The sequence below is a fragment of the Streptomyces rimosus genome, assembly GCF_008704655.1.
GTDB lineage: Bacteria > Actinomycetota > Actinomycetes > Streptomycetales > Streptomycetaceae > Streptomyces > Streptomyces rimosus.
In genome coordinates this window covers 1,549,317-1,606,987 of record NZ_CP023688.1, presented here as the reverse complement: position 1 = coordinate 1,606,987, position 57,671 = coordinate 1,549,317, and the positions used below count along the sequence as shown (strand labels likewise).

Annotated in this window: 31 protein-coding genes (2 of these 31 cut by a window edge); 18 read left to right on the top strand and 13 right to left on the bottom strand. The window is 73.6% G+C overall.

All coding sequences use genetic code 11. The features are described from left to right. From CP984_RS06515 to CP984_RS06475, 9 genes are all read left to right on the top strand, one after another. Positions 1 to 3,718, top strand: partial view of a non-ribosomal peptide synthetase gene (locus tag CP984_RS06515; RefSeq protein ID WP_129820993.1) — the 3' portion only. 935 nt of this gene lie to the left of the window's left edge; 3,718 of the gene's 4,653 nt are visible here — the last part of the coding sequence; the start codon falls outside the window, past its left edge; it ends in the stop codon at positions 3,716 to 3,718. A 71-nt stretch (positions 3,719 to 3,789) separates the two neighbouring features. Then, positions 3,790 to 18,675 (top strand): non-ribosomal peptide synthetase, encoded by a 14,886-nt coding sequence (locus CP984_RS06510; protein ID WP_078586848.1) that lies wholly within the window; start codon positions 3,790 to 3,792, stop codon positions 18,673 to 18,675. Positions 18,676 to 18,708: 33 nt separating this feature from the next. Next, entirely contained in the window at positions 18,709 to 25,266 is a 6,558-nt protein-coding gene (locus tag CP984_RS06505; RefSeq protein WP_003980926.1) for an amino acid adenylation domain-containing protein, read from the top strand. Next, positions 25,263 to 25,487: an MbtH family protein gene (locus tag CP984_RS06500; protein WP_003980925.1), complete on the top strand. Its 225-nt coding sequence runs from the start codon at positions 25,263 to 25,265 to the stop codon at positions 25,485 to 25,487. Before CP984_RS06505 ends, CP984_RS06500 begins: the two co-directional genes overlap by 4 nt. A gap of 67 nt (positions 25,488 to 25,554) precedes the next feature. Continuing rightward, positions 25,555 to 26,841: a cation:proton antiporter gene (locus CP984_RS06495; protein WP_003980924.1), complete on the top strand. Its 1,287-nt coding sequence runs from the start codon at positions 25,555 to 25,557 to the stop codon at positions 26,839 to 26,841. A 48-nt stretch (positions 26,842 to 26,889) separates the two neighbouring features. Continuing rightward, positions 26,890 to 28,422, top strand: coding sequence for a tryptophan 7-halogenase (locus CP984_RS06490; RefSeq protein ID WP_043976804.1), 1,533 nt, complete (start codon positions 26,890 to 26,892; stop codon positions 28,420 to 28,422). A gap of 32 nt (positions 28,423 to 28,454) precedes the next feature. Beyond that, positions 28,455 to 29,645, top strand: a complete 1,191-nt coding sequence (locus CP984_RS06485; protein ID WP_030180429.1) for a cytochrome P450 — start codon at positions 28,455 to 28,457, stop codon at positions 29,643 to 29,645. 14 nt (positions 29,646 to 29,659) lie between these two features. Then, on the top strand, positions 29,660 to 30,874 hold the full coding sequence (locus CP984_RS06480; protein ID WP_003980921.1) for a cytochrome P450: 1,215 nt from the start codon (positions 29,660 to 29,662) through the stop codon (positions 30,872 to 30,874). Positions 30,875 to 30,920: 46 nt separating this feature from the next. Beyond that, on the top strand, positions 30,921 to 31,142 hold the full coding sequence (locus CP984_RS06475) for a ferredoxin (RefSeq protein ID WP_003980920.1): 222 nt from the start codon (positions 30,921 to 30,923) through the stop codon (positions 31,140 to 31,142). Positions 31,143 to 31,269: 127 nt separating this feature from the next. Here CP984_RS06475 and CP984_RS06470 read toward each other — a convergent pair whose 3' ends face one another. Both CP984_RS06470 and hppD read right to left on the bottom strand, forming a co-directional pair. Then, complete coding sequence (locus CP984_RS06470; RefSeq protein ID WP_003980919.1) at positions 31,270 to 32,421, bottom strand: alpha-hydroxy acid oxidase; 1,152 nt, start codon at positions 32,419 to 32,421, stop codon at positions 31,270 to 31,272. Continuing rightward, positions 32,414 to 33,511 carry a 4-hydroxyphenylpyruvate dioxygenase gene (hppD, locus tag CP984_RS06465; RefSeq protein WP_030180425.1) on the bottom strand — a complete coding sequence of 366 codons (1,098 nt, stop codon included), beginning with the start codon at positions 33,509 to 33,511 and terminating at the stop codon, positions 32,414 to 32,416. The genes CP984_RS06470 and hppD overlap by 8 nt, the downstream gene beginning before the upstream one ends. Positions 33,512 to 33,898: 387 nt before the next feature. Here hppD and CP984_RS06460 point away from each other — a divergent pair, with 387 nt between their 5' ends. Further along, positions 33,899 to 35,308 (top strand): aminotransferase-like domain-containing protein, encoded by a 1,410-nt coding sequence (locus CP984_RS06460; RefSeq protein ID WP_003980917.1) that lies wholly within the window; start codon positions 33,899 to 33,901, stop codon positions 35,306 to 35,308. Further along, a complete protein-coding gene (locus tag CP984_RS06455) occupies positions 35,305 to 36,426 on the top strand; it encodes a prephenate dehydrogenase (RefSeq protein ID WP_003980916.1) in 1,122 nt (373 codons plus the stop codon). Before CP984_RS06460 ends, CP984_RS06455 begins: the two co-directional genes overlap by 4 nt. A 24-nt stretch (positions 36,427 to 36,450) precedes the next feature. Here the strand turns inward: CP984_RS06455 and CP984_RS06450 are convergent, their stop codons facing one another. The 5 genes from CP984_RS06450 to CP984_RS06430 all read right to left on the bottom strand — a co-directional run bounded on the left by CP984_RS06450 (position 36,451) and on the right by CP984_RS06430 (position 42,388). Continuing rightward, positions 36,451 to 37,368, bottom strand: a complete 918-nt coding sequence (locus CP984_RS06450) for an RNA polymerase subunit sigma-70 (RefSeq protein WP_003980915.1) — start codon at positions 37,366 to 37,368, stop codon at positions 36,451 to 36,453. A gap of 157 nt (positions 37,369 to 37,525) precedes the next feature. Next, complete coding sequence (locus CP984_RS06445) at positions 37,526 to 38,512, bottom strand: BtrH N-terminal domain-containing protein (protein WP_003980914.1); 987 nt, start codon at positions 38,510 to 38,512, stop codon at positions 37,526 to 37,528. Between the two features lie 100 nt (positions 38,513 to 38,612). Continuing rightward, positions 38,613 to 39,569, bottom strand: a complete 957-nt coding sequence (locus tag CP984_RS06440) for a GNAT family N-acetyltransferase (protein WP_003980913.1) — start codon at positions 39,567 to 39,569, stop codon at positions 38,613 to 38,615. A gap of 107 nt (positions 39,570 to 39,676) precedes the next feature. Beyond that, positions 39,677 to 41,128 carry an amino acid permease gene (locus tag CP984_RS06435; protein WP_032914715.1) on the bottom strand — a complete coding sequence of 484 codons (1,452 nt, stop codon included), beginning with the start codon at positions 41,126 to 41,128 and terminating at the stop codon, positions 39,677 to 39,679. A gap of 303 nt (positions 41,129 to 41,431) precedes the next feature. Beyond that, on the bottom strand, positions 41,432 to 42,388 hold the full coding sequence (locus tag CP984_RS06430) for a hypothetical protein (protein WP_003980911.1): 957 nt from the start codon (positions 42,386 to 42,388) through the stop codon (positions 41,432 to 41,434). Between the two features lie 511 nt (positions 42,389 to 42,899). Between CP984_RS06430 and CP984_RS06425 the strand changes: the two genes are divergently transcribed. From CP984_RS06425 to CP984_RS06415, 3 genes are all read left to right on the top strand, one after another. Further along, positions 42,900 to 44,975, top strand: a complete 2,076-nt coding sequence (locus CP984_RS06425; RefSeq protein WP_003980910.1) for a phosphocholine-specific phospholipase C — start codon at positions 42,900 to 42,902, stop codon at positions 44,973 to 44,975. A 58-nt stretch (positions 44,976 to 45,033) separates the two neighbouring features. After that, complete coding sequence (locus CP984_RS06420) at positions 45,034 to 46,131, top strand: isoaspartyl peptidase/L-asparaginase family protein (RefSeq protein WP_030180404.1); 1,098 nt, start codon at positions 45,034 to 45,036, stop codon at positions 46,129 to 46,131. Positions 46,132 to 46,271: 140 nt separating this feature from the next. Then, positions 46,272 to 47,000: a lysophospholipid acyltransferase family protein gene (locus tag CP984_RS06415; RefSeq protein WP_003980908.1), complete on the top strand. Its 729-nt coding sequence runs from the start codon at positions 46,272 to 46,274 to the stop codon at positions 46,998 to 47,000. A gap of 59 nt (positions 47,001 to 47,059) precedes the next feature. Here the strand turns inward: CP984_RS06415 and CP984_RS06410 are convergent, their stop codons facing one another. Continuing rightward, positions 47,060 to 49,090, bottom strand: coding sequence for a M6 family metalloprotease domain-containing protein (locus CP984_RS06410; RefSeq protein ID WP_003980907.1), 2,031 nt, complete (start codon positions 49,088 to 49,090; stop codon positions 47,060 to 47,062). Between the two features lie 160 nt (positions 49,091 to 49,250). Here CP984_RS06410 and CP984_RS06405 point away from each other — a divergent pair, with 160 nt between their 5' ends. Further along, positions 49,251 to 50,645 carry a tetratricopeptide repeat protein gene (locus CP984_RS06405; protein ID WP_226048623.1) on the top strand — a complete coding sequence of 465 codons (1,395 nt, stop codon included), beginning with the start codon at positions 49,251 to 49,253 and terminating at the stop codon, positions 50,643 to 50,645. A gap of 131 nt (positions 50,646 to 50,776) precedes the next feature. After that, a complete protein-coding gene (locus CP984_RS06400; protein ID WP_003980905.1) occupies positions 50,777 to 51,562 on the top strand; it encodes a thioesterase II family protein in 786 nt (261 codons plus the stop codon). Here CP984_RS06400 and CP984_RS06395 read toward each other — a convergent pair. Next, positions 51,527 to 51,973: a hypothetical protein gene (locus CP984_RS06395; RefSeq protein ID WP_003980904.1), complete on the bottom strand. Its 447-nt coding sequence runs from the start codon at positions 51,971 to 51,973 to the stop codon at positions 51,527 to 51,529. The genes CP984_RS06400 and CP984_RS06395 overlap by 36 nt on opposite strands. 182 nt (positions 51,974 to 52,155) lie before the next feature. On the opposite strand from CP984_RS06395, the gene CP984_RS06390 reads away from it, so the two are divergent. Both CP984_RS06390 and CP984_RS06385 read left to right on the top strand, forming a co-directional pair. Beyond that, positions 52,156 to 53,415, top strand: coding sequence for a sensor histidine kinase (locus tag CP984_RS06390; protein WP_003980903.1), 1,260 nt, complete (start codon positions 52,156 to 52,158; stop codon positions 53,413 to 53,415). Beyond that, entirely contained in the window at positions 53,400 to 54,047 is a 648-nt protein-coding gene (locus CP984_RS06385) for a response regulator transcription factor (RefSeq protein ID WP_003980902.1), read from the top strand. Before CP984_RS06390 ends, CP984_RS06385 begins: the two co-directional genes overlap by 16 nt. Here CP984_RS06385 and CP984_RS06380 read toward each other — a convergent pair. The 4 genes from CP984_RS06380 to CP984_RS06365 form a co-directional block, all read right to left on the bottom strand. Next, complete coding sequence (locus CP984_RS06380) at positions 54,034 to 55,233, bottom strand: cytochrome P450 family protein (protein ID WP_030180396.1); 1,200 nt, start codon at positions 55,231 to 55,233, stop codon at positions 54,034 to 54,036. The two genes, CP984_RS06385 and CP984_RS06380, sit on opposite strands and share 14 nt — an antisense overlap. Positions 55,234 to 55,241: 8 nt before the next feature. Then, complete coding sequence (locus CP984_RS06375) at positions 55,242 to 56,486, bottom strand: MAB_1171c family putative transporter (RefSeq protein WP_003980900.1); 1,245 nt, start codon at positions 56,484 to 56,486, stop codon at positions 55,242 to 55,244. Between the two features lie 8 nt (positions 56,487 to 56,494). Continuing rightward, positions 56,495 to 57,019 carry a hypothetical protein gene (locus CP984_RS06370; protein WP_003980899.1) on the bottom strand — a complete coding sequence of 175 codons (525 nt, stop codon included), beginning with the start codon at positions 57,017 to 57,019 and terminating at the stop codon, positions 56,495 to 56,497. A gap of 194 nt (positions 57,020 to 57,213) precedes the next feature. Continuing rightward, positions 57,214 to 57,671: the 3' portion of a helix-turn-helix domain-containing protein gene (locus tag CP984_RS06365; RefSeq protein WP_003980898.1), read on the bottom strand. 58 nt of this gene lie beyond the right edge of the window; 458 of the gene's 516 nt are visible here — the last part of the coding sequence; its start codon lies off the right edge, out of view; the stop codon is at positions 57,214 to 57,216.

Here is a 57,671-nt window from a genome sequence, read left to right as displayed (position 1 = left end):
CGTACGCCTCGACCCCGCACAGCCCGTACTCCGCCTGCTCAAGGACGTCCAGGCACGCCGGTCCGCGCTGCTGCCGCACCAGCACCTGGGCCTCGCCGAGATCCAGAAGCACGCCGGTCCCGGCGCGGGCTTCGACACGCTGGTGGTGTACGAGAACTACCCGCGCCCTGCCGCCGCCCCGGGCGGGCCCGGCACGCTCTCCTTCACGACCCTGGCCCTGCGCCAGGCCACCCACTACCCGCTGACCCTGGGCATCCTCCCCGGCGACCGCCTCGAAGTGGAGGTCTCCTACCGCCCCGACCTGGTCACCCCCGAACTGGCCCGCGCCCTGACCGGACGGCTGGTGCGGGTGCTGGAACAGGTGGTCGCCGACCCGTCGGCGCCGGTGGGCCGGATCGGCGTCCTGGGGGCGGACGAACGGCGGCTCGTCGTGGAGGAGTGGAACGCGACGGCCGGGGAGGCGGCGGGGCCGTCGGTGCCGGAGCTGATCGCGCGGTGGGTGGCGTCGGCGCCGGATGCCGTAGCGGTGGACGACGGGCAACGGCGGCTGACGTACGCGGAGTTGGGCGCCCGAGCGGGCCGCCTGGCCGCATATTTGGGCCGCCTGGGAGTGGGCCGGGGCGATCGGGTCGCGGTGGTGATGGAACGGTCCGCCGATCTGGTGGTGGCGCTGCTCGGCGTGTGGAAGGCGGGAGCCGCTTACGTACCGGTGGACGCTAGGTACCCGGCGGAGCGGATCGCGTTCATGCTGGGCGACTCGCGGCCGGTGGCCGTGGTGTGCGGCGAGGAAACGCGTGCGGCCGTCCCCGTGGACACGGCGGGTCCGCTGGTGGTGCTGGACGAGGTGGGGGACGGGCCCGGGGTGGACCAAGCGCCCGTATCAGCTGGCGACTTGGCGTACGTCATGTACACCTCCGGCTCCACCGGCACCCCGAAGGGCGTGGCCGTGCCGCACGGCAGTGTGGCCGCGCTCGCCGGGGAGCGGGGCTGGTCCCTCGGCCCGTCCGACGCGGTGCTGATGCACGCGCCGCACGCCTTCGACGCCTCCCTCTTCGAGATATGGGTGCCGCTCGTCTCCGGCGCCCGGGTGGTCGTGGCCGGGAACGGTGTGGTGGACGCGCAGCGGGTGCGGGAGGCGGTGGCGGCGGGCGTCACGGCGGTGCACCTGACCGCCGGTTCGTTCCGGGTGGTCGCGGAGGAGGCGCCGGAGTCCTTCAAGGGGCTGCGCGAGGTGCTGACCGGCGGCGACGTGGTTCCGGCGGCGTCCGTGGCCCGCGTACGGGAGGCGTGCCCCGACCTCGCCGTACGGCATCTGTACGGGCCCACCGAGGCCACGCTGAGCGCCACCTGGCACCGGCTGCGGCCGGACGAGGCCGTGGGGGACGTCCTGCCCATCGGGCGTCCGCTGCCCAACCGCCGGGTGTATGTGCTGGACGCGTTCCTCCAGCCCGTGCCGCCGGATGTGACCGGGGAGCTGTACCTCGCCGGGGCGGGCCTGGCGCGCGGCTACCTCGACCGCTCCGGCGCGACGGCTGAACGCTTTGTCGCCTGCCCCTTCGCGCCCGGCACGGGGGTCCCCCCGGCCGAAGGCTGGGGGAGGATGTACCGGACGGGCGATCTGGCGCGCTGGACCGACGGCGGCGAGCTGGTCTTCGCCGGGCGGGCCGACGCACAGGTCAAGATCCGTGGCTACCGGGTCGAGCCGGGCGAGATCGAGACCGTGCTCGCCGCCGCTCCGGGCGTCGCCCAGGCCACTGTCGTGGCCCGCGAGGACCGGCCCGGGGAACGGCGGCTGGTCGGCTATGTCGTACCGGACGGGCGGGCGGCGGACACCGACGCGGACCGGATCCGCGAGCACGTCGCCAAGGTGCTGCCGGACTACATGGTGCCCGCGGCCGTGCTGGTCCTGCCCGAGCTGCCGGTGACGGCCAACGGCAAGGTGGACCGCAAGGCCCTGCCCGCGCCCGGCTTCGCCGGGAAGGCGGCGGGCCGCGCGCCGCACACGGTGGCGGAGGACATCCTGTGCGCGCTCTTCGCCGAGCTGCTGGGTCTGGACGAAGTGGGCCCGGAGGACAGTTTCTTCGCGCGCGGCGGCGACTCGATCATGTCGATGCAGCTCGCGGCCCGCGCCCGCCGCGAGGGGGTGCTGTTCAGCGCCCAGGACGTGTTCGAGCAGGAGACACCGGGCGCGCTGGCCGCCGTGGCCCGGCTCGCCGACGCGGTGCGCGCGGCCCCGGACGCGGGCGTGGGGGAGGTGGCCTGGACGCCGGGCATGCTGGCGCTCGGGGAGTACGCGCTGAGCCGCGAGTTCGCGCAGTGGATGACCGTCACCACGCCCGCGGATCTGCGCCCGGACGTGCTCACCGCAGGGCTGGCCGCCGTCCTGGACACCCACGACATGCTGCGGGCCCGGGTGGAGCGTGCCGAGGGCGGCCCGCGTCTGGTGGTGTCCGCGCGGGGCGCGGTGGACGCGGCAGGGCTGGTCACCCGTATCGACGCCGCGGACGTACCGGCCGGCGACCTGGACGACCTCGCCGAGCGGGCCGCCCGTGAGGAGACGGCGCGGCTGGACACCGGGGCGGGCGTGCTGGTGCGGGCCGTATGGCTGGACGCCGGGCCGGGGCGGGCCGGGCGGCTCGCCCTGGTGATCCACCACCTCGTCGTGGACGGCGTGTCCTGGCGCATCCTGCTCCCGGACCTGCGGGCCGCCTGCGAAGCGGCGGCGGCCGGGCGCGTACCGGAGCCGGACCCCGTCGGCGTCTCCTTCCGGCAGTGGGCGGGGGCCCTCGCGGCACAGGCGACCGAGGAGCGCCGGGTGGCCGAACTGCCGCAATGGAAGGCCCTGTTCGAGGGCGTCGCCCCGCCGCTGGGCGGACGGTCCCTGGACCCGGACCAGGACACCTTGACCGGCATGCACCGGCACATCTGGGAGCTGCCCGGCGCGACGGCGGCCACGCTGATCGCGGATACCCCCGCGATGTTCCACTGCGGCGTCCACGAAGTGCTGCTGGCGACGCTGGCGGGCGCGGTGGCGTCCGGGCGGCCCGCCGCCGCGCTCGTCGTGGACATCGAGGGACACGGCCGCGAACCGGTCGACGGGGCCGATCCGTCCCGGACGGTGGGCTGGTTCACCGGCGTCCACCCGGTCCGCCTGGACGTCTCCGGCGTGGATCTGGACGGGGCGACGGAAGGCGGCCCGGCAGCCGGTGAGCTGCTGAAACGGGTCAAGGAGCAGGCGCGCGCGATACCCGGCGACGGCCTCGGCCACGCCCTGCTGCGCCACCTGAACCCCGCGACCGCACCGGAGTTGGACACCCTCCCGGACGCCCACATCGGGTTCAATTACCTGGGCAGGTTCGCGGGGGCCGGCCGCGCCGGGGCGACGGGGGACGCCTGGCAGCCGGCCGGCACCACGGTCGTCGGCAGCTCCGCCGACCCGCGCACACCCGCCCCGCACGCCCTGGAGGCGGGGGCCTACGTCCGGGACACCCCGGACGGACCCGAACTGGCCCTCACCCTCGCCGGACCCGCCGGCCTGTGGGCGGACACCGCCGTCGAACGGCTGGGCCGGCGCTGGCTGGACCTGCTGGACGGCCTGGCCGCCCACACCGCCGACCCCGCCGCCGGCGGGCACACCGCCTCCGACTTCCCCCTGCTGGACCTCGGCCAGGACGAGGTCGAGGAGTTCGAAGCAGGTTTCGCCGACGACCACCCGTAGCCGGGGACCATGGCCCGCCGTGGTCAGCACCTCGTAGTCCGCTGAACGCACGTCGTGTTGAGGAGTAAGCGATGACCCGATCTCTTGTCGAGGACGTGTGGCCGCTCTCGCCGCTGCAGGAAGGGCTGCTGTTCCACGCCTCCTTCGACGAGGAGGGCCCGGACGTCTACCAGGGGCAGCGGACGCTGGCGCTGGACGGACCGCTGGACGCCGATCTGCTGCGCGCCTCCTGGGAGGCGCTGGTGGCCCGGCACCCGGTGCTGCGGGCGGGCTTCCGGCGCCGCAGGTCGGGCGACGCGGTGCAGGTCGTCGCGCGCGAGGTGACGCTGCCGTGGCGGGAAGCCGATGTGTCCGGACTCGGCGGGGCCGACGCCCTCGCCGAGGCGGAGCGGCTGGCCGCCGAGGAGCGGGCCGAGCGGTTCGACCCGGCGGTGCCGCCGCTGCTGCGCCTGCTGCTGATCCGCCTGGGCGACGAGCGGCACCGGCTGGTCATCACTTCCCACCACGTCCTGATGGACGGCTGGTCGATGCCGGTGCTGCTGGGCGAGCTGACCACGGTGTACGCGGCGGGCGGCGACGCCCGCGGGCTGCCCCGCGCGGCCCGCTACCGCGACTACCTGGCCTGGCTGAACCGGCAGGACAAGGACGCCGCCCGGCAGGCGTGGCGGGCGGAGCTGGCCGGCAACGACGAGCCGACCCTCGTCGCACCGGCCGACCCGGCCCGGCTGCCCGTCGTCCCCGAGAGCCTGATCAGCGAGATCCCCGAGGAGCTGACACGCGGCCTGGTCGGGCTGGCCCGCGCCCGCGGCCTGACGGTGAACACCGTCCTGCAGGGCGCCTGGGCGCTGGTCCTGGCGCGGCTGGCCGGGCGCGACGACGTGGTGTTCGGCGCGACCGTGGCCGGGCGCCCCGACGAACTGCCCGGCGTCGAGTCGATGGTGGGCCTGTTCATCAACACGCTGCCGGTCCGCGTACCGCTGGACGGCGCGCAGCCGGTGCACCGCCTGCTGTCCGGCATCCAGGAGCGGCAGACCGCCCTCATGTCCCACCAGCACCTGGGCCTGGGCGAGATCCAGAAGCTGGCCGGGCCCGGCGCGGTCTTCGACACGCTGGTGGTGTTCGAGAACTACCCGGCGGCCCCCGCCGGGACGACCGGCCCCGACGCCTTCACCCTGCGCTTCCTCGAAGGCCGCGAGACCTCCCACTACCCCTTCACCCTCGTCGTCGTGCCGGGTGACCGGATGCTCTGCAAGCTCGACTACCGCCCGGACCTCTTCGACCACCCCACCGCCGAGGCCGTCTTCGGGCAACTGGTGCGGGTGCTGGAGCAGATGGTGGCCGACCCGTCGGCGCCGGTGGGCCGGATCGGCGTGCTGGGCGGGGACGAGCGGCACCGGGTCGTGGAGGGCTGGAACGCGACGGCCGGGGAGGTGGCGGGGCCGTCGGTGCCGGAGCTGATCGCGTGGCGGGTGGCGTCGACGCCGGATGCCGTGGCGGTCTCGGACGGCCAACGGCGGCTTATGTACGCGGAGTTGGACGTCGAGGCGGGCCGCTTGGCCGCGTACCTGAGTGGCTTGGGTGTGGGGCGTGGTGATCGGGTCGCGGTGGTGCTGGAGCGGTCCGTCGATCTGGTGGTGGCGCTGCTCGGCGTGTGGAAGGCCGGGGCCGCGTACGTACCGGTGGACGCCGGATATCCGGCGGAGCGGATCGCGTTCATGCTGGACGACTCGCGGCCGTCCGCCGTGGTGTGCGGCGAGGCGACGCGGTCGGCGGTACCGGTGGACACGGCCGCGCCGCTGGTGGTGCTGGACGCGGTGGAGCTGCCGGGCTCGGAGCTTCACGTACCTGTGTCGGCAGGCGACCTGGCGTACGTGATGTACACCTCCGGCTCCACCGGCACCCCGAAGGGCGTCGCGGTGCCGCACGGCAGCGTCGCCGCGCTGACCGGTGAGCGCGGCTGGGCCGCCGGGCCGGACGACGCGGTGCTCCTGCACGCGCCGCACGCCTTCGACGTGTCGCTCTTCGAGATCTGGGTGCCGCTGGTCGCCGGCGGCCGGGTCGAGGTGGCGCGGCCGGGCGCGGTGGACGCGCAGCGGATCCGCGAGGCCGTGGCCGGCGGGGTGTCGGCGGTGCACGTCACGGCCGGGCTGTTCCGGGTGGTGGCGGAGGAGGCGCCGGAGTGCTTCGCGGGGCTGCGGGAGGTGCTGACCGGCGGTGACGTGGTTCCGGCGGCGTCCGTCGCGCGCGTCCGGGAGGCGTGCCCCGGCCTGGCCGTACGGCATCTGTACGGGCCCACCGAGGTGACCCTGTGCGCCACCTGGCACCTGCTGCGCCCCGGCGACGCCGCGGGCCCCGAGCTGCCGGTCGGCCGTCCGCTGGGCAACCGGCAGGTGTACGTCCTGGACGCGTTCCTCCAGCCCGTGCCCCCGGGCGTGACCGGCGAACTGTACGTCGCCGGGACCGGGCTCGCGCAGGGCTACTGGCAGCGCGCCGGGCTCAGCGCCGAGCGGTTCGTGGCGTGCCCGTTCGGTGACGGCGGGAGGATGTACCGGACCGGCGACCTGGTGCGCTGGACGCGCGACGGGGAACTGGTCTTCGTCGGGCGGGCCGACGAGCAGGTCAAGGTGCGCGGCTTCCGCGTCGAGCTGGGCGAGGTGGAAGCCGCGCTGGCCGCCCACCCGGCGGTCGGGCAGGCCGTGGTGGTGGCGCGCGCGGACGGTCCCGGGGAACGGCGGCTGGTCGGCTATGTCGTACCGGACGGGCAGGAGGCGGACGCGGAGCAGATCCGCGAGCATGTCGCCAAGGTGCTGCCGGACTACATGGTGCCCGCGGCCGTCCTGGTCCTGCCGTCGCTGCCGGTGACGGTCAACGGCAAGGTGGACCGCGCGGCGCTGCCCGCCCCCGACTTCGCGGGGCGGGCCTCCGGGCGGGCGCCGCGCACCGGAGCCGAGGAGACGCTGTGCGGCCTGTTCGCCGAGGTGCTCGGGCTCGACCGGGTGGGCATCGACGACGGGTTCTTCGCGCTGGGCGGTGACTCGATCGGCTCGATGCAGCTGGTGTCGCGGGCCCGTCGCGCCGGACTGGTACTGACGCCGCGTCAGGTGTTCGACCACCGGACCGTGGAACGGCTGGCGGCGGTGGCGACCCGTACCGACGCGGCCGCGCGGGCGGCGTCCGACGTGGGCGTCGGCGAGGTGCCCTGGACGCCGGTGATGCGGGCGCTGGGGGAGCGGGCGGCCCGCCCCGGGTTCGCCCAGTGGATGGTCCTCGGCGCACCGGCCGGACTGGGGCCGGACGCGCTGACCGCCGGACTGGCAGCCGTCCTGGACACCCACGACATGCTGCGCGCCCGGGTGCGCGACGGCGCGGCGGGGCCGGTGTTCGACGTGCCCGGCCGCGGCGCGGTGGACGCCGCCGCGCTCGTCACCCGTACCGACGCCGCGGAAGCACCGGACGACGAACTGGACGGCATCGCCGAGCGCGCGGCGAGTGACGCCGCCGCACGGCTGGACCCGGCCGCGGGCGAGATGGTCCGGGCCGTATGGGTGGACGCCGGGCCGGAGCGGACCGGACGGCTGGCCCTCGTCGTCCACCACCTCGTCGTGGACGGCGTGTCCTGGCGCATCCTCGCGCCCGACCTGCGCGCCGCCTGCGAGGCGGTGACGGCGGGACAGGCGCCCGAGCCGGACCCGGTCGGCACGTCCTTCCGCCGGTGGGCGGACCTCCTCGTCACCCAGGCGACCGACGCGTCCCGTACGGCGGAGCTGGCGGACTGGACCGCCCTGCTCGGCGCCGCCGGGCCCCAGCTCGGCACCCGCGCCCCCGACCCGGCCACCGACACCGCGGCGACCCTGCGCCGCAGGTCGTGGACGGTCACCGGCGCGGCGGCGGCCACCGTAGTGAACCGGGCACCGGCCGCCTTCCACTGCGGCGCGCACGACGTGCTGCTGGCCACGCTGGCGGGTGCGGTCGCGCACTGGCGCCCGGAGGCGGGCGCCGGGCTCCTGGTGGACATCGAGGGCCACGGCCGCGAACCGCTCGACGGTACGGACCTGACGCGCACGGTGGGCTGGTTCACCAGCGTCCACCCGGTCCGCCTGGACCTCACCGGCATCGACCTGCCGCAGGCGCTGACCGGCGGACCCGCGGCCGGGGCGCTGCTCAAGACCGTCAAGGAGCAGGCGCGCGCGGTGCCCGGCGACGGCCTCGGGTACGAGCTGCTGCGCCACCTCAACCCGGAGACCGGCCCCGCGCTGGACGCTCTTCCGGCTCCGCAGCTCGGCTTCAACTACCTGGGCCGCTTCACCGGCGGGGCGGACGGCGCCTCCGTGGCCCCGTGGCAGCCGGCCGGTACGGCCGCGGTCGGCGGTACGGCCGCGCCCGACCTGCCCGCCCGGCACGCCCTGGAGGCGAGCGCGGTCGTCCGCGACACCCCGGACGGGCCGGTGCTGGACCTCGCGCTCAGCTGGCCCGCCGCCCTCCTCGACGAGACGTCGGTGGACCGGCTCGGCGACGCCTGGCTGGACCTCCTCGGCGGCCTGGCCACGCACGCCGACGCCCCCGGCGCGGGCGGGCACACCCCCGGCGACTTCCCGCTGCTGGACCTCACCCAGGACAGCGTGACGGCGCTGGAGGCCGCCGTGCCGTCGCTGACGGACATCTGGCCGCTGTCGCCCCTCCAGGAAGGGCTGCTCTTCCACGCCGCCTTCGAAGAGGAGGGCCCGGACGTCTACGAGACCCAGCGGCTGCTGGACCTGAACGGGCCGCTGGACGCCGCCCGCCTGCGCGCCTCCTGGGAAGCGCTGCTGGCCCGGCACGACGCCCTGCGCGCCAGCTTCCACCAGCGGGAATCCGGCGACACCGTGCAGGTCGTCGCGCGGGACGTGACCCTGCCGTGGGCCGAGGCGGACGTATCGGCGCTGCCGCAGGACGAGCGGCAGGCCGCGCTGGACGAGCTGGCCGCGAACGAGCGGGCCCACCGCTTCGACCTCGCGGTGGCACCGCTGCTGCGGCTGCTGCTCGTCCGCCTCGCCGCGGACCGGCACTGCCTGGTGGTGACCAGCCACCACATCCTGCTCGACGGCTGGTCCATGCCGGTCGTCCTGGACGAACTCGGCGCGGCCTACGCGGCGGGCGGCGACGGCGCGGGGCTCCAGCGCACCGCCTCCTACCGCGACTACCTGGCCTGGCTGGAGCGCCAGGACCGGGATGCCGCGCGGGCCGCCTGGCGGGCGGAACTCGCCGGCGCCGAGGAATCGACGCTGGTGGCCCGCACCACGGACCAGGGCCGGGCACCGGCAGCCCCCGAGACGGGCTCCGCCGAATTGTCCGAGGACGGCACCCGGGCCCTCACCGAACTGGCCCGCCGCCACGGCCTGACCGTCAACACCGTGGTGCAGGGCGCCTGGGCGATGGTGCTGGCGCGCCTGGCCGGGCGTACCGACGTGGTGTTCGGCGGCACCGTATCCGGCCGCCCGCCGGAGCTGCCCGATGTCGAGTCGATGGTGGGCCTGTTCATCAACACCCAGCCGGTACGGGTCACTCTCGACGGCGCGCAGCCCGTGCTGCGCCTGCTCGCCGGGCTCCAGGAGCGCCAGTCCGCGCTGATGGCGCACCAGCACCTCGGCCTGTCCGAGGTCCAGGGCCTGGCCGGGCCCGGCGCGGTCTTCGACACGATGCTGATGTTCGAGAACTACCCGCGCACCACCGCCACCCTGTCCGGTGCCATGCGGTCCGGCGACGAGGTGACGATCAGCCAGTCCGACATCGTGGCGGGCACCCACTATCCGCTGGCCGTGGGCGTCGTCCCCGGCGACCGGCTGCGCGTGTACGTCACATACCGCCCGGACCTGTTCGACCGGCGCGAGGCCCGGCGGCTGGGGGAGCGGGTGGTGCGCGTCCTGGAGCAGATCGTGGCGGACCCCGGGGCGCCGGTCGGCCGGATCGGTGTGCTGGGCGCGCCGGAACACGGCCGGGTCGTCGGGGAATGGAACGCCACGGCGGCCGGGCGGCCGGCCGGCGCGACGGTGCCGGAGCTGTTCGCCGCGCAGGTGGCGCGGGCGGGTGACGCGGTGGTCGTGGTGGACGGGCGACGAACTGTCGAATATGCGCAGTTGGACGTCGAGGCACGCCGTATCGCCGCGCATCTGCACGGCCTGGGCGTGGGGCGCGGCGACCGCGTCGCCGTCGTGATGGAGCGGTCGGCCGATCTGATCGCGGCGCTGCTCGGCGTGTGGCAGACCGGGGCCGCGTACGTACCGGTGGACCCGGGCCACCCGGCGGAACGGATCGCGTTCCTGCTGGCGGACTCCGGTCCGGCGGCCGTGCTGTGCACCGGGGCCACACGGACGGTGGTTCCGGCGGACGCGGCCGGGCGGACGGTGGTCCTGGACGAGGTGGGGGCCGCGGGCACAGTGCCACAAGTGCGCGTGGACGCTGACGACTTGGCGTACGTCATGTACACCTCCGGCTCGACGGGCACCCCGAAGGGCGTGGCCGTGCCGCACGGCAGCGTGGCCGCGCTCGCCGGGGAGCGGGGCTGGTCCCTTGGCCCGGACGACGCGGTGCTGATGCACGCGCCGCATGTCTTCGACGCCTCGTTGTACGAGGTCTGGGTGCCGCTGGCCACCGGCGCGCGCGTCGTGGTGGCCGCCCCCGGCACGGTCGACGCCGGGCGCGTCCGCGAGGCGGTGGCGGCGGGGGTGACGGCCGTCCACCTCACGGCGGGCCTGTTCCGGGTGGCCGCCGAGGAGGCCCCCGACTGCTTCGCCGGGCTGCGCGAGGTGCTGACCGGCGGCGATGTGGTCCCGGCGGCGTCCGTCGCCCGCGTACGGGACGCCTGCCCGGACGTGACGGCCCGGCACCTGTACGGGCCGACCGAGACCACGCTGTGCGCCACCTGGCACCGGCTGCGGCCGGACGAGGCCCTGGCGGACGTGCTGCCCATCGGCCGCCCGCTGCCCAACCGCCGGGTGTACGTCCTGGACGCGTTCCTCCAGCCCGTACCGCCCGGCGTGGACGGCGAGCTGTACCTCGCCGGTACGGGCCTGGCGCGCGGCTACCTCGGCCGCTCCGGCGCGACGGCCGAACGCTTTGTCGCCTGCCCCTTCGCGCCCGGCATGGGGGTCCCGCCGGCCGAAGGCGGGGGGAGGATGTACCGCACCGGCGACCTGGCCCACTGGACCGACGACGGCGAACTCGTCTTCGCCGGGCGGGCGGACACCCAGGTCAAGGTGCGCGGCTACCGGGTGGAGCCGGGCGAGGTGGAAGCGGCGCTGACCGGGCACCCGGCGGTCGCCCAGGCCGTGGTGGTGGCCCGCGAGGACCGGCCGGGCGAACGCCGCCTGATCGGGTACGTGGTGCCGGACGGCACGGCGGTGGACGGCGAGGCGGTCCGCGACCACGTCGCCGGGCTGCTGCCGGACTACCTGGTCCCGGCCGCCGTGGTGGTGCTGGACGCGCTCCCGGTGACCGCGAACGGCAAGGTGGACCGGGCCGCGCTGCCCGCCCCCGACTTCGCCGCGCGGGCAGGTGGGCGGGCGCCGCGCAACGCGGCCGAGGAGACGCTGTGCGCCCTGTTCGCCGAGGTGCTGGGCCTGGACCGGGTGGGCGTCGAGGACAGCTTCTTCGAGCTGGGCGGCGACTCGATCATGTCGCTGCAACTGGTCTCGCGCGCCCGGCGCGCCGGAATCGTCGTCACGCCCTGGCAGGTCTTCGAGGAGAAGACCCCCGAGCGGCTGGCCGAGGTCGCCGAGACGGCCGGGGACGGTGAGGGGACCCCGCAGGAAGCGCCGGACGACACGGCGGGCGAGGTCGCCTGGACCCCGGTGGTGCGGGCGCTGGGCGTACCGGCCGCGACACGGCCCGCGTTCGCGCAGTGGGCGGTCCTGGGCGCCCCCACCGGGCTGGGCGAGGACGTACTAGCCGCCGGGCTGGCCGCCGTACTGGACACCCACGCCATGCTGCGGGCCCGGGTGGCGGACGACGGGCCGGAGCCGACGCTGCAGGTGCCCGCGCGCGGTGCGGTGGACGCCGCCGCGCTGGTCAGCCGCGTCGACGCCACCGACGTACCGGACGACGGGCTGGACGTGCTGGCCGACCAGGTCGCTCGGGACGCCGTGGAACGCCTGGCGCCCACCGACGGCGTCCTCGTACAGGCGGTGTGGCTGGACGCCGGTCCCGGACGGACCGGCCGGCTGGTCCTCGCCGTCCACCACCTGGTCGTCGACGGTGTCTCCTGGCGCATCCTCGTACCCGACCTGCAAGCCGCCTGCGAAGCGGTGGCGGTGGACCGGGAACCGGACCTCGACCCGGTCGGCACGTCCTTCCCGCAGTGGTCGGACCTGCTGGCCGCCCAGGCGGCGGACCCCGCGCGCACCGCGGAACTGGAGCGGTGGACCGCCCTGCTGAACGGCCCCGCCCCGCTGATCGGCGAGCGGGCCCTCGACCCGGCGCGGGACACCGCGGGAACCGTACGCCGCCGCACGTGGACCGTGCCGCGCTCCGCGTCCGCCGTCCTCGCCGCCCGGACCCCGGCCGCCTTCCACTGCGGCGTCCACGACGTGCTGCTGGCCGCGCTGGCCGCCGCCGTGACGCGGCAGCAGGACGCGCGCGGCCAGGACACCGGCGCCGGAGTCCTGCTGGACATCGAGGGGCACGGTCGCGAGCCGCTGGCGGACGCTGATCTGTCCCGTACGGTCGGCTGGTTCACCAGCACCCACCCGCTGCGGCTGCGGCTGGCCGGTCTCGACCTGGCGCAGGCCCGCTCCGGCGGACCCGCTGCCGGGGCGCTGCTCAAGAGCGTCAAGGAGCAGGCCCGCGCGGTGCCGGGTGACGGGCTCGGGTACGAGCTGCTGCGTCATCTCAACCCCGAGACGGGCCCGGCACTGGCCGCCCTCCCGGCCCCGCAGATCGCGTTCAACTACCTCGGCCGCTTCACCGCGGGCGCGGAGACGGACGCGGTCACGCCGTGGCAGATGGCCGGGGAAACGGCGCTCGGCGGATCCGTGGACCCGGGCATGCCCGCGCGGCACGCCCTGGAAGCGGGCGCGGTCGTCCAGGACGGGCCCGACGGGCCCGCACTGACCCTGACCCTCAGCTGGCCCGGCGATCTCCTCGACGGGACCGCCGCGGAACGGCTCGGCCAGGACTGGCTGGCGATGCTCGACGGCCTCGCCGCCCACACCGAAGGCCCCGGCGCGGGCGGCCACACCCCCTCCGACTTCTCCCTCCTGGCCCTCACCCAGGACACCGTGGAGGAACTGGAGACGGCCGTGCCGTCCCTGACGGACATCTGGCCGCTGTCGCCCCTCCAGGAAGGGCTGCTGTTCCACGCCGCCTTCGACGAGGACGGCCCGGACATCTACGAGGGCCAGCGGATGATGGAGCTGACCGGACCGCTCGACGTGGCCCGGCTGCGCGCCACCTGGCAGACGCTGCTGGTGCGCCACCCGTCCCTGCGGGCGAGCTTCCACCCGCGCGCGTCGGGCGAGACGGTGCAGGTCATCGCGCGTGACGTGCCGCTGCCGTGGCGCGAGGCGGACCTGTCGGGCCTGGCCGAGGACGCCGTGCCGGACGCCCTCCAGGAACTCGCCGACGGCGACCGCGAGCACCGCTTCGACCTGGCGGTGGCGCCGCTGCTGCGGCTGCTGCTGGTCCGGCTCGGCGAGCGGCGGCACGTACTCGTGCTGACCAGCCACCACATCGTCAAGGACGGCTGGTCCCTGCCGGTGCTGATCAACGAGATGGCGCAGGTGTACGCGGCGGGCGGCCACGACCGCACGCTGCCGCCCGCCACCTCCTATCGCGAGTACCTGGCCTGGCTGGACCGCCAGGACAAGGCGGCCGCACGGGACGCCTGGCGCGCCGAACTGGCCGGGGTGGACGAGCCGACCAGCGTGGTCCCGGCCGAACTGGTCCGCGCCCCCGCCGTACCGGAACGCATCCGCTTCGAGCTGTCCGACGAGCTGACCCGCGGCCTGACGGAGCTGACCCGCGGTCTCGGCCTGACCGCCAACACCGTCCTCCAGGGCATGTGGGCGCTGCTCCTCGCCCGGCTGACCGGGCGCCCCGACGTGGTCTTCGGCACCACCGTCGCCGGCCGCCCGCCGGAGCTGCCCGGCGTCGAGTCGATGATCGGCCTGTTCATCAACACCCTGCCGGTACGGGTCCACCTGGACGGCGCGCAGCCGGTCGCCGAGCTGCTCACCGACATCCAGCGGCGCCGCACCGCGCTCCTCGCCCACCAGCACGTCGGGCTCCCGGAGATCCAGCACCTCGCCGGGCCCGGCGCGACCTTCGACACCCTCGTCGTCTACGAGAACTACCCGCAGCCGCCCGAGCCGCCGGCCGACCCGGACTCCCTCGCCGTACGCCCGGCCGGGGTCCCCGAGGACCGCGGCCACTACCCGCTGACCTGGATCGTCGCGCCAGGCGAGCGCACCCAGGGCGACTTCATCTACCGGCCCGACGTCTTCCCGCGCGAACGCGCCGAACGCATGCAGGCCGCGCTCGTCCGCGCCCTGGAACAGGTGGTGGCGGACCCGGGCACGCCGGTCGGCCGCATCCGGCTGCTCGGCGAGGACGAACGGGAACGGGTCGAGGACCGCTGGAACCGTACGGCGGTGCCCGCCCCGGACGCGCCGCTGCCGGAGCTGTTCGCCGCCCAGGCCGCACGGTCCCGTGACGCGGTGGCGCTGGTGACCGACACCGGGACCCTGACCTATGGCGAACTCGCCCACCAGGCAGGGCAGCTGGCCCGCCACCTGGCCGGGCTCGGCGTCGGGCCCGAGGAGCGCGTCGCGGTGGCCGTGCAGCGGTCGGCGGCCATGGTGACCGCCGTGCTGGCCGTCTCCATGGCGGGCGGGGCATTCGTTCCCGTCGACCCGGACCATCCGGCGGAGCGCGTGGCGTACGTCCTCGCGGACGCCGCGCCGTCGGTGGTGGTGTGCACCACCGCGACCCGGCACGTCGTCCCGGACGGGTTCGGCGGGCGCGTGGTGGTCCTGGACGACACGGCGGTGGCGGCCGAGGTGGCCGCACTGCCGGGCGGCCCCGTGACCGACGCCGAACGGACCGCACCCCTGCGCAGCGCCCACGCCGCCTACGTCACCTACACCTCCGGCTCCACCGGACGGCCCAAGGGCGTCGTCGTGTCGCACGCGGGCCTGGGCAACCTGGCACAGGCCCAGATCGAACGGTTCGCGGTGACACCGCGGTCGCGGGTCCTGCAGATGGCGTCGCTGAGCTTCGACGCGGCCGTCTCCGAACTGTGCATGGCGCTGCTGTCCGGCGCCGCCTCGGTGGTCCCGGGCCCGGAGGGCCTGCCGCCCCGCGTGTCGCTGGGCGCGGCGCTGCGCCGCTGGGACATCACCCACGCGACCGTCCCGCCGAGCGTGCTGGCGGTGGCCGAGGAACTGCCCGCGACGCTGGAGACGCTGACCGTGGCGGGCGAAGCCTGCCCGCCCGGCCTGCCCGCCCGCTGGGCCGCGGGGCGGCGGACGGTCAACGCGTACGGGCCGACCGAGACCACGGTCTGCGCGGCGATGAGCGCGCCGCTGGCACCGGACACCGACCCGGTACCGATCGGGCGGCCGGTCGCCAACTCCCGTACGTATGTGCTCGACGCCTTCCTCCAGCCGGTGCCGCCGGACGTGGCCGGTGAGCTGTACGTCACCGGCGTCAACCTCGCCCGGGGCTACCTGGGCCGCGCGGGGCTGACCGCGGAACGCTTCGTGGCCTGCCCGTTCGCGCCGGGGGAGAGGATGTACCGCACCGGGGACGTGGCGCGCTGGACCGGCGACGGCGAGCTGGTCTTCGTCGGCCGGGCCGACGCCCAGGTCAAGGTACGCGGCTACCGGGTGGAGCCGGGCGAGGTGGAGGCCGCGCTCGCCACCCACCCGGCCGTCGGCCAGGCCGTCGTGGTGGCCCGCGAGGACCGGCCCGGCGACCGCCGCCTGGTCGGCTACGTGGTCGCCGACACGGCCACCGAAGGCCGGGACGAGCGGCTCGAACAGGAGCAGGTCGGCGAATGGCAGGACCTGTACGACACGCTGCACGCCCACCCCGGGTCCGACGTGCTGGGCGAGAACTTCGCCGGATGGAACAGCAGCTACGACGGGCAGCCGATCCCGCTGGAGCAGATGCGCGAGTGGCGGTCCCGGACCGTCGAGCGCATCCGCGCGCTGCGCCCGCGCCGGGTGCTGGAGCTCGGTGTCGGCACCGGCCTCCTCCTCTCCCGGCTCGCGCCCGACTGCGAGACCTACTGGGGCACCGACTTCTCCGCGCCGGCGATCGAGGAGCTGCGGCGGCATGTCAGCCGCGACCCCGGGCTGGCCGGACGGGTCGAACTGCGCACCCAGGCCGCCCATGAGGCGAACGGCCTGCCCGCCGGGTACTTCGACACGATCGTCCTGAACTCGGTCGCGCAGTACTTCCCCAACGCGGACTACCTCCGGGAGGTCGTGGAGCTGGCCGTGCGGCTGCTGGCCCCGGGCGGCGCGCTCTTCGTCGGCGACGTGCGCAACGTACGGCTGCTGCGCGCCCTGACCACCGCCGTGCACGTACACCGCGCCGGGGACGACGGCGACCCGGCCGCGCTGCGGCGGGCCGTGGAGCGCGGCGTCGTCCTGGAGAAGGAACTCCTCGTCGACCCGGAGTTCTTCACGGCGCTGGGCGACCGGCTGCCGGACGCCGCGGGCGTGGACATCCGGCTCAAGCGCGGACAGCACCACAACGAGCTGACCCGGTACCGCTACGACGTGACGCTGCACAAGCGGGGAGCCGCCGTGCTCACCCTCGACGGCGCGCCGGAGCTCGACTGGACGGACCGGGACGGCGGCCTCGCCGCGCTGCGGCGGCACCTGGACGGTGAGCGGCCCGACCGGCTGCGCGTCACCGGTGTGCCCAACACCCGGGTCGCGTACGAGGCGGCGCTCGCCCGTGCCGTCCAGGACGGCGGGGACCTGGCCGGGGTGCCGGTCACGGCCCCCGACGGGCCCGACGTCGAGGCGTTCCACGAGCTGGGGGAGAGCCTGGGCTACTGGGTGGGGGCCACCTGGTCCGCCGGTACGCCGGAGCACCTGGACCTCACGTTCGTCCGCGGCGAACTGGCCGAAGAGGCCGCGCCGGTGGGCACCTACGTACCGGCCGGAGGCACCGCCGATCCGGAGGCGCCGCTGACGGCGTGGACCAACGCGCCGGCCGCGGGCCGCGACACCGGCGCACTGCTGGCCGCCCTGCGCGCACACGTCGCCGAGCGGCTGCCCGAGTACATGGTCCCCGCGGCCCTGGTGCCGCTGGACCGGCTGCCGCTCACCCCGAACGGCAAGGTCGACCGCCGGGCGCTGCCCGCGCCCGACTTCGCCGGGCAGGTCTCCGGGCGCGCCCCGCGCACCCCGGTGGAGGAGACGCTGTGCACCCTGTTCGCCGAGGTGCTCGGTCTCGAACGGGTGGGCATCGACGACGACTTCTTCCAGGTGGGCGGCGACTCCGTGATGTCGATGCAGCTGGCCTCCCGGGCCCGCCGCGCCGGACTGAACCTGACGCCACGCCAGGTGTTCGAGCAGTCGACGCCCGAGCGCCTGGCGGAGGCGGTGGAGTCGGACCGGGCGGCGGACCGCGCACGGGCGGCCGGGAACGTCGGTACGGGCCCGATCGCGGCCACCCCCGCGATGCGGGCGCTGGGCGGGCACGCCTTCGACCGGGGCCTCGCCGAGTGGATCACCGTGACCGCGCCGGCCGGTCTGGAGGCGCACACGCTGACCGCCGGGCTCGCCGCCGTACTGGACACGCACGACATGCTGCGGGCCCGCGTGGCGACGGACGGCGACGCGGGACCGGTGCTGGTGGCCGGTGAACGCGGCACGGTGGACGCCGCCACGGCGCTCACCCGCGTCGACGCCACGGGCATCTCCGACGACGACCTGGACGCTGTCGCGGACCGCGCCGGGCGGGAGGCGGCGGAGCAGCTGGACCCGGCCGCGGGGCCCGTGCTCCGGGCCGTGTGGCTGGACGCCGGACCCGACCGCACCGGACGGCTGGCCCTCGTGGCCCACCACCTGGTCGTGGACGAGGCATCTTGGCGCATCATCGTCACCGACCTCGCGGCGGCCTGCGCGGCCGTGGCGGACGGTGCCGTACCGGAACTCGCGCCTGTAGGCACGTCCTTCCGGCGATGGGCCGAAGAACTGACCGGCGAGAGCCCGGCGGTCGTAACGGACTTGAGCGCCATGGCGCACCGGTCGTGGACCGTACCCCGCGACACCGCCGTCACCCTCCTCCACCGGACCCTGCCCCTCTACCACTGCGAGCCCCACGAGGTGCTGCTCGCCGCCCTGGCAGGCGCGATCGCACGCGACGAGAGCGGCGCGTCCGTCGTGGTGGCGGTCGAGCAGGACGGCCGGGACAGCGGTGAACCGGCCCGCACCGTCGGCCGGTTCACCGCCCTCGGGCCCGTACGGCTGGACCTGTCCGGCACCGATTTGGACGGGGCTTGGGCGGGCGGCCCGGCGGCCGGTACGTTGGTGAAGGCCGTCAAGGAACAGCTGCGCGCCCGCCCCGGAGCCGGTGCGGTCCCGGACGCCCTGCCGGAACCGCGCGTCTCCTACACCCACCGGGACCGGTCCCGCACCGGACCGGCGGACGGACCCTGGCAGCCGGCCGGCGCCGCGGCCGACGGCCCGCCCCGGCCCGGCCTGCCCGCCGGGTACGCGAGCACGGTCCTCCGGGGCACCCAGGACGAGCCGGAACTGACCCTCACGCTCGGCCTGCCCGCGCAACGGGACGCGGCGGCGGCCGAGCGTATCGGCCGGGCCTGGCTGGACCTGCTGTCCGGCCTGGCCGCGCACACCACCGACCCGGCGGCGGGCGGCCACACCCCCTCCGACTTCGGGCTCCTCGATCTCGCCCAGCAGCAGATCGACGAGCTGGAGGCCGGGTTCACCGACGACAAGCGCTAACGACCCACCACGAGGCGTTGTGAGGAGAAAGCGATGACCCGATCCATGGTCGAGGACGTGTGGCCGCTGTCACCACTGCAAGAGGGGCTGCTCTTCCACGCCACCTTCGACGAGGAGGGACCGGACGTCTACACGGTGCAGTCCGCGCACGCCGTCAACGGCCCCTTGGACCCGGGCCGGCTGCGCGCGGCGTGGGAGACCCTGATCGCCCGGCACGCGGCGCTGCGCGCCTGCTTCCGCCGGGTCAGCGGGGCCCGCATGGTGCAGGTCATCGCCCGCGAGGTGGAACTGCCGTGGCAGGAGACCGACCTCTCGCACCTCCCGCCCGACGACGCGGCGGCCGAGGCGGAGCGGCTGGCCGCGGCCGAGCGGGCCCGCCGCTTCGACCTCGCCACCGCGCCGCTGCTGCGCGTCCTGCTGATCCGCCTCGGCGAGGGCCGCCACCGGATGATCGTCACCAGCCACCACATCCTGATGGACGGCTGGTCGATGCCGATCGTGCTCGCCGAACTGTCCGCGGCCTACGCGGACGGCGGCCACGGCGGCGCGCTGCCGCCGACCGCCTCGTACCGCGACTACCTGGCCTGGCTGGGCCGCCAGGACAAGGACGCGGCCCGCGAGGCGTGGCGGGCCGAACTGGCCGGGGCCGAGGAGCCGACGCTGGTCGTCCCGGCGGACCGGACCCGCGCCTCGGTGGTTCCCGAGGACGTCCTGATCGACATCCCCGAAGGCCCCTCCCGCGACCTGGTGGAGCTGGCCCGCCGCCACGGCCTGACGCTCAACACGCTCTTCCAGGGCGCCTGGGCGCTGGTCCTCGCCCGGCTGGCCGGCCGCACCGACGTGGTCTTCGGCGCCACCGTCGCGGGCCGCCCGCACGACCTGCCGCACGTGGAATCCATGGTCGGCCTGTTCATCAACACGCTGCCCGTACGGGTACGGCTCGACGGCGGGCAGCCTGCCATCGACCTCCTCACCGACCTCCAGGAACGCCAGTCGGCGCTGCTCCCGCACCAGCACCTGGGCCTGTCGGAGGTGCAGCAGCTCGCCGGTCCCGGCGCGTCCTTCGACACCCTCGTCGTCTACGAGAGCTTCCCGCGCCCGCCCGCCGCACCGGACGACCCGCAGGCCCTCACCCTGGAGCCCGCCGGACTCTCCCGCAACGCGGCGCACTACCCCATCACCCTCGGCGTGTTCCCCGGCGACCGCATCAGCCTGCGGCTGTCCGCCCGGCCCGACCTGTTCGGCGAGGCGGCGACCCGGCGGATCGGGCAGCGGGTGGTACGCGTGCTGGCGCAACTGGCCGCCGACCCCACGGTGCCGGTGGGCCGCATCGGCGTCCTGGAGGAGCCGGAGCGCGACCTCGTACTCGCCGGATGGAACGCCACCGCGGCCAAGGTCCCGGGCACCACGGTGCCGGAGCTGATCGCCGGACAGGCGGCGCAGGTGCCGGGCGCGGTCGCGGTCAGCGACCCGCGGCGCTCCCTGTCGTACGCCGAACTCACCCGTGAGTCGGACCGGCTGGCCGCCTACCTCGCCGGCCGCGGCGTCAAGCGCGGCAGCCGGGTCGCGGTGCTGATGGACCGCTCGGCGGACCTGCTCGTGACCCTCCTGGCGGTGTGGAAGACCGGCGCCGCCTATGTCCCGGTCGACCCCGGTTACCCGGCCGAGCGGGTCGCGTTCCTGCTGGCCGACTCCGCCCCGTCGGCGGTGGTGTGCACGGCGGCCACCCGCGACGCGGTACCGGTCGACGCCGCCGTGGAGCTGGTCGTGCTGGACGACGCCCGGGTACGGGCCGCCGTCGCGGTGGCCCCGGCCGACGCCCTCGTACCCGTACGCGTGGCAGCGGAGGACCTCGCGTACGTGATGTACACCTCGGGCTCCACCGGGCAGCCCAAGGGCGTGGCGGTGCCGCACGGCAGCGTGGCCGGTCTCGTCGGCGACCTGGGATGGTCGGTGGGCCCGCGCGACGCGGTGCTGATGCACGCGCCGCACGCCTTCGACGCCTCGCTGTTCGAGGTGTGGGTGCCGCTGGCCTCCGGCGGCCGCGTGGTCGTCGCGGCGCCCGGCGCGGTGGACGCGCAGGACATCCGCGCCGCGGTGGCCGCCGGGGTGAGCGCGGTGCACCTGACGGCCGGCACGTTCCGCGTGGTGGCCGAGGAGGCGCCGGAGTGCCTGCGCGGCCTGCGTGAGGTGCTGACCGGCGGCGACGTGGTGCCCGCCGCGGCCGTCGCGCGGGTGCGCGCGGCCTGCCCGGACACCGCCGTACGCCACCTGTACGGGCCCACCGAGACCACGCTGTGCGCGACCTGGCACCTGACCCGGGCGGGCGAGGAGCCGGCCGCGGTGCTGCCGATCGGCCGCCCGCTGTCCAACCGGCAGGTCTATGTCCTGGACGCGTTCCTCCAGCCGGTCCCGGCCGGCACACCGGGGGAGCTGTACGTGGCCGGCACCGGGCTGGCCCGGGGCTACCTGGGCCGCGCGGGGCTGACCGCGGAACGCTTCGTGGCCTGCCCGTTCGCGTCCGGGGAGAGGATGTACCGCACCGGCGACCTGGTGCGCTGGACGGAGGACGGCGCGCTGCTGTTCGTCGGCCGGGCCGACGACCAGGTCAAGATCCGCGGGTTCCGGGTGGAGCTCGGCGAGGTCGAGGCGGCGCTGGCCGCGCACCCCGGCGTCGGCCAGGCCGTGGTCGCCGCCCGCGAGGACCGCCCCGGCGAACGGCTGCTGGTCGGCTATGTCGTACCGGACGGCCAGGAGGTGGACGCCGACGAGGTCCGCGAACACGCCGCCAAGATCCTGCCCGGCTACATGCTGCCGGCCGCGGTGATGGTGATGGGTACGCTGCCCGTCACCGCCAACGGCAAGGTCGACCACAAGGCCCTGCCCGCGCCGGACTTCGCCGAACGGGTCGCCCGGCGGGCCCCGCAGAACGAGACCGAGGAGAAGCTCTGCGGCCTCTTCGCCGACGTGCTCAAGCTCGAACAGGTCGGCGCCGACGACGACTTCTTCGAGCTGGGCGGGGAATCCGGCCTGGCGATGCGGCTGATCGGCCGCATCCGGGAGGAGTTCGACGCGGCGCTGAACCTGCGGCAGTTCTTCAGCGCGCCGACCGCGGCGGGCGTGGCCCGTACGCTCGCCACCAAGGCCCGCCCGGTGCTGGTCCCGGCCGACCACGACGGCGAGGCGCCCGCCACCGTCGCCCAGCTGCGCACCTGGCTGATGACCCGGCTGCACGACAGCGGCGCGGCGTTCCAGTTCTCGGCCGCGCTGCGCCTGACGGGCGACCTGGACCGGGCGGCCCTGGAGGCGGCGCTCGGCGACGTGGCGGCCCGCCACGAGATCCTGCGGACCACCTTCTCCGGCGCCCGCAACGCACTGCGCCAGCACATCATGCCCGCCACCGACGACGCCGCCCGCCCGCGGCTGCCGGTGACGGAGACGACCGAGGAGGAACTGCCGGACCTGCTGGCCGCGCACGCCGCCCACGCCTTCGACCTGACCGGTGAAGTGCCCTGGGCACCGCACCTGTTCGCCCTGTCGGACACCGAGCACGTGCTGATGGTCACCGTGCACCGGATCGCCGCCGACGAGCAGTCGCTCGACCCGCTCTTCCGCGACCTGGCGGCGGCCTACGGCGCCCGCTCCGAAGGCCGGGCGCCCGAACGGGCCCCGCTGGCACTGCAGTTCGCCGACTACGCCCGCTGGGAACAGGAGCTGCTGCGCGGCGCCGACGAACCGGAGAGCCTGGTCAGCGACCAGCTGAACTTCTGGAAGGACACCCTCGCCGACCTGGCCGACGAGCCGGCGCTGCCCGCCGACCGGCCGCGGCCCGCGCTGCCCTCCCGGCGCCTGGCGAGCGTGCCGCTGCGCCTGGACGCCGCGGCGCACGCCAAGCTGGCCGAGGCCGCTGAGCCCCGCGAGGCCAGCATGTTCATGGTCGTACACGCCGCGCTGGCCCTGCTCCTCACCCGGCTCGGCGGGAGCACCGACATCACCGTCGGCACCGTCCAGCCGCGCCGGGACGAGGACGGCCTCGAAGGGCTGGTGGGCCCGTTCGACGGGCCGCTGCCCCTGCGTACCGACACCTCCGGCGACCCCGGCTTCCTTGAACTGCTGCGCCGCGCCCAGCAGGCGGACCGGAGCGCGCGCGACAACCACGACGTGCCGTTCGAGCGCCTGGTGGACGCGCTGCCCCTGCCGCCCTCCGTGGACCGGCACCCGGTCTTCCAGGTAGGCCTGGAGATCGAGGAGGGCAAGGTCGAGCTGTGGGACCCGTGGGAGCTGCCCGGCCTGCGCACCGCACGGCTGGACGTGGGCGCCGCCACCGGCGAACTGGACCTGGCGCTGCACCTGACCGAACGGCAGGGCGCCGACGGCGGCCCGGACGGCCTCGACGGACAGCTGAGGTACGCCACCGACCTGTTCGACCGGGACACCGCCCAGGCCATCGGCGACCGGCTGGTGCGCGTACTGGAACAGCTCGCGGACGACCCGGAGCTGCGCCTGAGCCAGGTGGACATCCTGCTGGGCGAGGACGAGTTCCGCCGCCTGGTGACGGAAGGGAACGGCACGGCGGCCGAGGTGCCGGACCGTACCGTCGTCGAGCTGCTGGCCGAACAGGCGGCCCGCACCCCCGACGCGGTGGCCGCCATGGACGGCAGCGGCACGCTCACCTACGGCGCGCTGGACGCCGCGAGCAGCCTGCTGGCCCGACGGCTCACCGAGCAGGGGGCCGGGCCCGAGAGCGTGGTGGCCGTGGCGGAACCGCTCACCGCGGCCTTCCTCGTCGCCCTGACCGGCGTGCTGAAGGCCGGGGCCGCCTGCCGCGTGGTGGACTCCAACCGGCCGGTGGAGGAGATCGAGATCATCCTGCGCGAGTCCCGGCCCGCCGCCCTGGTCTGCACGACGGCCACGGCCGGGCGGCTCGCCGCCGACGGACCGGTGCCGACCGTGCCGCTGGACGACCCGGTGGCCGCCGCGCCCAACGGGGCCGCCGGCGGTGCGGCCGGGCTCCGGCCGCCGCTGCCCGCCCACCCCGCCCTGGTGCTCGACACCGCGGCACCGGACGGCGCCGCCGCGGTCATCGACCACCGGACACTGGCCCACCACACGGCACACCGCGCCCAGACCGCCCCGGCGGCCGGCGGCACCACGCTGCTGGACACCCGGGCGCCCGTCGCGGCCCTGGTCACACCGCTGCTCGCGGCGCTGTGCAGCGGCGGCGGCGTACGGCTCGGAGCACCGGAGGACGTCCGTACGCCCACCGGGTCCGATGACGCCCAGCTGCTGGTGACCACCCGCGCGCTGCTGCCCTCGCTCGCCGAACCGCCGGACGGGCAGCGGCCGGTGGAAGTCCTCGCGGTGTCGACGGGTACGCCGGCGGCCGACGACGGCCTGCTGAAGTGGCACGCCCTGCACCCGGACGTCACCCTGGTCACCGCCCACGGCACCGCCGAGACAGGCGGCCCCTGGCTCGAACTCCGCACCACCGCCGGAGAGCCCGCACCGGCCGCGCTGCCCACCGGCCGCCCGGTGGCGAACACCCGCGCGTACGTGCTCGACGAGCTGCTGCGGCCGGTGCCGTCCGGAGTCGCGGGCGACCTGTACGTGGCGGGCGCGGCGACGGCCCGCGGCTACACCGGCAGCCCCGCCCGTACCGGCGAACGGTTCGTCGCCGGCCCCTTCGGCCCGCCGGGCGCGCGGATGCTGCGCACCGGCGACCGGGCCCGGCGCACCGGCGACGGCCTGATCGTCCTGGCCGACCCGAGCCGTGAACGCTCGCGCAGGTCCGCGGCGCGCGGCACGGGCCGGGGCGACCTGGACGTCCTGCTGCCGCTGCGGTCGCAGGGCAGCCGGCCGCCGCTGTTCTGCGTCCACCCCAGCCTGGGCCTGAGCTGGGGCTACCGGGGCCTGCTCCCGCACCTGCCCGCCGACCAGCCGGTCTACGGACTCCAGGCGCGCGGCCTGGCCGGGCCCGAGCCGCTGCCGCTCACCATGGAGGAGATGGCGGCCGACTACGTCGAGCAGATCCGCAGCGTCCAGCCGTCCGGGCCATACCACCTGCTGGGCTGGTCCTTCGGCGGCACGGTCGCCTATGCGGTCGCCACCGCGCTGGAGGCCCGCGGGGAGCACGTGGCGCTGCTGGCGCTGCTCGACACCTACCTCGACGGCGACGCCGGCGAGGTTTTCACCGAGACGCCCGCCGCCCGCGAGAGCGAGGACGTGGTGCTCCGCCGCGAACTGGGCGAACAGGGCCCGCAGGGCGGCGAAGGCGGCGGCCTGGACGACCAGTTGCTGGCCAACATCCGGGAGGTGACCATCAACGCGGGCCGGCTCTCGTTCGGCTACACACCGCCCCGGTTCGGCGGCGACCTCGACGTCTTCGTCGCGACCGTCGACCGGCCGGAGAACTCCCAGGCGTGGGACGCCGTCGGCAACTGGCGGCGCTTCATCGCAGGAACCATCGAGACCCACGACATCGCCACCGACCACTACAGCATGCTCCAGCCCGCGCCCTTGGCCCAGATCGGGCGCATTGTCGCGGAAAAGCTCCAGGCCGTGCGGCCGACAGGGGAAAGGAATCCGTCATGACCAATCCGTTCGACAACGAGAACGGCACCTTCCTGGTTCTCGTCAACGACGAAGGACAGCATTCGCTCTGGCCCGCCTTCGCGGAAATTCCCGAAGGCTGGACCTCCGTACACGGCGAGGCCGGCCGGCAGGAATGCCTCGACTACATCGACGAGCACTGGACCGATATGCGTCCGAAGAGTCTCATCGCCGAAATGAGCGGGAGCGACGGCGGGTCCTGACACCCGCGCGGAAAAAGCAGGGAAGAGGGCGGCCGGGACGCCGGCCGCCCTCGCGGGGGAGGTCCAAGTGAATACCGAAACCGTGGTGACCGTCGTCGTCGGCGACGTCGCACTGATCGTCGTGGTGTCCTGGCTGCTGGGGGCCGCGGCCCGCCGGTGCGGCCAGCCGGCCGTCATCGGCCAGATCGTGGCGGGCATCGCCCTGGGGCCGACCCTGCTGGGCCGGCTCCCCGGCAATCCGACCGCCCACCTGTTCCCCAAGGAAGTGCTGCCCTTCCTGTCGGTGCTGTCCCAGGTCGCCATCGTGCTCTTCATGTTCGTGGCGGGCTACGAGATCGACGCGCGGCAGCTGCGCCGGGGCGGCCGGGCGGCGGCCGTGGTCGCGCTGGCCGCGCTGCTGACGCCCGCCGGACTCGGCGCCGGGGCGGTGCAGCTGCTGCCCGGCGCCTTCTCGTCGGTCGACCCGCGGCACGCCGGCGGCCAGTCGTTCCTGATGTTCATGATGGTGGCGGTGGCGATCACCGCCCTGCCGGTACTGGTCGCCATCATCCGTGAGCGCGGTCTCGCGGGCACCCCGGCCGGCACCGTCTCGACCACCGCCGCCGGATTCATGGACGTGGCCGCGTGGCTGGTCCTGGCGGCAGCCCTCGTCGGCACCGGCCATGCGCCGGGCCGCCACTGGGCCCTGACCCTGCTGCTGGTCACCGGGTTCGTGGCCGCCATGTTCCTGGTCGTGCGGCCGGTCCTCGGGTGGTGGCTGCACCGCTCCAGGGCCCTGATGGCCAACCAGGTCACCATCGCGCTGGCCCTCGCCCTGGGCAGCGCCTGGGTCACCTCGTCGCTCGGCCTGCACCCGGTGTTCGGCGGGCTGCTGGCCGGTCTGGCCATGCCGCGCCGCGACGGCGTACCGGACGCCGACGTGCTGCGCCCCATGGAGCAGAGCGCCGGCCTGCTGCTGCCGCTGTTCTTCGTCACCACCGGGCTGTCGTTCAACATCGGGACGCTGAACGGCGACTCCGTCCTGCTGCTCGCGCTGATCGTGGCCGTCGCGACCATCGGCAAGATCGTCCCGGCGTACGCGGCGGCCCGGCTGAGCCGCCTGGACCGGCATCAGTCGGCGCTGGTGGCCGCGCTGGTCAACACCCGCGGCCTGACGGAACTGATCGTCCTGAACGTGGGCCTGGAGGCCGGGATCATCGGCCGCGGAATGTTCACGGTCCTGGTTCTCATGGCCCTGATCACCACCTTCATGACCGGACCGCTGCTGTCGCTGATCGCCCGGCGCACTACACCCGGACCCGCTGTCAAACCGACTGCCTTGACGGGTTCTCAGGGAAAATTAACAATCGAATAGCAGGCGGGCAGATATCTGTGTGCAATGCACAGGTGCATTCCGCCGGGAATGGGGGAGAGGGCCGTGGCGAATTCAGCGAACGCAGGGAACCCGGCGAACCCGGAGACGTACGACGTGGTGATCGTCGGCGGCGGTCCGGCAGGTTCCACGCTCGGCGCGCTCGTGGCACGGCAGGGACACCGCGTCCTGATACTGGAAAAGGAATTCTTCCCCCGCTACCAGATAGGCGAGTCGCTGCTGCCGTCGACCGTGCACGGGGTGTGCCGGCTGACGGGCGTGGCCGACGACCTGGCGGCCGCGGGGTTCACACGCAAACGGGGCGGCACCTTCCGGTGGGGCGCGACACCGGAACCCTGGACCTTCTCGTTCTCGGTCTCCGAGCACATGGCGGGCCCCACGTCGTACGCGTACCAGGTCGAGCGGTCGAAGTTCGACGAGATCCTGCTGCGCCACGCCGGCCGCTGCGGCGCCGAGGTCCGCGAGGGCTGTGCGGCGGCGGACGTGATCGCGGACGAGGAGCGGGTACGGGGCGTGCGCTACACCGACGCCGACGGGGCCGAACGCGAGGCGTACGGCACGTTCGTCATCGACGCTTCGGGCAACAAGAGCCGGCTGTTCCAGCGCGTCGGCGGGCAGCGCACCTACTCCGAATTCTTCCGCAGCCTCGCCCTCTTCGGCTACTTCGAGGGCGGCAAGCGGCTCCCCGAACCCAACTCCGGCAACATCCTCTCGGTCGCCTTCGACAGCGGCTGGTTCTGGTACATCCCCCTCAGCCCCACCCTCACCAGCGTCGGCGCCGTGGTGCGCCGGGAGATGGCGGAGAAGATCCAGGGCGACCAGGAGGAGGCACTGCGGGCACTGATCGCGGAGTGCCCGCTGATCAGCGAATACCTGGCCGACGCACGGCGGGTGACCACCGGGCAGTACGGACAGCTGCGGGTGCGCAAGGACTACTCGTACCACCAGACGACCTTCTCCCGGCCCGGAATGCTGCTGGTGGGCGACGCGGCGTGCTTCGTGGACCCGGTGTTCTCCTCCGGCGTGCACCTGGCCACCTACAGTGGACTGCTCGCGGCGCGTAGCATCAACAGTGTCCTGGCGGGACTCGTGGACGAAGCCGTGGCGCTGCGGGAGTTCGAGGCGCGCTACCGGCGGGAGTACAGCGTCTTCTACGAGTTCCTGCTCTCGTTCTACGAGATGCACCACAGCGAGCAGTCCTACTTCTGGCAGGCCAAGAAGGTCACCCACCACAAGCGTTCCGAGATGGAGGCGTTCGTCGACCTGGTCGGCGGGGTCTCCTCGAGCGAGACGGCGCTGACCGACGCCGACGCGATGGCGGAGCGCCTGCGGGCGGACTCCGCGGAGTTCGCCGGCGCGGTCGACCAGCTGGCGCACAGCGAGGACGGCAGCATGCTGCCGCTGTTCAAGTCCTCGGTGGTCAGCCAGGTGACGCGGGAGGGCTCCCAGGTGCAGATGCGCGCGCTGCTCGGCGCGGACGCCGAGCCCGAGACGCCACTGCTGCCCGGCGGGCTGGTGTCGTCGCCGGACGGCATGTTCTGGCTCCCTGCCAGCAGTGGGTGACCACGGACGACGACGAAGAAGAGGATCAGCGGATGCCCGAGACACCCGAGATTCCCGCGCACTACCGGCGGGACCGCTTCGACCCGGTACCCGAACTCGTCCGGATGGCCAGGGAGACGCCGCTGGTCGAGACCGACGTCACGATCGGTCCCTCCGAGCAGGTGGGCTGGGTGGCCACCGGGCACGCCGAGGTGCGGGCGGTGCTGGCCGACGCGGAGCGGTTCAGCACCCGCCCGCCCGCCGACAGCGAGGAGGACGCCGAGAGCCTGGTCCAGGCCGGGAACCTGCTCCAGTACGACCCGCCCGACCACACCCGGCTGCGCAAGCTGCTCACGCCGGAGTACACGGTGCGCAAGATGCGCCGCCTGGAGCCCCGCATCGAGGAGATCGTCCAGGACTGCCTGGACACCATGGAGCGCGTCGGCCGCCCGGCCGACCTCGTACGCTACTTCGCCTGGCCGATCCCGGGCCTCGCCAGCTGCGAACTGCTCGGCGTCCCCCGCGACGACCAGACGGAACTGGCGCGCTACCTGGACATCACCCGGGACGTGGGCCGCAGCCAGGAACAGCAGCTGGCCGCCGGGAAGGCGTACTGGGCGTACATGGGCCAGCTCGCCGAGCGCCGCCGCCGCAACCCCGGCGACGACATGCTCGGCAGTCTCGTCCGCGAACAGGGCGCGGCCGTCTCCGACGCGGAACTGGCGGGCATCGGCGCGACGGTGATGGCCGCCGGCTTCGAACAGGTCGCCAGCATCCTGGGGCTGGGCACCCTGCTGCTGCTGGAACACCCCGACCAGCTCGCCCTGTGGCGCGAACAGCCCGAACTGACCGACCGCGCGGTCGAGGAAGTGCTGCGCTACCTCACGGTCATCCACACCGCCTCGCCCCGTACGGCACTGGTGGACGTGACGATCGGCGGGCAGACCATCAAGGCCGGGGAGAGCGTGGCCTGTTCGCTGCTGGCCGCCAACCGCGTACCGGCCCCCGGTGAGCCCGCCGACCGCTTCGACATCACCCGTGAGCCGGCCACCCACATGGCCTTCGGCCACGGCATCCACCACTGCCTCGGCGCCCCGCTGGCCCGGATGGAACTGCGCATCGCCTTCCCGGCCCTGCTGCGCCGCTTCCCGGACCTGCGGCTCGCCGTGCCGCACGAGCGGGTCCGGTTCCGGCCCGCCCGGTCCCGCCAGTACGCCCTGGAATCGTTGCCCGTCGCATGGTAGGAGGAGAGGCAGCAATGCCGGACGAGTCCCAGCACCAGTTCGACCACGCCCGCCGGGCGGGCTTCGGCCCGTCGGACGACATCCGCCGGCAGCGCGCCCAGGGCGCCCTCGTCCGGGAAGAGGTGGCCCCGGCGCCCGGCGCCGCACCCGAGCCCATCTGGATGGCCCTGAGCTACGAGGCCGTGCGCCAGGTCATGGGCGACCACGTCCGCTTCAGCAACCAGCGCCGGTTCCGCGCCCAGGCCATCCGCGGCGGGAGCAAGCACCGCCCGCAGGAGATGTCCGGCCACCTCATGGACTACGACCAGCCCGAGCACACCCGGCTGCGCAAGATGCTCACGCCGGAGTTCACGGTCCGCCGCATCCAGCGGCTCAAGCCGGTGACCGAGGCGATCGCGGAACGCTGCCTGGACGCCATGGAGCGCAAGGGGCGGCCCGCCGACCTCGTCGAGCTGTACGCGAGCCCGATCTCCGGCGCGGTGCTGTGCGAACTGCTCGGCGTGCCCCGCGACGACCGGCGCGAGTTCCTGGTCAAGCACCAGTGGCAGCTGGAGCAGGACCGCAGCCGCAAGGAGCGCGCCGCGGCTCAGGCGTACACCTCCAACTACCTGCGCGCGCTGGTCAAACGGCAGCGCAAGGACCCCGACGAGGGCTTCATCGGCCAGCTCATCCGCGACCACGGCGACAACTTCGACGACGAGGAACTGATCGGCATCTGCGGCCTGATGGTGCTGGCCGGCCTGGACAACGTCAACGGCATGATCAGCCTCGGTGTGCTGGCCCTCCTGGAACACCCGGACCAGCTCGCCGTCCTGCTGGCGGACCCCGAGAACACCGTGGACCGGGTGGTGGACGAACTGCTGCGCTTCCTGTCCGTGGCGCACGCGCCGACCCCGCGCACCGCCGTCGAGGACGTGGTCGTGGCCGGGCAGCTGATCAAGGCGGGGGAGGAGGTCGTCTGCTCGATCCCGATGGCCAACCGCGACCCGGTACTCGCCCCCGACGTCGACCGGTTCGACGTCAACCGCGAGCCGCTGCCGCACATCGCCTTCGGGCACGGCATCCACCACTGCATCGGCGCCGCGCTCGGCCGGATGGAACTGCGCACCGCCTACCTGGCGCTGTGGCGCCGGTTCCCGGACCTGCGGCTGGCCGTGCCCGCCGACCAGGTGCCGCACAAGACGAATTCCATCGCGTACGGCCTGGAGCGCCTGCCGGTCGCCTGGTGACGGCGGCCCGGCCACGGCGCGCGGCGCCCGCGGAAGAGGAGGGACGATGGTCGAGGTACGGGTCGACGCGGAGATCTGCGCGGCGTCCGGCATGTGCACGCTGCTGGTGCCCGCGGTCTTCGACCAGTCGGAGGAGGACGGCACGGTGGTGCTCGCCGATCCGGCGCCGCCCGCGGAACTGGCGGCGAAGGTGCGGACGGCGGCGCTGCGGTGCCCGGCCGGCGCGATCTCGGTGCACGAGCGGGAGGCGGACGGCCCGGGTACGTAGCCGCGCGGCAGCTGTCGCCGTCGGCCGCGGACAGGGAAAAGCTCCTGGCGGTTCGGGGTCCGGATGTTCCGGGACCTCGACCACCAGGAGCTTTCGTCGTGCCGGGCGCCTTCGGGGCTACGGCGGGCTACCTCACCACGGCCCGGCGGCGCTCACCGGCCGCGGCCCCGCCCCGTGCCGTACGCAGCCGCCGCGCGTCCGCGACCGTGGCGCAGCCCGCCAGCCCCAGCGCGTCGGCCAGTTCGCCGGCCAGCAGGCCGAGCACCCGGCGTACGCCGTCCTCCCCGGCCACCGCCAGGCCCCACACCGGCGGACGCCCGACCAGCACCCCGGACGCGCCCAGGGCCAGCGCCTTGAGCACGTCCGTACCGGAGCGGACACCGCTGTCCAGCAGCACCCGGCAGTCGCCGCCGACCGCCTCGGCGATCTCGGGCAGCGCCTCGACGCTCGGCAGCGCACTGTCCAACTGACGACCTCCATGGTTGGACACCACGACCGCGTCCACGCCGAACTCCACGGCGCGCACCGCGTCCTCCGGCGCCAGCACCCCTTTGAGCAGCAGCGGCAGCCGGGTGCTCGCGCGCAGTTCCGCCACCTGCGACCAGGACAGCGCCGAGGAGAACTCCCGGCCCGTGTGCACGGCCACCGCCGAGGCACCGGCGGTGCGGCGGTGGGCCGCCGAGGCGCCGCCGCCGTCGAGGTGGGCGGCCCGCACGTGATCGGGCAGCGTGAACTCGTTGCGTACGTCGCGCAGTCGGCGCCCCATCCACGGGACGTCCACGGTCAGCATCAGCGCCGTACAGCCCGCGTCCTCCGCCCGCCGCGCCAGCTCCAGGGCCCGGCCGGGCTCCCGCAGCCAGTACAGCTGGAACCAGACGTCGCCGCCGAGCGCGGTGATCTCCTCCACCGGCACGGTGCTCAGCGTGCTCACCGTGAACGGCACGCCCGCGGCCTTCGCCGCACGCGCCGCCGCCAGTTCGCCCTCGGGATGCACCAGGCGCTGGTAGGCCACCGGGGCGATCGCCACCGGCATCGACACGGGCCGGTCCAGCAGCTCGGCCGCGGTCGAGCACCGCGACACGTCGCGCAGCACCCGCGGCCGCAGGAAGACCCGGTCGAACGCCGCCCGGTTGGCGGCGAGGGTGCGCTCGCGCCCGCTGCCGCCCGCGACGAAGTCCCGCACCCCGGCGGGCAGCGCCGCGGCGGCGGCCCGCTCCACGTCCTCCAGGGTCAGGAGCTCGGCCGCCGCCACGTCACCGCCGGGCGCCGGGTCAGACACGCTGGCCCTTCTTCTCCAGCTCCACGGCCTCGTACAGCGCCTTGATGTTGGAGCTGCCGAACGTCTCCGCGCCCTGCCGCTCGATGATCTCGTAGAAGATCGTGCGGCGCGGGTGGGTGGACGCGGTGAAGATCTGGAACAGCTGGCCGCCGTGGTCCTGGTCCGCCAGCAGGCTGGTGGACCGCAGGTCCTCCAGGCTGTGCTGGCTGAGCTGGATGCGCGCGCCCAGCAGGTCGTAGTAGGCGGCGGGGGAGCTGAGGAACTCCACGCCGCGTCCGGTCAGGGTGCGCACCGCGTGCACGGCGTCGTCACAGGAGAACGCGAGATGCTGGACGCCCGCGCCCTGGTGGCTCTTGAGGAAGTCGTCGATCTGCCCCGGGTCGGCCGTGGTGTCCGGCTCGATGAGCGTCAGGGTCACCCGGCCGGTGGGGCTCTGCACGACCTTGGAGTCCATCGCCTGCGCGCCCACGACGATGTGCTCCTCGAAGATCTCCTGGAACCCGAGGGCGTGCCGGTAGTACGCGACGGTCCCTTCCAGATCGCCGTTGTTCAGGCACACCGCGATGTGGTCCAGTTCGAGCAGCCCCACCTCGCTGGGCACCGGCTGGCGGGACTGGAGCGTCGCCACGAAGCCGACCGGCAGCCCCGGCCCCTCCTCCGGGCCGCGCTGCACGAGCGTGTGCACCACGTCGCCGAAACCGCTGACGGTGGCCGTGACGGCCGCGCCGGGACCGCCGTGCCGGGCCGGCCGGCGCAGCGGCTCGGCGCCGCCCGCGACCGCGTGCGCGAAGGCCCCCTCGACGTCGGCGGTGCGCAGCGCGATGTCCGCGACGCCGTCGCCGTGGTCGACGACATAGACCGACGCCGGGTGCCGGTCGGAGGTCGCCATGGTGAGCACCAGGGTGATCGTGCCGTGCCGCAGGGCGATACTGCGGTGGTCGGCGGAGCCGCCGGTGCCGACGACGGTGAACGCGTACTTGTCGACCCAGGCGAACGCCGCCGCGTCCAGGTCGGCCACGTACATCTCGATGTAGTCGATCGCGAGGTCGCCGACAGCAGCCGTTGCCGCTGTGGAATCTGAAACTGTCATGGAGAGTCCCCGTTTGAAGGATTGATCTGGGCATGGCTCATCGAGCCGGCTCGCCTACCGGAGCGGACGGATTACCTGCCGTAGACCCACACCGACGGGCGGCACCGGCCTAATCCGCGGACCTCTTCAGCGAGTTCGCCACTGCCGCCGGACAGCGGAAGGCGAACAATTACGGTGCTGCCAGACATTACACCGGCGCCAGTGCCGTCGCACCTGTCAAGAATTGACGCTCGCCGGACGGCCGACCCGTAATCATCTTGACCCCTCGTACGCCCCGGACGACCATTGCTGTCGATCCGGCCCTGGGGGATGCTGAGGGCGCGGCACGCGGGCCCGCGGGCCCTGGACACGCGTGCCGTACCCCTTCCTGACTGACAGAAGGCAGCCATGGAAATCATGCAACCGGAAATCGCCGCCGCCGAGCTGAATAGCGCGACCCTGCACGCATCGCTGGCCGACGCCTCGATGGAGTCCATGAATCTTCTGAATCGGATCGCCGACACATATCCGGAAGCGATCTCTTTCGCGGCCGGGCGGCCGTACGAAGGATTTTATGACGCAGCCCAGGTGCATCAATACCTCCAGGTCTTCTGCGACCACCTGGGCACCGAACGGAAGATGACGGAAGCGGAAATCGCGCGGACCCTGTTCCAGTACGGCGAGACCAAAGGGATCATCGCCGGGCTGATCGCACGGAGCCTGGCGGTGGACGAGGGCATCGAGGCCGTGGACGGGTCCGTGGTCGTCACGGTCGGCTGCCAGGAGGCGATGTTCCTCCTGCTGCGCGCGCTGCGCGCCGACAGCCGCGACGCGGTGCTCGCGCCCCGGCCCACCTACGTCGGCCTGACCGGCGCCGCGCTCCTCGCCGACATGCCCGTACTGCCCGTGCACAGCGGGGAGCACGGCATCGACCTGGACGACCTGGTCGCCCAGCTGCGCAGCGCGCGGGCGGCGGGCCGGCGGGTGCGCGCCTGCTACGTGACGCCCGACTTCGCCAACCCGGTGGGCTCCAGCATGGACCTGGCCGACCGGCACCGCCTGCTGGAGATCGCCGAGCGGGAGAACCTGCTGCTGCTGGAGGACAACGCGTACGGCGTCTTCCACACGTCCGCCGAACGGCCGCCGACGCTGAAGTCACTGGACCGCGGCCGCCGCGTGGTCTACCTCGGCTCGTTCGCCAAGACCGGCGTCCCCGGGGCCCGGGTCGGTTACGTGGTCGCCGACCAGCGCGTGACCGGCGGCCCGAACGGCGACGGGCTGCTCGCCGACGAACTCTCGAAGATCAAGAGCATGCTCACCGTCAACACCTCGCCGATCGCCCAGGCGGTCATCGGCGGCAAGCTGCTCAGCCACGGATGCAGCATGGTCGAGGCCAACCGCCGGGAGACGGCCGTCTACCGGCGCAACCTCAACCAGGTCCTGGCGGGCCTGGCCCGGCGCTTCGCCGACTGCCCCGGCATCACCTGGAACGAGCCGACCGGCGGCTTCTTCGTGGTGCTCAGCGTGCCGTTCGTCGTCACCGACGACTTCCTGGAGTACGCGGCCCGCAAGTACGGCGTGCTGTTCACCCCGATGCACCACTTCTACGGCGCGTCCGCGCAGTGCCGCCAGCTGCGGCTGTCCATCAGCACCCTGACCCCGGAGCGGATCGACAAGGGCCTCGACCGGCTCGCCGCGCTCCTGACCGGACGGCTGCGGGCCAACGGCGGCGCGGCGGCCTCCGGGGAAGGCGCGGCGGACGGGTCCGCCACCCCGCCCGGCGCACCGGCCGGGCCGTCTCCGGATGGTGCCCGGTGATCCGCACCCTGGCCGTCGTCGGCACCGGGCTGATCGGCACGTCCCTGGCGCTCGCGGCGGCCCGGCAGGGCGTCACGGTCCACCTCATGGACCGGGACGAGGCCGCCGTACGGACCGCGGCGGCCCTGGGCGCGGGGGTGCCGGGGCCGCCGTCCGAGCCGGTGGACCTCGCCGTGATCGCCGTACCGCCCAGCCAGGTCGCCGCCGTACTCGCCCAGCAGCAGGCGCTCGGGCTGGCCGGCACCTACACCGACGTGGCCAGCGTGAAGGCCGAACCGGAACGGGCGGTCCTGGCCGGGGCGCCCGATCCGACGCGCTACATCGGCGGCCACCCGCTGGCCGGCCGCGAGCGCTCCGGCCCCCTCGCGGCCCGCGTGGACCTCTTCCAGGACCGCGTCTGGGTGCTCACCCCGTCCCGGCTGACCTCGCGGACGGCACTGGACCGCGCGCTCGCCCTGATCGGGCTCTGCGGGGCCGTACCCCTGGTGATGCAGAGCCGGGCACACGACGACGCGGTGGCGCTGACCTCCCACGTACCGCACGTGGTGGCCAGCCTGATGGCGGCCCGGCTGCGCCACGGCACACCGCAGGCGCCGCGGCTGGCCGGCCAGGGGCTGCGCGACGTGACCCGGATCGCGGGCGGCGACTCCCGGCTCTGGAGCGACATCCTCCAGGCCAACGCGGGCGCCGTCGCCGGAGTCCTCACCGACCTCCAGGCCGACCTCGGCGAACTCCTCGTCGCCCTGCGCGACCTGGCCGGACCACCCGGACGGCGCAGCGCCCGCAGCATGGAAACCGTCGTGGACCTCCTCGACCGGGGCATCTCCGGCCTGGACGGGATCGCGACCGGCCATCCGGGCCACCCGCCGCGCTCCGCGTCCGTACGCGTCCGGATCGCCGACCGCCCCGGCGAACTCTCCCGTCTCCTGCGCGCCACCGCGGAGCTGGGCATCGGCCCGGAGGACGCCGAGGTACGCCCCGGCACCGCGCCACACGACGACCTGACGGTCCGCCTCGCGGTACCCGCAGCCGTGGCCGGACCCCTGCTCGCCCGCGTCACCGCCGAAGGCTGGGACGCGGAGAACGACGGACACGCGGCGGGCGTGCCGACGGCGTGAACGACGTTGCGGGCGTAACCGTCCTCACAGCGCGAGCGGCAGCCCCAATGCCGGGAAGAGACCGGGGGCGAACACGGTGATCCCGGCGACGCGGCCGCCCTCGACGCGGAGGACTTCCAGGCCGTGGGCGCGGTACACGCGCCCGTCCGGACCGCGGGCGTAGCGGGCGACGGCGGGCTGGTGGTTCATGCGGGTGGGGAGGCGGCGGCAGTCCGGTGGGTCGGGGCGGCGGGCGGCGCGGACGTCTTCGCGCACCACGGTGGCGAGCGCGTCGGCGTCGCCCCGCTCCAACGCGTCGGTGTAGAGCCGGAGTACGGCGCAGTCGTCGCGCTCCGGGGCCGCGGGTTCCCCGGGGCGCGGCAGGCGCTTCCTGACCGCGGGCCGGGCCCGCTGCAACGCGCTGTTCACGGCCGCGACGCTGGCGCCCAGCGCCGCGGCCGTCTCGCGCGCCGGCCACCCCAGCACCTCCCGCAGGACGAACACGGCCCGCTGCCGCGGCGGCAGCAACTGCAGCGCCACCACGAACGCCAGGCTGATCGTTTCCCTGGCCACCACCTCGTCCGACCCCGTCTTCTGGGCCGGCACCTGCTCCAGCAGCGTGTCGGGACACGGCTGGAGCCAGGGCAGCACGGTCGCGGGAACCGGCCCGCCGGCGCGGACCTCCCGGGGCAGCGGAGTGCGGGGCGTGGCGGCCAGGAAGTCCAGGCACGCATGCGTCGCGACGCGGTACAGCCAGGTACGGAACGACGCGTGCCCGGCGAAGCTCTCCCGCTCGCGCCACGCCCGTAACAGCGTCTCCGTCACCAGCCGCCCGGACTCCTCGAACGATCCCAGCAACCGGTAGCAGTGCACCTGCAACTCCGGCCGGTACCGCGCCACCAGCCGGGAGAACGCCGCCGCGTCGTCGTCACCCGGCCCGCCGACCACCTGCCCGCCACTCATCGCCGCCTCCTGGACCCCATCCGGCCCGCACGTGATCACCTTTCGCCAGCGAGGGTACTGACGATGGTTGACTCCTCACCAATTCGAAGAACTCAATTCCCGTGGAGAGGAGTTCGACAGGAGGGTGCCCCGCCGGGCCGGTACGTGCGCACACACGTCACCCGAGGCGGCTCAGCCCCTCCATGGCCTCGCGCTCGATACGCGACAGCTCACCGAGCACCGTTCCGGCCCGCACGAGCGGCTGCGCGTCACCGGACGTACCGGCTTCCCCGATCAGCGTCGCCGTCTCCGTCCACAGCATGGCCGCCTCGGCGTACAGCCGGTGCCCGGTGCGCAGCCGGCCGTCTTCGAGCAACTCATCGCACTCGGCGAGGAAGTCGCGGTAGAAGGCGCGGAAGAGAGCGCCCCCGGTGCCGCCCCTCTCCATCAGGAGGGCGGCCCGCGGCAGATCCCGCTGCGGGGCCTCGGTGCGCCCCAGCCAGGTGGGTACGAGCTTGGCCGCCTTCGCGATGCCCCGGTGGCCCAGGTTGGCGATGGGCGGGTGGAGGAAGGCGTCGGCGCAGGCGGTGATCGCCGGGATGAGCTGCCGCTCCAGGGCGGGCCGGTTCTCCGGAGCGGTGAGGGTGAAGGACCGGTGCCGGGCGGTCATCGGACCGCGGGCGGCCCGGGCCCTGGCCAGACTGTCCAGGCCGGTGGAGACCGTTCCGCCCTGCTGCTCGGTGTCCACCAGATACGCGTCGCGGTCGTCGTATCCGTAGAGGGCGACGACATGGCCGCCGAAGTGCACCTTCGCCCCGAAGTAGTCCAGGTGGTAGCTGTCCAGCTGGAGCCCGACGGGGCGGCCCGCGCCGATGGGCGCCGTCACGTGCTCCCACGCCTTGCGGGGCGAGGTGGTCTCCCGGACCTGGAGGTCCAGGCCGAGCCGGGCGGCCAGGTTCCCGGTCAGCTCGAAGGGCTTGACCCGGCCGCCGAGGAAGGGGAAGTCCAGGTACTTGGCGTCCCAGTAGATGAAGGACAGGCCGGAGCCGAGGCCGAAGAGCATGGGTTCGGACAGGTCGAGTCCTTCGTGCCGAAGCAGGACTCCCAGGGCCGCGGTCTCGCAGTGCTGAGCACCGCGCGCTTCGACACCACTTACCGTGGGCATGCGGATTCCTCTCGACGGGAGCGGCCCCAGTCTCCCCCGCCGGGGCACCGGCACGGGGGCCTGACCCGTCTCGGTCACGGCCCCGTGCGCGGTCCGTACGTCAGCCCAGTTCCAGGCTCGTCACGGCGTAGCCGTGCTCGGCGCGGGCCGGCGGGACGGGGCCCGTGTACATGCGCATCGTGTGCGAGTCCGGCTCCAGGCCGCGCGAGAGGGCCAGGGACCGTGCGCTGTGGTGCGGGTCGGGGATGTCGATGTGCACTTCGTCCTCGGGGCCGAGATGCGAGGTGAGGGCGTCGAAGACGGCCTCGGCGCCGCGCGAGGTGTCGGCGAACAGGGGGCCGAGACGGTAGCCGTCCTGGGCCGGCCGGAGCACGCCGTACCCGGCCACCCGGCCGTCCCGTATCTGCGCGTACGCGTGATGGCCCGCGGCCGTCAGCCACCGCTCCAGGAACGCGCGGCGCTCGGCCGGGAAGCACTGCCGGTCGAAGTCGGCGATCTCGTCGAGACGGTCGGCGGTGACGGGCACGACCGGCACCGCGGGCGTGCCGGGGCGCACGGGGCGGCCCCGGTAGCGGGTGGTCCGGTACGCGGTGGTGAAACCGGAGCGCCGGTACGTGGCCTCCTGGGCCGGGACCGCGTCCAGGCCGATCGTGCGGTCCCCGGCGTGCGCCACGGCGGCGCGCCACGTGGCCAGCCCCAGTCCGCGGCCGCGGAAGTCCGGGTGCACCAGGTAGTAGCCCAGGAACGCGTACGCGGCGGAGTAGTTGACCACGGAGACCGACGAGACCAGCTGCCCGTCCAGATGGCCGACGAAGAAGCCGTCCGGGTCGGTGGGGTGGAAGCAGTCCACGTCGGCGCGGCCCGGGTTCCAGCTCTCCGCTGCGGCCCACGCGGCCACCTCGCGCCACTCGTCGAGCGTGGCGGGCCGGACGGTGAAGCCGGCGGGGGCGTCCGGGCCCGCTGTGAGCGTCGCGGTCGCGGTGCCGGGAGCGGGGCCGGAGGGGGCGGCGGCCTCGGTGGGGACGGGCTGGCGCGGGATCTCGCCGGGGGAGGTCATACCTGGTGCAGTCCTTGGCTGTCGGGCCCCGCCGCCGTGCGGGACGGCGGGGCGAAGGGGTGGTAGGGCCGGTGGAGCCGTTCGGCCCGTACGGCGGTGGCGGGCCGTCAGATCAGGTCCATGGCCGCCACTTCGTCGGGTCGGCCGTAGCTGACCGGTCCCTGGAAGCGCCGCCGCGCGGTCGCGAACCACCACACCGTAGCGATGATCAGCACCACGCCCAGCGCGATCGGCGCGTAGTTGAACGACCCGGCGGTGATCGGCGACGCCTGCGGCAGCATGAACAGCACGCTGCTGATGAGGATCCACGCCACCGCGACCGCGGCGACCAGCTTGCCGTAGCGCCCCAGGTTCCACGGGCCGGGCTGGAAGGTGTCCAGCCGCAGCCGCAGGAAGATCGGCACCGCGTAGGCGAGGAAGAGCCCCACGACGTTGATGCTGACGACGGCGGTGAACGCGGTGTGCGACCACCAGCCGGGGATGACCAGGACCAGCGAGCAGGCCGCGGCCAGCCAGACCGCCTTGACCGGCGTGCGGGTGCGCGAGGAGACCGAGTGCCACCAGCGGGAGCCGGGCATCGCGCCGTCCCGCGAGAAGGCGAAGATCTGCCGGGTGTTGCTGGTCATGTTGGCCAGGCCGCAGAAGAGCATCGCGCCGATCACGATCAGCAGCAGGAACTTGGCGGTGCCCGTGCCGAGGGCGTCGATGAGGATCTGCACCGGCGGCGCCTCGGCGCTCGCCGCGCCCGCGTAGTCGCGGATCGCGAAGACCAGCGCGAGCATCAGGACCAGGCCGGCGACCGCGGAGTAGCCGATGGCGCGCATGATGCCCCGGGGCGCGTTGACGGTGGCCTGCACCGTCTCCTCGGACATGTGGAAGCTGCCGTCGAACCCGGTGAACGTCCAGCTGGTGACGAGCAGGCCCAGCATGGCGCCGTACAGGCCGTTGTTGAACCCGGTGTTGTTGACGAAGTGGGTCACGAACGACGGGTCCTGGTGGTGCGAGGGCAGCGCGATCAGCGCGACGACGATCACCACCAGGCCGATCAGCAGCCACCAGACGGAGATCCGGTTCAGCACCGCGACCAGCTGCACCGTAAAGGTGTTGGCGAGCGCCTGGACGAGCAGGATCACCGCGGTGATCAGCACCGCCCGCTGCGGGGTGGCCTCGTAGGACGGCCACTGCATGGCGATGAACGCCTGGATGAAGGTGGCCGCGGCGTACCCGGTGGCGGCGGTGCCGCCGACCTGCCCGGCGAAGTTCAGCCAGCCCGTGTACCAGGACCAGGCGCCCCGGTGCCGCTTGGCCAGCTTCCCGGCGGAGAAGTACAGCGCCCCGCTGGTCGGGTAGGCGGAGGCGATCTCGGCCATCGAGGCGCCGACGAACAGCACCATGGCGGCCACGGCTATCCAGCCGAAGACCAGGATCACCGGTCCGCCGGCGTTCATCCCGAACCCGAAGGAGGAGAAGATCCCGGAAATGATGTTGATGATGGTGAAGGAGATCGCGAAATTGTCGAACGCGCGGAACCGCCGGGTCAGTTTCCGCGGATAGCCCATGGCGTGCAGCGTCGCGTCGTCGTCCAGGGTGACGGGTTCCACGGCGCGGCGGGATCTCGTACGGGCGGGGGACACGGGGTCGGACACAACCGCAACCTTTCTGGTGGGGACAGGAAGACATCGGCGCGGAGCGTCGATACGCGGTGTCGGCACCTGTCTTCGGGGGCGGGCCGGGGCGCACGAAGGCCCCTCCGGCGGGCCCGGGGATCGGGGGATCGGGGAGGTGAGCGGCGGACAGCGGTGACCGGCCCCGGTGGCCCGCGGGGCCGGGCCGGCCGGGCGGCAAAGGCTTCGAGCGGTGGCTCAGGCGGCATCGGGCACCGGGAGACCACACGCGCGTCTCGCCTTGTTCAGCTGTTCAGCGGGGTCGCCGAACATGCTCCACGGCATACGGGAGGCGTACGGGCCCATGGCCGTGAAGACCGCCCGGGCCTCGAACGAGCACTGCGCCATGTAGAGCGCGTGCGCCAGGTAGGCCAGGTCCAGCACCGGCGTGAAGCGGTAACCGGCGACGTGCGGCAGCCAGTTGCGGTAGATGCCCAGGGCGCTGGCCTTCCACTGCGGCTGTTCCCAGGTGCGTTCCGCCAGGGGCGAGTCCGGGTTGTAGCCGTCGACCAGGGCCACCAGCGGCAGCAGCCGCAGTGGCGAGGAGACCGGCGCGCGCTGGCTGAGGAACGCGGCGACGTCCCAGGACGCGTTCGCCTCGCCGCCGTACCGCGGGAAGAAGAACGACAGGAAGCGGTGGTGGCCCTCGCGGTTCCAGGGATCGAGCCGCAGGATGTGGGAGAAGAGCTTCCAGGGGCCGGGCGGCGCGGTCAGCAGCCCCTGCGGGGCGGGGTCGCGGGGCTGTTGCAGGCGGGCCAGGGTCAGCCGGGCGGACCAGGGGGTCGGGTCGTCGGGGGCCGCTTCGGCCGCCCGGTCGCAGGCGGCCACCGCGATCCGGCCGAGGGCCTCGGCCCGCTGGTCACCGCTGTCGGCCGCGCGGACCGCGCGCAGCACCGCCACCCGCGCCCACAGCAGGGCCGCTTCGCAGCCGGGTTCCTCGGCCAGCCAGCGTTCCGCCAGGTCGGAGTCGGCCGCTTCCGAGGCCAGCACCAGGGAGCGGTGCGCCCGTACGCCGTGGTCCCCGCGCGCTTCCCGCAGGATTTCGCGCGCGCTGAAGTAGCGGCCCGCCCGTATGTCCACGCATGCCCGCGCGAGCTGGACGTCGTCGGCTGCCGGATGCCACACGTACTGCCCCTCGAATAACCCAGCGGTCATGGTCTCCTGCCGCTCCTGCCGTTTCACCCGGTGAGGTCGGCCACCGGCACATTTTCAGCCATGCCGAAATCAACCGGTACGCACTGTTCCCCCAGTTCCACCGGCAGTGCCACACCCTACTCAGCGGCTGGTCCGTTCGAAACTGGTGATCGGAATTACCTGATTCCGCTTCGGTGCCGTGCACGACATTGGCGGTGAAATCGGGCCATTGGGCGGCGATGGAAATTGGCCACTATGCAATTGGCATATGCCCGCATGCGGAAGCGGGCCATCCGGCAGGGTTTTCGACCGGACACGTCGCCACCTGTCCGGCCGGTGCGGGGTCGGGGCGGTATGGGCGACGGCGGCACGGTATGCCCGGCACCGGCCGGAACGGAGGGCCGCATTCCGCGTGTTCACGTCCTGTCTTGCGACTTTTCACCCCTGTGTCACGACGTCTTCCCACGGCCTCGTTCCTCTTGGAACACTCCAGTCGCGCCCGTTGTCTCCCACCCAAGGGGTCATTTCAGCCATGCCCGAACTCAACCGGCGGCGGTTCCTGCAACTCTCCGGCGGGGCCGCCACGTTCTCCGTGCTGTCCGAGAGCATCGCCCGCGCCGCCGCGATTCCCGCGCACCGCCGCACCGGCAGCATCGAGGACGTCGAGCACATCGTCGTGCTGATGCAGGAGAACCGGTCCTTCGACCACTACTTCGGCACTTTGCGCGGCGTACGGGGCTTCGGCGACCCGCGGCCGGTGACGCTGCCGAGCGGCAAGCCGGTGTGGCACCAGCCGGACGGCAAGGGCAAGGAAGTGCTGCCGTTCCGGCCGCAGGTCAAGGACGACGACCTGGGCCTGGTCTTCATCGAGGACCTCAACCACGACTGGACCGGCAGCCACCGGGCGTTCGCCGACGGCCGCTACGACCAGTGGGTACCCGCCAAGACGGCCACGACGATGGCGCACCTGGCGCGCAAGGACATCCCGTTCCACTTCGCGCTCGCCGACACCTTCACCGTCTGCGACGCCTACCACTGCTCCTTCATCGGCTCCACCGACCCGAACCGCTACTACCTGTGGACCGGGTACACGGGCAACGACGGCAAGGGCGTCGGCGACCCCAGCGGCCCGGTCCTCGGCAACGACGAGAAGGGCTACAGCTGGACGACGTACCCCGAGCGGCTGGAGGCCGCGGGCGTCTCCTGGAAGATCTACCAGGACATCGGCGACGGCCTGGACGCGGCCGGCCACTGGGGCTGGCTCAAGAACGATCCGTACCGCGGCAACTACGGCGACAACTCCCTGCTGTACTTCAACAGCTTCCGCAACGCCAAGCCGGGCGACCCGCTGTACGAGAAGGCCCGGCGGGGCTCGAACGTGAAGGGCGGCGGGCAGCTCCTCGACGACCTGCGCGCGGACGTGAAGAACGGCAAGCTGCCGAAGATCTCCTGGATCGCCTGCCCCGAGGCGTACACCGAGCACCCGAGCTGGCCCGCCAATTACGGCGCCTGGTACATCTCCAAGGTGCTGGACGTGCTGACCTCCGACCCGAAGGTGTGGAGCAGGACCGCGCTGTTCATCACCTACGACGAGAACGACGGCTTCTTCGACCACGTCGTACCGCCGTACCCGCCGGCCGACGCGAACCAGGGCCTGTCCACCGTCGCCACCGAAGCGGACCACTACAAGGGCGGCGGCGGTTACCAGGCCGGGCCGTACGGCCTCGGCCAGCGGGTGCCGATGCTCGTCGTCTCCCCCTGGAGCACCGGCGGCTACGTCTGCTCCGAGACCTTCGACCACACCTCGGTCATCCGCTTCATGGAGCGCCGCTTCGGCGTGACCGAGCCGCACATCTCGCCCTGGCGGCGCACCGTCTGCGGCGATCTGACCTCGGCCTTCGACTTCAGCCGTACGGGGAAGCCGGGCACCCTGCCGGACACCGGCGGCTACGCGCCGACCAAGCCCAAGCCCGCCGACTTCCACCCCGTGCCCCCGGCGCAGGGCACCCTGCCCAAGCAGGAGCGCGGCTCCCGGCCCACCCGCCCGCTGCGGTACGCGCCGTACGTGGACGGGGCCGCCGACATCGCGGCCGGCAAGTACCGGCTGACGTTCAGCGGCGGCCCCGACGCCGGCGCGCAGTTCCTCGTCACGGCGCCGAACCGCGGCGACGGCCCGTGGACGTACACCACCGAGCGCGGCAAGAAGATCGCGGACAGCTGGAACACGGCGTACTCGAAGGGCACCTACGACCTGTCGGTGTTCGGGCCGAACGGCTTTCTGCGCACCTTCAGAGGGCCGGGCAGGACCGCGGGCCCCGAGGTGACCGCGCGCCACGACAAGGCCACCGGGAACCTCGATCTGACGCTGACCAACGCGGGCGACGGCGCCCGCACGCTCACCGTCGCCAACGCCTACGGCGGCGCCTCCCACAAGATCACCGTGCGGCCCGGACAGCGGGTGACGCACACCGTGGACCTGACGGCGGGCAAGCGGTGGTACGACGTGTCCGTGGTCTGTGACGCGGACAAGACCTTCCTGCGCCGGTTCGCCGGTCATGTGGAGACCGGCGCCGAGGGCGTGAGCGATCCGGCGATCCGTACGGCATGACGTGGCCGCCCGCCCCGTTCGCGGGCGGGCGGTCCTCCTCTTCCAAGGGAGTGAGTCCATGACCAGGAACTCGGCACGGCGACTGATGGGTATGGCGGCCGGGGCGCTGTCCGTGGCCGCGCTGCTGGCGGTCGTGCCCGGCAGCGCGGTTTCGGCGGACCGCCCGGGCACCGCGGCGGAACCGGCGGCGCAGGCCAAGGGGAAGCCGCGGCCCGACGCCCGGCACGTTGTCATCGCCGTGCACGGCGGTGCGGGCACCGCGCTGAAGCGCGAGGACACCACACCGGCCCAGGAGAAGGCGTACCGCGACGGACTGGCCGAGGCGCTGCGCGCCGGACAGAAGATTCTGGCCAAGGGCGGCAGCAGCGTCGCGGCGACCGAGGCCGCGGTCCGCAGGCTGGAGGACAACCCGCTGTTCAACGCGGGCAAGGGCGCGGTGTTCAACGAGGACGCGGGCCACGAGCTGGACGCGTCGGTCATGCGCGGCTCGGACCTGGCCGCGGGTGCCGTGGCGGGCGTACGCCATGTCCGCAACCCCGTCTCCGCCGCACGGCTGGTGATGGAGAAGACCAAGCACGTCCTGCTGGCGGGCCAGGGAGCCGACGATTTCGCGGCCCGCAGCGGCCTGCCGACCGTGACCCAGGACTACTACTGGACCGAGAAGCGCTGGCAGGAGCTGATGAAGGCCAAGGGCCGGGTGAAGGGCTCCGGCGAGACGCTGACCCAGGGCACGGTGGGCGCGGTGGCCGTGGACGGGAAGCGGAATCTGGCGGCGGCCACCTCCACCGGCGGTCTGACCAACAAGATGGCGGGCCGGGTCGGCGACTCGCCCGTCGTCGGCGCGGGCACCTACGCCAAGAACGCCACCGTCGCGGCCAGCGCCACCGGGGCGGGCGAGGTGTTCCTCCGGGGCGCCGCCACCGTCACCCTCTCCAACCTGATCGAGTTCGGCGGTCGGGACCTGGCCACCGCCGCGTACGAGGTGCTGGTCGAGCGGCTGCCGAAGCTGGGCGGCACGGGCGGGGTGATCGCGCTGAACGCGCAGGGCGTGTTCGACGCCCCGCACAGCAGCGAGGGCATGCTGCACGGCTATCTGACCGAGGACGGGCGCCTCGTGACCAAGGTGTTCGCCGACGAGACACCGGCGAACCGGTGACCGCGCTCCCCGGTGTGGCGTGATCCCTCGCCTCGGCGCCCCGTACTGACGGTGGCTCAATAGGCCCTCTCCCTCCTGCCCCGGTGCGGCACTACCGTCCCCCGACGCGGGGGGATCACTCTGGGGAGGGGATCAGTTACATGTTCTATTACTTGTTCAAATCCATCGTCCTCGTGCCGCTGCTGCGGTGCCTGTTCCGCCCCCGCGTCGAAGGGCTGGAACACCTGCCGGAGTCGGGCGCGGCCATCATCGCGGGCAACCACCTCTCCTTCTGCGACAGCTTCCTGATGCCGGCGACCGTCAGGCGCCGGATCACGTTCCTGTGCAAGCAGGAGTACTTCACCGGGCGGGGGCTCAAAGGACGGCTGACGGCGGCCTTCTTCCGGGGCTGCGGGCAGATCCCGGTGGACCGCTCGGGGCGCGGCGCCGGACAGGCCGCCGTCGAGGAGGGGGTCAAGGTGCTCGCCCGCGGTGAACTCCTCGGCATCTACCCGGAAGGCACCCGCTCGCACGACGGCCGGATGTACAAGGGCCGGACGGGCGTTGCGGAGATGGCGCTGCGGACCGGCGCGCCGGTGATCCCGTGCGCGATGATCGGGACGTTCGAGGCCCAGCCGGCCGGCCGCCGGCTGCCGCGGGTCGTCCCGATCACCATCCGCTTCGGGGAGCCGCTGGACTTCTCCCGCTACGCCGGGCTGGCCGACCAGCGGCTGGTGCTGCGGGCCGTCACCGACGAGATCATGTACGCCATCCTGAAGCTGTCCGAGCAGGAGTACGTGGACACGTACGCGGCCGAGGCCAAGGCGCGCGCCGGGCACCCGGGCGGCACCGGGGTCCGGCCGGGTGTGCCGGCCGCCCGCGCCAGCTGACCGGGACGCCGGCCTCCGTGCCGCTCACCCGGGGTGAGCGGCACGGCCCGTACATCCGGTCAGCGGCCGAGCGTGCAGGTGGCCCCTACGGACTTGCGCGGATCGCTCTCGGAGCGGGCCTTCAGGACGACCCGGCCGTGCCGGGCGGCACCCGGCTCCGCCGTGACCGCCACCGGAACGCTCACCGTGCTCCCGGACCTGGCGGTGGCCAGGCGGTTCGGCAGCCACGCGGACCAGCCGCGCCCGGCGGCGGTGGCCGTCAGCCGGTACACGTCCGAGTCCAGGTGCGCGCCGCCCTTGCCCGGCCGCCCGGTGTTGGTCAGCGGGAAGGAGCACACGGCCCGGCCCTTGGCGGGCGCGCCGAACGCGGTGCCCTGACGCAGTTTCACGCCGCGGCGCTGCGGGCCCGCGCCGTCCAGGGACCGTACGGCGACGGTGTAGCTGAGGATGCCCTTCTTGTCCCGTTGGATGTCCAGGACGTAGAAGTGCAGCCGGTTGGCCCGGTCGACGTACTCGTACTGGCTGCCGGAGTCCGCGCCCGCGTGGAACAGCGCGTCGCTGAGCTGCCGGTAGTCGCCCATGGTGATCATCTGCGGGGTGCCGTCGGGGCGCCGGAAGTCCACCATGCGGATGTCCTCCGGATGGGCGTCGATCACCCAGGCGAACGGCGCCCGGTCCTCGTTCTTGGTCTTGCTGAGCAGTACCCCGTGGTCCGGCGTGAAGGAGTCCATGCCCATCCGGTCGACGACCTCGACGGTGTAGTTGTCGTAGCCGCCGCCGTCGCACAGCGGGTCCGTCTCGGTGGAGCAGGGCGGCGCCAGGTCCCGGCCCATGGTGATGTTCACGCCGGACAGGCCCTTGTCGCCGGGCGGCGCGGAGCGCGCGGTGACCCGGGCGACGGCGACCCCGGACGTCTTCAGGGCGTCCCGGTCCAGGCGCAGCACGTTCTTCTCGTCCACGATGCCGAGCTTGAGCTTGTCGCGCAGGACGTGCTGCGAGCCCATCGAGGCGCCGTTGGCGGCCGGAATCTGCCAGCGGGTGTGCGGGCCGCCCGGCCCGTTGAAGGAGCCGCGCGAGAGCATGCTCCAGATGCCGGTGTAGGCGCGGCGCAGCGGGGTGCCGTACGGGTTGTTGTAGTTGTCCGCGATGCCCAGGATGTGGCTGAACTCGTGCGCGTACACGGCCATGCCGGAGCTCTCGGCCTGGGTGGAGGAGCCGGTCTCGGCGTTGGGCCAGATGCGGGCGGCGGCCTTCCAGGAGGTCCACGGCACGTAGCGGGTGCGGGCCGCGTTGCCGCCGCCCTGGATGGGGGAGGGCGGCCCGAACGCCGCCGGCACGTCCTGCGGCGAGGCGAACTTCATCTGCCCGAACTCCTGCCAGGCGGCGGACTCGTCCTGGCCCGCCGTCAGGTAGAAGACGAAGTCGTACTTCTTGGTCTCCGCGCTGCCCACGTCGGCGACCCAGGCCGCCTTGCCGTCCGTGCGGATGTTCTTGCCGCAGCTGTCGCCGACGGGGCAGGCGCCGGGGTTCATCGACGGCTCGATGCCGTACTGGTACGACTTGTACGGCATCCGGTAGACGCCGAACGAGGTCAGCTCGACGCCGAGCCGGCCGCCGGAGTCCTCCATCCAGTACTCGTTGATGGTGTGGCCGTGGTTGAGCGCGCCCGGCTTGTTGAGGAAGTCCCGGTAGAACGCGGGGACCTGGGCGCGCGGGATGTCGTGGGCGCTGGGCTGCGGGTTGCCGAAGACGGTCGATCCGGCGGGCCGGGTGACGCTGAAGTCCTCGTCCGGGTAGTCGAGCAGGACGAGCGCGCCCTTGAACATGCGCTTGGTGGGCTTGACGGCCGGATCGGCCCAGTTGGTGCCCGGGACCGCGCGGTGCTCGGCCCAGGTCATGTCGTCGGGATTGCGCCAGTTCTGCGGGTCGACGGGCTGCACGAGCGGGGCCCGTACCGCGGGCGCGGCCTCGGGGAGCGCCCGCGCGGGGCCTGCGGCGACGGTGGCCAGGACACCGAGGAGGAGGGCGAGAACACCCAGCCTGCCGGCCCTGCCGCGGTATGGGCGGGCCGGTCTGTGGGGAAGGAACAAGGCGCACCTCTTGTCTGTGGTTGCAAGTCCAGGACATGACAAGGTGATCGAACAGAATTCCTACCGCTGCCAAGGTAAGGCGGGGGACGGGGTGACGCCAGAGTGTCGCAAGGAGCCGATGATGATGCCGCGAACGGTGAGTGACCGGCACGGTCACGCGATGTCCCGGACCGGCGCGGACGCCGCGTCCCACTACGAGGACGCGATGAGCGCCCTGCTCTTCTTCCGCGGCGAGGTCGCCGACGCCTCGCAGGCCCTCCTGGCGGCCGCGCCGGAATCCGTCATGGGCAACGTCCTCGCCGCCTACCTCGGCCTGCTCGGTACGGAGGAGAAGGACGCCACCGCCGCCAGGGAAGCCTTCACGCGCTTCACGGACGGCGTACACACCGAGGAGCTGACACCCCGCGAACGGATGCACCTCGCCGCCGCCACCTCCTGGCTGGACGGCGACATCCACCGGGCCGGGAGGATTCTCGGCGAGCTGACCGTCGCCCATCCGCGCGACGAACTCGCGCTGGCCACCGGCCACCAGATCGACTTCCTCACCGGCGACGCCGTCCGCCTGCGCGACCGCGTCGGCGGCGCGCTGACCGCCTGGCCCGAGGACGATCCGCACTACGGCCACCTCCTGGGCATGTACGCCTTCGGCCTGGAGGAATCGGGCCACTACGACCGCGCGCGGGAAGCCGGCCTGGCCGCCGTCGGGCACAACCCCCGCGACGTGTGGGGCATCCACGCGGTCGTGCACACCTATGAGATGCAGGGTCGGTTCGCCGAAGGCATCCGCTTCCTGGACGCCCGCACCGATGACTGGGGCTCCGGCAACTACCTCAACGTCCACAACTGGTGGCACTACTGCCTCTACGCCCTCGAAGCAGGCGACACCGCGCGGGCGCTCGGCATCTACGACGCCGTACTGCACCACGACGCGTCGGCGGGGCTCGCGATGGAACTCCTCGACGCCTCGGCCCTGCTGTGGCGGCTCCTGCTGGCCGACCGCGCCACCGGCGACCGCTGGCCGCGCCTCGCCGACGCCTGGGCGGCCCGCCAGGACCCGCCGTACTACGCCTTCAACGACGTGCACGCCGTCATGGCGTACGTCGGCGCAGACCGCATCGCCGACGCCGAACGCCTCGTCGCGGACCGCACGGCGTGGCTCGGCCGCACGCCGCCCGAACTGTCCAACCACGCCATGACCGCCGAAATCGGCCTGCCCGTCTGCCGCGCTCTGATCGCCTACGGACAGGGCCGGTACGGGGACGTGGTCGACCTGCTCGCGCCCATCCGCTACCGCCTGAACACCTACGGCGGCAGCCACGCCCAGCGGGACGCCGTACAGAAGACGCTCCTGGAAGCAGCGCTGTGCGCCGGGCGCGACGAGACGGCCCGCACCCTGCTCAGCGAGCGCATCAACCTGCGCCCGGTGTGCCCGTACAACTGGCTGGCCCAGGCGCGCCTGGCCGACCGGCTCGGTGAGACCGCCAAGGCGGCCGCCGCCCGGACGCGGGCCGCCGAGCAGGCGGCACAGGGGGCCGCGGCGCTCTCCCGGCCTTGATCGAATTCATGCTGGCCGGAAGGGCCCCGGACCGGTCATCCTTGACCTGTCCGCGGACGCCCCGGCACCGCCCGGCGAGCCGTGGACGAGCACGCCCGACCATCGGCCCACCAGCACGGGAGCACATCCACATGACGGGGAAGAGCGCTTGGATACGGGACGTACGCCGGGGGCCGCGGCCCGCCGCCCACCTCATCTTCTTCCCGCACGCCGGGGGATCCGCCTCGTACTACCGGCCGTTCGCCGCCCACCTCGGCGAGCGGCTCGACGTATCGGCGATCCAGTACCCCGGACGCCAGGACCGGTGGAACGACCCCTTCGTCACGTCCGTCGAGGGCCTGGCCGATGAGGTGGTCGGCTGCCTGAGCCCCCACGACCCCACCCCGCTGGTGCTCTTCGGGCACAGCATGGGCGCGTCCGTCGCCTTCGAGGTCGCCCGGCGGCTGGCGGACCTCGGGCGGCCCGCGGACCGCAGGCTGGTGGTGTCCGGGCGCCGCGCCCCCTCGATGTTCCGGGCGGAGCGGGCCCTCCACGAGGGCACCGACGAGGAACTCCTGGCCGAGGTCGCCCGCCTGGACGGCACCGCCGACCAACTGCTGGCCGACCGGGATCTCGTACGGCTGATCCTCCCGGCCATCCGCAACGACTACCGCGTGATCGAGACGTACCGGCCCCCGGCCGACGCCGTGCTCGACATCCCGCTGCTGTGCCTGACCGGCGACGCGGACCCCCGGGTGACCCGCGAGGAGGCGGCCGCCTGGAAGGCCCACACCGTGGCCGAGTACCAGGAGGAGACGTTCTCCGGCGGCCACTTCTACCTCGCCGACCACACGGCCGCGGTGTGCCGCGCGGTGGAGCGGTTCGCGCTGGGGACCGGCGGCTCAGCGCCCCTTGGGGAAGGCGGCGCGCAGTACTGACCCGTTGGCGATGAAGGCCGTCGCGCCGATGGCGAGGGCGCAGACGGCCTGCATCGCGATGAACCACACCGGCAGGGCGCCCGGGATCAGATCGATGGCGATGATCGCCACCGGCATCACGACCGAGAGGAAACGGACGCGCAGGTAGGCCCAGCGGGCGCCCCGTGCGGCGAGCACGGTCAGCCAGTAGGTCACCGCCGCGCTCGCGAGCACTCCCGCCGAGCGGCCCCACATGAACGAGGTCACCTCGTGACCGGTGGCGGCGAGGACGACGACCGTGAGCAGGACGGCGGTGCCGAGCGCGCCGTAGGCCCCGATGAAGATCTTCGCCGTACGGAAGGCCCGCTGGGCGGGTGCCTGGCCGACGGCGGTGGCCTCGGCCGTGGCGGGGATGGTGGTGGCGGTGTTCATGATTCTTCTGCTCCTTCACGGCATGCGTGTCCTGCTGACGTGGTGTCGAAATTAAGGAGCGCCGAAGCCGCGCGGTACGGGCCCAGACCCACGCAAGAGTGGGTCCAGACCCACTTCAGCGCTGGTCGGGCGGGTGCCAGAGTGATCGGAGGCCGGGGTTTTCGAAGCAGAGGGAAAGAGTCATGCAACAGGTGGTGTCGTGGGTGTCCGGCGCCTGCGTGGGGTTCGTACGGGCCTGCGCGGTGACGGTCGTCAGCATGCTGGTCCCGGCGGTATGGGCCGCCGCCGTGGTGTGGGGTATCCAGTGGGGCGCGGCGAACCCGTGGTCGTGGGTGGGGCCGCTGGTGCTGGTGTGCGTGAGCACGCTCGCCCTGTCCCGCCCGGTCTGCCGGTCGATCCGCCACCTCGTCGCGAAGTGGACGGCCACCACCGTCCCCGCCGGATACCGGCAGGCCGCGCCGGTGACGCAGCTGTCCACCGGCCACTGGTGGAACGGCCGCTCCTACGAGCGCACCCGCCGCGACGCCCTCCTGGACCAGCGGTGGCGGAACCGGTGGACGGACCCCGCGACCTGGCGCGACCTGCGGTTCACGGGCATCGTGCCGTTCACCGCCGGAGTGGTCGCGGCCGTGCCGCCGGCCGGGGTCGCGGTGGCGGTTCTCGGGCTCGGCCAGTCGGACCTGGCCCCCCGCCTCGTCGGCGTGCTCGGCCTGGTCGTGGCGATCGGCTCGGCCCCGTACGCCTGGCGGCCCGTCGTGCCGGTGGCCGCCCGCTTCCTGCGTCCCTCGCCCGCGATGCTGCTGGCGGACCGGGTGGACGAGCTGACCGCCCAGCGCGCGGACACGACCATCGCGCAGGCCGCCGAGATCCGGCGGATCGAGCGGGACCTCCACGACGGCGCGCAGGCCCGGCTGGTCGGCCTCGGCCTCTCCCTGGCGACCGCCGAGAAGCTGATGGAGACGGACCCGGAGCAGGCCAGGGCGCTGCTGCGGGAGGCGCGGGCCGGCGCCACCGCTTCCCTGACCGAGCTGCGCGAACTGGTCAGGGGCATCAACCCGCCGGTGCTCAACGAACGCGGGCTGGTCGACGCCGTCTGCGCCTTCGCCCTGGACAGCCCGCTCGAAACGACGGTCGCCGCCGGCATCCGGGGGCCCCTGGACCCGCCGATCGAGTCCGCCCTGTACTTCGGTATCGCCGAACTGGTGACCAACGCGGTCAAGCACGCCCACGCCACCCGGGCCCGGATCTTCCTCGCGCAGGACGACGTCGGCCTGGTCGTCGAAGTCGAGGACGACGGCCGGGGCGGGGCCGAGGTGCGGCCCGGCGGGGGACTGGAGGGGCTGCGCCGCCGCCTCGCGGTCTTCGACGGCACCGTGGAGATCAGCAGCCCGGCCGGCGGCCCGACCCGGGTGAGGATGATGGTGCCATGCGCATCCTTGTAGCCGAAGACCTCTACCTCCTGCGCGACGGGATGGTGCGTCTCATCGAGGCGTACGGACACGAGGTGGTGGCGACGGCGGCCACCGGCCCCGAGACGCTCGACGCGCTGCTGAAGTGGCGGCCGGACGTCTCCGTCGTCGATGTCCGGATGCCGCCGGACCAGTCGGACGAGGGCCTGCGCGCGGCGCTCGCCGCCCGCGCCGAGGTGCCCGGCCTGCCGGTCCTGATCCTCTCCCAGCACGTCGAGCAGCTCTACGCCCGCGAACTGCTGGCCGACGGCGCCGGCGGCATCGGCTACTTCCTCAAGGAGAGCGTCTTCGACGGCGACCAGTTCGTCGACGCACTGGAACGCGTCGCCGGCGGCGGTACGGCCATGGACCCGGCCGTCATCGCCAAACTGCTGGGCGGCGGGGCCGCGACCCGGCGGCTCGGCGGGCTCACCGAACGCGAACACGCCGTACTCGCCCTGATGGCCGAAGGGCTGTCCAATCAGGCCATCGGACAGCGGCTGTTCCTCAGCGACAGCGCCATCAGCAAATACACCACGTCCATGTTCGGCAAGCTCGGCATCACCGACGACGAGGCGGGCAACCGCCGCGTCCTCGCCGTCCTCACCTACCTCAACAATCCGTGACCTGTGCGGACCAGGTGACCGGGAGGTGCGACAGACCGCGCATCAGGCGGGTGTGGCGCCACGGGAGTTCGCCGGGCGGGACGGCCAGCCGCAGGCCGGGGAAGCGGGTGAGCAGCGCTCGGAAGGCGATACGGGCTTCCAGGCGGGCCAGGGGCGCGCCCAGGCAGTGGTGCGGACCGTGGCCGAAGGAGAGATGCCCGGCGGAACGGCCGGGGGTGACCGTGTCCGGGTCGGGGAACCGGGCCGGGTCACGGTTGGCGGCGCCCGGGGAGACCAGGACGACATCGCCCGCCGCGATCTCGGCGCCGCCGAGGGTGAGCGGTTCGGCCGCGTACCGGAACGTGGCCGTGGTGATCGGGGAGTCATAGCGGAGCAGTTCCTCCACGGCGTCCGGGATGAGCGCCGGGTCCTGCCGCAGGCGGGTACGGAGCGCGTCGTCCCGGAGGAGCGCGAGCGCGCCGTTGCCGATCAGGTTGGTGGTCGTCTCGTGCCCGGCGACGACCAGCAGGACGGCCAGCGAGACCAGTTCGAACTCGCTGAGCCGGTCGCCCTCGTCGCGCGCGGCGATCAGCTCGGTGAGCAGATCGGCCCCGGTACCTTCGGCGCGCTTCTTCGCGATCAGCTCCGTCATGTAGTCGCTGATGGCGTGCGAGGCCGCGTCGATGCTGTCCGGCGCGCCGGCCGCGAAGAGGTCGTTGGACCAGCGGCGCAGCGCCGGGCGGTCCTCGCGGGGAACGCCGAGCAGGTCGCCGATGACCTCGATGGGCAGCGGTACGGCGAAGTCCTCGACGAGATCGGCCGAATCGCCGCCGTCGGCCATCCGGTCCAGCAGACCGTCCGCGATCTCCGCCACCCGCGGCTCCAGGCGGGCCACCGCCGCCGGCGTGAACGCCTTGACGGCCAGCCGGCGCAGCCGGGTGTGGTCCGGCGGGTCGGTGGCCAGCATGGTGGCGCTGACGGCGGGCGCCAGGTTGCGCTTGGACGGCTTGTCGGCGAAGTAGCGGGTGGTGTCCTTGGAGAGCCGGGGCTCCGCCAGCGCCGTACGGGCCTCGGCCCAGCCGGTGACGAGCCACGTCGCGCCGTGCGGCCCGGACCGTACCTGCTGGACGGGACCGCGCTCGCGCAGCGCGGCGAGCAGCGGGTACGGGTCGCGGAAGAACTCCGGTGACTCCATGGGGTGGCTCACGTGTGACCTCAGATTCCTGCGGCGGGGCGGGACTCCGGCGCCGGCGCGGGGCCCGCGCCGGACGCCACGAAGGCGTGCGAGACCCTGCGCAGCCAGCGGGCCTCGTCGATCAGATTGGTCAGCTCGGGGCGGGTCAGCGTGGCGTCCTCGACGCTGACCGCGTGCTCGGGCGTACGTCCGCCGCGCCGCGACTCCAGCGCCGCCGCCAGCACCGCCGCCTCGACCCCGGCGTCCAGCTCCCGCGCGTCCGCCCCCTCGGCGCGCAGCCGTTCCTCGGCGGCGCGGCGGACCTCGTCGCTGCGGTGCGGGCGCAGTGCCAGCATGCCGTCACGTATCTCGATCACCCGGCGGTAGAGACGGAACTCGGCGTCGGGCGCCGCGTACAGCCGGTCGGTGGCGGTGAGCTGGATCTCCGGCACCGCCGCCGACAGCGCGGCCCACAGCGGGCGCAGTCCGCGGTGCAGATGCCACAGGTGAATGCGCCGCACGGGCCAGGCCAGTGCCGGGCCGATCGCGGGCAGCAGGACGCCGATGACGAGCAGCAGACTGCAGATCGCGGGCAGGCCGACGCTGAACGTGCAGGTCGCGGGCGTCACCAGCGAGGTGCACAGCTGCTCGGGCGGCAGCCAGCCCGCGTCGGTCCACAGCCCGACCACATGGACGATCTTGTAGCCGATGTAGATCATGCCCAGCGCGCAGCCGAAGGCGATGACGCGCAGCCCGTACCGCAGGCTGGTGCGCGGCGCGTGCCGGGAGTAGCGCAGGGACTGGCGCAGCAGGTCGACGATCGCGGCGCCGAGGTGCGCGGTGAACACCAGCACATAGATGTTCAGCAGCGGCTCGGTGCGCGGCAGTTCGCCGAAGGTGGGCGCGCCCGGGGCGTCGTCCACCGGCGAGGAGAAGAAGAGGACGGCCATCGCGACCAGGACGACGCCCAGCGTGACGAGCCGGTGGCGCGCCTTGCGGTCCGCGTCCGGCGGCTCCTCGTTGAAGCGCAGCAGCAGGATCGAGATGCAGGTGGCGGCGGCCAGCGTGCTGCAGTTGCCCAGCAGCCGGCCGAGCTTCGGGTGGATGACGCTCAGCGCGTCGCCGACCGCGGGCGTCAGGAACACCAGAGAGGCGCCCAGTCCGGTCAGGAAACCGCACAGGGCGCCCAGGCCGCGCGGCCGCGGCCGGCGCAGCAGCGGCCGCGCCTTGTAGGCGGCCGCCAGCAGCAGGACGGCCGCTATGGACAGGAAGAGAACGTTGACCATCTTCAGTTCTACCGTCGCTTCGGGGAGCCGAAGACGTCGTCCATGCGGCTGAGGACCTCGGCCTGCTGGGATGTCGCCGGTCGGCGGGCGGAGGTGCGGTCGGCGCGGCGCAGGATCAGCGAGGCGATCATCTCGGCTTCCTGCTCGTCCTGGTCGCTGTAGTGGCTGCGGCCCAGGACGGATTCCACCGAGCCGGGGTCGAGGCCGGGCACCAGGGCCCGCGCGACCTCTCCGGAGAGCAGGTTGGAGTGGCCGCTGAGCATGTGGCCGACCTCGTGCAGCACGATGTGGTCGCGGTGCAGCGCGGTGGTGGCCGCGTCGTAGAAGACATAGTCGGCCCGGCTGGTGGCGATCCACAGGCCGCAGGGCCCGGCGGGCGGGGTGACCTGGGGTTCCAGATGGATGGGGCGGCCGCGCTGTTCGGCGAGCCGGTCCAGGAAGGCACCCAGCTCGAAGGGGCGCGGAATGTGCAGTCCCCGCAGCCGCTCCGCACAGCCGTCCCGCACACGGTCCGGTCGCCGGGTGAACTTCATGGCGTGCTCTCCTTCGGCCTCGGCCATGAAAGGTACACGTGCCAGTCTCATGCAGTGCGGGATGGCCCCTCCCCGACGGGGTCGTGTGCGGGCCCGCGGGCTGCCGCGGCCCCGGCCGCCCGGTTCCCCGGCCCGGCGGCGGGCGGGGGAGCGGTCGGGGACGGCGCGGGGCGTAAGTCGGTCGGCGTCATGGATCAGCGGGCGGTACGCCAGGTTTCTCCCGGATTGCCGGCCGGATCGGCGCCCTGGGCGCCCGTCGCACCGCCGACGTCCGGCAGCCCTTCCAGCTTCCGCACCCGGTCGATCATCTCCAGTACGGCCGTACGGGACTCGGCGGACATGTCCATGAAGCGCGCGGCCATCGCGATGACGCCCGCGTCCTGCATCGCCTCCAGCAGCTCCGGCGGCTGGTCGGGCCGGTCGGCGGACCCGCCGCCGGGACCCGTGTCCCGCTGGTCGTGGAAGTACGCGGCCGGCACGCCGAAGTACTCCGCCAGCGCCTCGATATGGCGCTTGGTCGGGTTGTCCCGCTTGCCCTTGCGCAGTTGCCAGATGTAGTTGCCGGAGATCACCTGCTCGCCGGCCCTGATGTTGATCTCGGTGGCGACGTCGTTGGCGGACAGCGATTTGCCCCGCTCCCGACTTCGTTCCC

What these genes read in the sequence shown, in the direction of transcription:
- CP984_RS06505 (WP_003980926.1), top strand. Translation starts at nt 18,709, where the DNA reads ATGACCCGATCCATGGTCGAGGACGTGTGGCCGCTGTCACCACTGCAA.
- CP984_RS06435 (WP_032914715.1), bottom strand. Translation starts at nt 41,128, where the DNA reads ATGGGCTATCCGCGGAAACTGACCCGGCGGTTCCGCGCGTTCGACAAT.
- CP984_RS06405 (WP_226048623.1), top strand. Translation starts at nt 49,251, where the DNA reads ATGTCCCGGACCGGCGCGGACGCCGCGTCCCACTACGAGGACGCGATG.
- CP984_RS06390 (WP_003980903.1), top strand. Translation starts at nt 52,156, where the DNA reads ATGCAACAGGTGGTGTCGTGGGTGTCCGGCGCCTGCGTGGGGTTCGTA.
- CP984_RS06440 (WP_003980913.1), bottom strand. Translation starts at nt 39,569, where the DNA reads ATGACCTCCCCCGGCGAGATCCCGCGCCAGCCCGTCCCCACCGAGGCC.
- CP984_RS06490 (WP_043976804.1), top strand. Translation starts at nt 26,890, where the DNA reads ATGGGGGAGAGGGCCGTGGCGAATTCAGCGAACGCAGGGAACCCGGCG.
- CP984_RS06415 (WP_003980908.1), top strand. Translation starts at nt 46,272, where the DNA reads ATGTTCTATTACTTGTTCAAATCCATCGTCCTCGTGCCGCTGCTGCGG.
- CP984_RS06450 (WP_003980915.1), bottom strand. Translation starts at nt 37,368, where the DNA reads ATGAGTGGCGGGCAGGTGGTCGGCGGGCCGGGTGACGACGACGCGGCG.
- CP984_RS06485 (WP_030180429.1), top strand. Translation starts at nt 28,455, where the DNA reads ATGCCCGAGACACCCGAGATTCCCGCGCACTACCGGCGGGACCGCTTC.
- CP984_RS06500 (WP_003980925.1), top strand. Translation starts at nt 25,263, where the DNA reads ATGACCAATCCGTTCGACAACGAGAACGGCACCTTCCTGGTTCTCGTC.
- CP984_RS06460 (WP_003980917.1), top strand. Translation starts at nt 33,899, where the DNA reads ATGGAAATCATGCAACCGGAAATCGCCGCCGCCGAGCTGAATAGCGCG.
- CP984_RS06510 (WP_078586848.1), top strand. Translation starts at nt 3,790, where the DNA reads ATGACCCGATCTCTTGTCGAGGACGTGTGGCCGCTCTCGCCGCTGCAG.
- CP984_RS06445 (WP_003980914.1), bottom strand. Translation starts at nt 38,512, where the DNA reads ATGCCCACGGTAAGTGGTGTCGAAGCGCGCGGTGCTCAGCACTGCGAG.
- CP984_RS06395 (WP_003980904.1), bottom strand. Translation starts at nt 51,973, where the DNA reads ATGAACACCGCCACCACCATCCCCGCCACGGCCGAGGCCACCGCCGTC.
- CP984_RS06425 (WP_003980910.1), top strand. Translation starts at nt 42,900, where the DNA reads ATGCCCGAACTCAACCGGCGGCGGTTCCTGCAACTCTCCGGCGGGGCC.
- CP984_RS06400 (WP_003980905.1), top strand. Translation starts at nt 50,777, where the DNA reads ATGACGGGGAAGAGCGCTTGGATACGGGACGTACGCCGGGGGCCGCGG.
- CP984_RS06375 (WP_003980900.1), bottom strand. Translation starts at nt 56,486, where the DNA reads ATGGTCAACGTTCTCTTCCTGTCCATAGCGGCCGTCCTGCTGCTGGCG.
- CP984_RS06370 (WP_003980899.1), bottom strand. Translation starts at nt 57,019, where the DNA reads ATGAAGTTCACCCGGCGACCGGACCGTGTGCGGGACGGCTGTGCGGAG.
- CP984_RS06475 (WP_003980920.1), top strand. Translation starts at nt 30,921, where the DNA reads ATGGTCGAGGTACGGGTCGACGCGGAGATCTGCGCGGCGTCCGGCATG.
- hppD (WP_030180425.1), bottom strand. Translation starts at nt 33,511, where the DNA reads ATGACAGTTTCAGATTCCACAGCGGCAACGGCTGCTGTCGGCGACCTC.
- CP984_RS06385 (WP_003980902.1), top strand. Translation starts at nt 53,400, where the DNA reads ATGCGCATCCTTGTAGCCGAAGACCTCTACCTCCTGCGCGACGGGATG.
- CP984_RS06430 (WP_003980911.1), bottom strand. Translation starts at nt 42,388, where the DNA reads ATGACCGCTGGGTTATTCGAGGGGCAGTACGTGTGGCATCCGGCAGCC.
- CP984_RS06420 (WP_030180404.1), top strand. Translation starts at nt 45,034, where the DNA reads ATGACCAGGAACTCGGCACGGCGACTGATGGGTATGGCGGCCGGGGCG.
- CP984_RS06480 (WP_003980921.1), top strand. Translation starts at nt 29,660, where the DNA reads ATGCCGGACGAGTCCCAGCACCAGTTCGACCACGCCCGCCGGGCGGGC.